The organism is Paraburkholderia franconis, from assembly GCF_009362735.1.
Lineage (GTDB): Bacteria > Pseudomonadota > Gammaproteobacteria > Burkholderiales > Burkholderiaceae > Paraburkholderia > Paraburkholderia franconis.
On the sequence record NZ_WHNP01000063.1, the window covers coordinates 1 to 40,989 of the forward strand.

The 40,989-nt window shown below is 63.9% G+C and carries 36 protein-coding genes and 1 pseudogene; 13 read left to right on the plus strand and 24 right to left on the minus strand.

Translation table 11 applies throughout. The features are described 5' to 3' along the window. Nucleotides 1–289 (plus strand): transposase (locus tag GCT13_RS37160; protein WP_152766932.1); only part of this gene is annotated, 289 nt, incomplete at its 5' end. A gap of 528 nt (nucleotides 290–817) precedes the next feature. Here the strand turns inward: GCT13_RS37160 and GCT13_RS37165 are convergent. The 6 genes from GCT13_RS37165 to GCT13_RS37195 all read right to left on the minus strand — a co-directional run bounded on the left by GCT13_RS37165 (nucleotide 818) and on the right by GCT13_RS37195 (nucleotide 8,170). Then, nucleotides 818–1,264, minus strand: coding sequence for a hypothetical protein (locus GCT13_RS37165; protein WP_152766934.1), 447 nt, complete (start codon nucleotides 1,262–1,264; stop codon nucleotides 818–820). A 511-nt stretch (nucleotides 1,265–1,775) separates the two neighbouring features. Further along, nucleotides 1,776–2,801 (minus strand): 4-hydroxy-2-oxovalerate aldolase, encoded by a 1,026-nt coding sequence (gene dmpG / locus GCT13_RS37175; RefSeq protein WP_152766936.1) that lies wholly within the window; start codon nucleotides 2,799–2,801, stop codon nucleotides 1,776–1,778. Between the two features lie 21 nt (nucleotides 2,802–2,822). Beyond that, nucleotides 2,823–3,764: an acetaldehyde dehydrogenase (acetylating) gene (locus GCT13_RS37180; RefSeq protein ID WP_152766938.1), complete on the minus strand. Its 942-nt coding sequence runs from the start codon at nucleotides 3,762–3,764 to the stop codon at nucleotides 2,823–2,825. 39 nt (nucleotides 3,765–3,803) lie between these two features. Then, nucleotides 3,804–4,586: a 2-keto-4-pentenoate hydratase gene (mhpD, locus tag GCT13_RS37185; RefSeq protein WP_152766940.1), complete on the minus strand. Its 783-nt coding sequence runs from the start codon at nucleotides 4,584–4,586 to the stop codon at nucleotides 3,804–3,806. A gap of 793 nt (nucleotides 4,587–5,379) precedes the next feature. Then, nucleotides 5,380–6,666: an aromatic ring-hydroxylating dioxygenase subunit alpha gene (locus GCT13_RS37190; RefSeq protein WP_152766942.1), complete on the minus strand. Its 1,287-nt coding sequence runs from the start codon at nucleotides 6,664–6,666 to the stop codon at nucleotides 5,380–5,382. Between the two features lie 379 nt (nucleotides 6,667–7,045). Then, nucleotides 7,046–8,170 (minus strand): porin, encoded by a 1,125-nt coding sequence (locus tag GCT13_RS37195; RefSeq protein ID WP_152766944.1) that lies wholly within the window; start codon nucleotides 8,168–8,170, stop codon nucleotides 7,046–7,048. A gap of 818 nt (nucleotides 8,171–8,988) precedes the next feature. On the opposite strand from GCT13_RS37195, the gene GCT13_RS37200 reads away from it, so the two are divergent. Beyond that, nucleotides 8,989–9,450 carry a MarR family winged helix-turn-helix transcriptional regulator gene (locus GCT13_RS37200; protein ID WP_152766946.1) on the plus strand — a complete coding sequence of 154 codons (462 nt, stop codon included), beginning with the start codon at nucleotides 8,989–8,991 and terminating at the stop codon, nucleotides 9,448–9,450. Between the two features lie 97 nt (nucleotides 9,451–9,547). Here GCT13_RS37200 and GCT13_RS37205 read toward each other — a convergent pair whose 3' ends face one another. The 7 genes from GCT13_RS37205 to GCT13_RS37235 form a co-directional block, all read right to left on the minus strand. Next, nucleotides 9,548–10,222 (minus strand): 4-carboxy-4-hydroxy-2-oxoadipate aldolase/oxaloacetate decarboxylase, encoded by a 675-nt coding sequence (locus GCT13_RS37205; protein WP_152766949.1) that lies wholly within the window; start codon nucleotides 10,220–10,222, stop codon nucleotides 9,548–9,550. Beyond that, nucleotides 10,222–10,881: an RraA family protein gene (locus tag GCT13_RS37210; protein WP_152766951.1), complete on the minus strand. Its 660-nt coding sequence runs from the start codon at nucleotides 10,879–10,881 to the stop codon at nucleotides 10,222–10,224. Before GCT13_RS37210 ends, GCT13_RS37205 begins: the two co-directional genes overlap by 1 nt. A 30-nt stretch (nucleotides 10,882–10,911) precedes the next feature. Further along, a complete protein-coding gene (locus GCT13_RS37215; RefSeq protein WP_152766954.1) occupies nucleotides 10,912–11,565 on the minus strand; it encodes an RraA family protein in 654 nt (217 codons plus the stop codon). A 73-nt stretch (nucleotides 11,566–11,638) separates the two neighbouring features. Continuing rightward, on the minus strand, nucleotides 11,639–12,568 hold the full coding sequence (locus GCT13_RS37220; protein WP_152766956.1) for a PDR/VanB family oxidoreductase: 930 nt from the start codon (nucleotides 12,566–12,568) through the stop codon (nucleotides 11,639–11,641). A 112-nt stretch (nucleotides 12,569–12,680) separates the two neighbouring features. Continuing rightward, a complete protein-coding gene (locus tag GCT13_RS37225; protein ID WP_152766958.1) occupies nucleotides 12,681–14,510 on the minus strand; it encodes an acyl-CoA dehydrogenase family protein in 1,830 nt (609 codons plus the stop codon). A gap of 2 nt (nucleotides 14,511–14,512) precedes the next feature. Continuing rightward, the gene (locus GCT13_RS37230) at nucleotides 14,513–16,186 is read right to left on the minus strand and encodes a 3-hydroxyacyl-CoA dehydrogenase NAD-binding domain-containing protein (protein WP_152766960.1); all 1,674 of its coding nucleotides are present in this window, start codon (nucleotides 16,184–16,186) and stop codon (nucleotides 14,513–14,515) included. A gap of 5 nt (nucleotides 16,187–16,191) precedes the next feature. Continuing rightward, nucleotides 16,192–17,361, minus strand: coding sequence for a thiolase domain-containing protein (locus tag GCT13_RS37235; protein ID WP_152766962.1), 1,170 nt, complete (start codon nucleotides 17,359–17,361; stop codon nucleotides 16,192–16,194). Between the two features lie 246 nt (nucleotides 17,362–17,607). Here GCT13_RS37235 and GCT13_RS37240 point away from each other — a divergent pair, with 246 nt between their 5' ends. From GCT13_RS37240 to GCT13_RS37270, 7 genes are all read left to right on the plus strand, one after another. Further along, nucleotides 17,608–19,455: an AMP-binding protein gene (locus GCT13_RS37240; RefSeq protein ID WP_227747214.1), complete on the plus strand. Its 1,848-nt coding sequence runs from the start codon at nucleotides 17,608–17,610 to the stop codon at nucleotides 19,453–19,455. A gap of 35 nt (nucleotides 19,456–19,490) precedes the next feature. Continuing rightward, on the plus strand, nucleotides 19,491–20,300 hold the full coding sequence (locus GCT13_RS37245) for a crotonase/enoyl-CoA hydratase family protein (RefSeq protein WP_152766966.1): 810 nt from the start codon (nucleotides 19,491–19,493) through the stop codon (nucleotides 20,298–20,300). 54 nt (nucleotides 20,301–20,354) lie between these two features. Further along, nucleotides 20,355–21,575, plus strand: a complete 1,221-nt coding sequence (locus GCT13_RS37250; protein WP_227747210.1) for a Rieske 2Fe-2S domain-containing protein — start codon at nucleotides 20,355–20,357, stop codon at nucleotides 21,573–21,575. Between the two features lie 93 nt (nucleotides 21,576–21,668). Next, nucleotides 21,669–22,664, plus strand: a complete 996-nt coding sequence (locus GCT13_RS37255; RefSeq protein WP_152766968.1) for a DODA-type extradiol aromatic ring-opening family dioxygenase — start codon at nucleotides 21,669–21,671, stop codon at nucleotides 22,662–22,664. A 52-nt stretch (nucleotides 22,665–22,716) separates the two neighbouring features. Then, nucleotides 22,717–23,715, plus strand: coding sequence for an amidohydrolase family protein (locus GCT13_RS37260; protein ID WP_152766970.1), 999 nt, complete (start codon nucleotides 22,717–22,719; stop codon nucleotides 23,713–23,715). An 83-nt stretch (nucleotides 23,716–23,798) separates the two neighbouring features. Next, on the plus strand, nucleotides 23,799–25,196 hold the full coding sequence (locus tag GCT13_RS37265) for a spinster family MFS transporter (protein ID WP_152766972.1): 1,398 nt from the start codon (nucleotides 23,799–23,801) through the stop codon (nucleotides 25,194–25,196). A gap of 104 nt (nucleotides 25,197–25,300) precedes the next feature. Next, on the plus strand, nucleotides 25,301–27,163 hold the full coding sequence (locus GCT13_RS37270) for an AMP-binding protein (protein WP_152766974.1): 1,863 nt from the start codon (nucleotides 25,301–25,303) through the stop codon (nucleotides 27,161–27,163). Nucleotides 27,164–27,280: 117 nt separating this feature from the next. Here the strand turns inward: GCT13_RS37270 and bphD are convergent, their stop codons facing one another. The 9 genes from bphD to GCT13_RS37315 form a co-directional block, all read right to left on the minus strand. Continuing rightward, nucleotides 27,281–28,135: a 2-hydroxy-6-oxo-6-phenylhexa-2,4-dienoate hydrolase gene (bphD, locus tag GCT13_RS37275; RefSeq protein ID WP_152766976.1), complete on the minus strand. Its 855-nt coding sequence runs from the start codon at nucleotides 28,133–28,135 to the stop codon at nucleotides 27,281–27,283. A gap of 75 nt (nucleotides 28,136–28,210) precedes the next feature. Next, entirely contained in the window at nucleotides 28,211–29,404 is a 1,194-nt protein-coding gene (locus GCT13_RS37280) for an acyl-CoA dehydrogenase family protein (RefSeq protein WP_152766980.1), read from the minus strand. 30 nt (nucleotides 29,405–29,434) lie between these two features. Continuing rightward, complete coding sequence (locus GCT13_RS37285) at nucleotides 29,435–29,998, minus strand: flavin reductase family protein (RefSeq protein ID WP_227747211.1); 564 nt, start codon at nucleotides 29,996–29,998, stop codon at nucleotides 29,435–29,437. 16 nt (nucleotides 29,999–30,014) lie between these two features. Beyond that, complete coding sequence (locus GCT13_RS37290; protein WP_152766994.1) at nucleotides 30,015–30,929, minus strand: VOC family protein; 915 nt, start codon at nucleotides 30,927–30,929, stop codon at nucleotides 30,015–30,017. A gap of 65 nt (nucleotides 30,930–30,994) precedes the next feature. After that, a complete protein-coding gene (locus tag GCT13_RS37295; RefSeq protein ID WP_152766982.1) occupies nucleotides 30,995–32,365 on the minus strand; it encodes a spinster family MFS transporter in 1,371 nt (456 codons plus the stop codon). Nucleotides 32,366–32,475: 110 nt separating this feature from the next. After that, on the minus strand, nucleotides 32,476–33,468 hold the full coding sequence (locus GCT13_RS37300) for a DODA-type extradiol aromatic ring-opening family dioxygenase (protein WP_152766984.1): 993 nt from the start codon (nucleotides 33,466–33,468) through the stop codon (nucleotides 32,476–32,478). Between the two features lie 9 nt (nucleotides 33,469–33,477). Next, nucleotides 33,478–34,473, minus strand: a complete 996-nt coding sequence (locus GCT13_RS37305) for an amidohydrolase family protein (RefSeq protein ID WP_152766986.1) — start codon at nucleotides 34,471–34,473, stop codon at nucleotides 33,478–33,480. 48 nt (nucleotides 34,474–34,521) lie between these two features. After that, nucleotides 34,522–35,736 (minus strand): Rieske 2Fe-2S domain-containing protein, encoded by a 1,215-nt coding sequence (locus GCT13_RS37310; RefSeq protein WP_227747212.1) that lies wholly within the window; start codon nucleotides 35,734–35,736, stop codon nucleotides 34,522–34,524. 90 nt (nucleotides 35,737–35,826) lie between these two features. Further along, nucleotides 35,827–36,228, minus strand: a complete 402-nt coding sequence (locus GCT13_RS37315) for a RidA family protein (protein ID WP_227747213.1) — start codon at nucleotides 36,226–36,228, stop codon at nucleotides 35,827–35,829. Between the two features lie 403 nt (nucleotides 36,229–36,631). Here GCT13_RS37315 and GCT13_RS37320 point away from each other — a divergent pair, with 403 nt between their 5' ends. After that, nucleotides 36,632–37,072 carry a MarR family winged helix-turn-helix transcriptional regulator gene (locus tag GCT13_RS37320; RefSeq protein ID WP_193727854.1) on the plus strand — a complete coding sequence of 147 codons (441 nt, stop codon included), beginning with the start codon at nucleotides 36,632–36,634 and terminating at the stop codon, nucleotides 37,070–37,072. A 21-nt stretch (nucleotides 37,073–37,093) separates the two neighbouring features. Here GCT13_RS37320 and GCT13_RS37325 read toward each other — a convergent pair whose 3' ends face one another. Then, nucleotides 37,094–38,344 carry an MFS transporter gene (locus tag GCT13_RS37325; RefSeq protein WP_152766988.1) on the minus strand — a complete coding sequence of 417 codons (1,251 nt, stop codon included), beginning with the start codon at nucleotides 38,342–38,344 and terminating at the stop codon, nucleotides 37,094–37,096. A gap of 99 nt (nucleotides 38,345–38,443) precedes the next feature. After that, nucleotides 38,444–39,436, minus strand: coding sequence for a LysR family transcriptional regulator (locus GCT13_RS37330; protein ID WP_152766989.1), 993 nt, complete (start codon nucleotides 39,434–39,436; stop codon nucleotides 38,444–38,446). Between the two features lie 164 nt (nucleotides 39,437–39,600). On the opposite strand from GCT13_RS37330, the gene GCT13_RS37335 reads away from it, so the two are divergent. From GCT13_RS37335 to GCT13_RS37345, 3 genes and pseudogenes are all read left to right on the plus strand, one after another. Next, the gene (locus GCT13_RS37335; protein WP_152766990.1) at nucleotides 39,601–40,488 is read left to right on the plus strand and encodes a fumarylacetoacetate hydrolase family protein; all 888 of its coding nucleotides are present in this window, start codon (nucleotides 39,601–39,603) and stop codon (nucleotides 40,486–40,488) included. Nucleotides 40,489–40,499: 11 nt separating this feature from the next. Further along, complete coding sequence (locus GCT13_RS37340) at nucleotides 40,500–40,715, plus strand: hypothetical protein (RefSeq protein ID WP_193727855.1); 216 nt, start codon at nucleotides 40,500–40,502, stop codon at nucleotides 40,713–40,715. 91 nt (nucleotides 40,716–40,806) lie between these two features. Beyond that, a pseudogene (locus tag GCT13_RS37345) lies at nucleotides 40,807–40,989 on the plus strand (IS256 family transposase); the annotation flags it as partial.

A 40,989-nucleotide genomic window follows, 5' to 3' on the forward strand; every position in this document is an offset into this window, starting at 1 on the left:
AACGGTCAAGGTGGCCTTCGCGGATCAAGGATACACAGGTGAAGACGCTGCGCAGGCCGCCAGCAATGAAGGCATTGATCTGCAGGTCATCAAACTGCAGGAAGCAAAGAAAGGTTTCGTGCTGCTGCCCCGGCGATGGGTGGTCGAGCGCAGCTTTGGCTGGCTCAACCGCTTTCGCCGCCTCGCGCGGGACTATGAGCGATTACCTGAAACGCTTGCCGGGCTTCATTTCGTGGTCTTCGCCATGCTTATGCTCGTGCATGCAGTGCCAGTACTTCAAAGTTCATAACACGGTCTAAGGAAGTACCGATCGTCGCGTCACTACGACCTTTCAAGCGGAGTCAAATCCGTCCTTGTTGGGCTAAGAGCTGATAACAGGACGTTTAGGCTTTGGCAGGCAAAGAAGGCTACGAAGCAAGACTACTGAAGCAATCGAGTTGAGCCGTCCCCTGCGTGTGAATTTCAAAATCGCTGAGTTGATCGAGATCATACATGGAAGCATTACGGACTTTGGTTGAGGCCGCTGTGTGTGAATGCGAGGTGTCCGGGGGAGCAGAGCCCGACGACTTCTCGGTGGACGAACTGTATGGTTTGATGTGTGCCCTGATATCGCTTGGCAGGCACTCGGAAACGATCTATCACAGCCTTTCGTCCAAAGGTATCAGTCATGTTGCGCCCCTTGATTGCATGCAAGGACGGGGAGGAAACTTACTATGTTGCAGGGTTGGGGACGCTTCGAGATTCATTGACGTACCTCCTCGATTCGACGGTCAGCGGTCGTTTCGATAAAGACGTCTTTGAGTCCAGAGAGATGCGCTCATATGTCGGCGCGAAGGGTCACGCTCATTTCCGTACGCTCGGCATCGGCGTTGCTTGCCGCCCGGAGACCGTCTTCAGCCCCATACGGGGCTTGCACCGCACGTGCTGTGGAGCGCCACCGCTGTTTATCATTCAAGAGAGTCTCATGCAAGAACAGCAGGTGCGAGACTAGATGTCGCTTGTTGAACAGGCGCAGCTTCCCGACTACCTTACCCATCAGGTGCGTAACGGCAGCGTTTAACGCCTTACAACTGTTATCGACAGACAGCGTCATCAAACCTGCAACAGCCGCCAGTGCTTGCTTCTTCGCGTACTTTGCCAATATATTTGGGAGATGCGGAACCGCTGTTCCATCGAGCCTCCTGTTCGCGTTGAGCTTAAATGGATACCGCAAACTGGATGAGATATCAAAGCCGGGCGCTTCACTACCCACGTCGATTGTCACCAGCGGGCCGAGCGCATGGGTTCGCCGGTGTAGGAAACCGGCGCTTCGCCGCTCGATGCCGCCAACGTCGGCAATCCGTCACATTGCTGACGTGGACCCCACGTCTGCTCCAATGTCAGCATTGGCCGAAAAGCCGGCAGCTATGCCCTGCCCTCCCGCGCTCACGTTGCTCCTCCAGCGCTTGCCGTGATAATGCCCGGTTATCACGGCAACGTAATGCTCCATCTTCCCACTACTTCTCCGGAAACAACCGGGAACGGGGTGCCACCGCGTCGGCTTGTTCCAGCCTGAACCGACCCGGGCGAGCTACACCACAAGACACCCCTCGTCCCCGGCGAGGGTCACTGTTGCTTCCATTCCCGCCGTGAACCGCAGATAGTCAGGCTCCATGCCGTCGGAGAAGATCACCTCATTTGCCGTGACCAACTCATGGCAGGACTTGCACCCGCAGGAATGCGCCCATGCTGGGCGCACCCAAAAAATGGCCGATCGCCCGAGTGGGCGGTCGGCCTTACTGCGCAGCAGCACTTTGCTGCTTGAGCAGATCAAGCGCAACGTCGACGATCATGTCCTCCTGGCCGCCCACTATGCGGCGCTTACCGAGTTCGACCAAGATGTCCACGGCCCGCAGGCCGTATTTCTTCGCCGCAACTTCCGAATGGCGCAGGAAGCTCGAATACACGCCGGCATAGCCGAGCGCGAGCGTCTCGCGGTCCACCCGCACCGGGCGGTCCTGCAGCGGACGCACGATGTCATCGGCCGCGTCCATCAGCGTGTAGAGATCGGTGCCGTGGTCCCAGCCCAAGCGCTCGGCCGCGGCGATGAACACTTCCAGCGGCGCATTGCTCGCCCCCGCGCCCATCCCCGCCAGACTCGCGTCGATCCGGTCGCAACCCTCTTCCACGGCCACGATCGAGTTCGCCACCCCAAGGCTCAGGTTATGGTGCGCATGGATACCGGTGGTAGTCTCCGGCTTCAGCACCGCCTTGAGCGCGCGGAAACGGTCGCGCACGTCGTTCATGCCCAGCGCGCCGCCCGAATCCACCACGTAGATCGTGGTCGCGCCGTAGCTTTCCATCTTCTTCGCCTCGAGCGCCAGGTTCTCCGGCGTGGTCATGTGGCTCATCATCAGGAAGCCGACCGTGTCCATGCCCAGTTCACGCGCATACTCGATATGCTGCTTCGAGATGTCGGCCTCGGTGCAGTGCGTGGCCACCCGCACAATGCGCACGCCGGCGTTATACGCCACCTTCAGGTCGTGGATCGTGCCGATGCCCGGCAGCAGCAGCGTGGCGATCTGCGCGTGCGTGACCACGTCGGCCACCGCCTCGATCCATTCGAGGTCGCTGTGCGCGCCAAAGCCGTAGTTGAAGCTCGAGCCCTGCAGGCCGTCGCCGTGGGCGACTTCAATGCTGTCGACTTTCGCCTTGTCCAGTGCGCGTGCGATGTCCTGCACGTTCTGGATCGAGTATTGATGGCGGATCGCGTGGCTGCCGTCGCGCAGCGTCACGTCGGAGATATACAGTTTCTTGTTCATAGTTCGCAGTCCTTTCTACCATTACGCCGCCACCGCCATGCCCGCGATGCGCTCCGCCGTCGCCAGCGCCGCCGAGGTCATGATGTCGAGGTTGCCCGCGTAGGCCGGCAGGTAGTGCGCCGCGCCTTCCACCTCGAGGAAGATCGAGGTCTTGAGGCCGCCGAATTTGCCCAGGCCCGGGATATCGAGCGGGGCGCTCTCGGGGATCACGTCGAACTGCACCTTCTGCTTGAGGCGGTAGCCCGGCACATAGGCATTGACGGCCGCGGCCATTGCCTCGACCGAGGCTTCGACCTCGGCCTGGCTCGCGGCTTCGGACAGCACGTAGACGGTGTCGCGCATCATCATCGGCGGTTCGGCCGGGTTCAGGATGATGATGGCCTTGCCCTTGGCCGCGCCGCCCACCACTTCGATGGCCTTCGAGGTGGTTTCGGTGAACTCGTCGATATTAGCGCGCGTGCCCGGGCCGGCCGACTTGCTGCTGATCGAGGCGACGATCTCGGCGTAATGCACCCTGGCCACGCGGGACACGGCCGCCACCATCGGAATCGTGGCCTGGCCGCCGCAGGTCACCATGTTGACGTTGGGCGCCGTGAGCTGGGCCTCGAGGTTGACCACCGGCACGCAGTACGGGCCGATCGCGGCCGGCGTGAGGTCGATCACGCGGATGCCGGGCTGGTGCTGGCGCAGGAACGCATCGTTCTTCACGTGCGCGCCGGCCGAGGTGGCGTCGAACACCACCTCGATGTCCTTGAATACCGGCAGGTTCACCAGGCCCTGCACCCCTTCGTGCGTGGTCGCCACGCCTAGGCGCGCGGCGCGCGCCAAGCCGTCTGAGTTCGGATCGATGCCGACCATCGCGCCCATGTCCAGATGCTTGCTGTACCGCATGATCTTGATCATGAGGTCGGTTCCGATATTGCCCGACCCGATGATCGCGGCCTTGAGTTTTTCCGGAGTCATTTCGTTTTCCTGAGTGCTTTGCTTAAGGAGGTTCGTGGGTCAGTCGAAGGTGGCGCGCACGCTGCCCAGCCCTTCGATCTGCGCGATATAGGTGCCCGGTTGTGTGACCGCAACCATCGGACCGAGCGCGCCGGTCAGCACCACGTCGCCGGCGCGCAGCGGCGTGCCGAGCTGCGCCATGCGGTCGGCCAGCCAGACCGCGGCATTGAGCGGATTGCCGAGGCAGGCCGCGCCGCTGCCACGCGACAGCACTTCGCCGTCGCGTTCGAGCGTCATCTCGGCGGCCGGCAGGTCGAGCGCGGCGAGCGGCACCGGGCGGCTGCCCAGCACGAACAGCGCGCTCGAGGCGTTGTCGGCCACGGTGTCGACAAAGCGGATGTCCCAGTCGCGGATGCGGCTGTCCACCACTTCGATCGCGGCCAGCGCGTAGTCGGTGGCGCTGATGAGGTCGGCGTAGGTGTGGCTCTCGCGCACAAGGTCGTGCTTGAGCACTAGCGCGATCTCGGCTTCGACCTTGGGCTGGATCAGGCTCGCGAGCGGCATCGGCTGGTCGTCGCCGTAGGCCATGCTGGCGAACAACGCGCCGAAGTCGGGCTTGTCGACGCCGAGCTGCTTCTGCACCGCCAGCGAGGTCAGGCCGATCTTGCGGCCGACGATGCGCCCGCCCGCCGTCACGCGCGCATCGACGTTGGCCTGCTGCACCGCATAGGCGGATGCCATGTCGTCGAGCGCGATCTCGCTGCGCACCGGGTCGATCGCCTCGCGCGTACGCTCCGCTTCACGCAGACGCGCAGCAATGGCCTGTATATTTTCCTTCTCCATCCTACGTCTCCTCATTATCGTGTCACCAGCTGCGAATGCATGGTGGCGAAACCCGCGATCCACTTCTGAATCGCCCCGCAAAAAATCAAGGTGTGCTTCGTACTCACCGAACGCTTCCAGCGCACCAAATGCGGCAATCCAGGTACGGATCTCGTATGACGGCCTGCTACCGTCGTGCTTGATCTCATCGTGCTCATCGTATCCACCGAAAGCAGATCACGTTGCAGACGCAACATGAACTATTGCTGTTGAACGGGAGCACTAACGGTGCGCGCCGGGGAAAGATCCAGCATGGCGGCAAACATCCCTCCCTGCATTTCCCCCTCAGGATTGAGAAGCCCCGGCGCACCCTGATACTGAACGTCAACACAGCCAGCTCGACATTGAGCGAGAGAATCCGGATGCCCAAGGTCAAGCCGATTGACGGCAGAGAACGCTCGCCGTCGAGGATTTTGCGCACACACAGACGAATCCCGGCGGTCATTCGTCGGTTCTTCTTTCGATGAGTGCGCGGCTACGCCCGAGCGTGTACTCATACATACCCGTGGTCGCCCATTGCCCATACTTCGTCGATAATGTTGCAAACACAACCTACCGATCAGGAGGTGCAGTCATCCCTTTCGCCACCGCGTAGGGTGACAAACCTTCGCTTTGCGCGCGCGGCTTCCCGGACTCCAGTTACTGCTTGTGGCGCAGCAAGTTCAGCAGCATGAGTAAGCCCTACACCAAGCGCCTGAACTAAATGAAGTCAAGAACGCTCTGCAGGTTACGCGAATGCCAACCGCCCATCACATCACACCGCAACTGCACCATCGATATCCCGCATGGGAACGCCTGTCGCCTCCTCGCAAGCACGACGCACAGCCTCGGGCTGTCCAGGATGAAACAGGAAATGATGCAGCAGCTTGCTCCATTTAGGATGGCTCTCGTACTCAACGCGCGGCAGGCTGTTGGCATAGAAGTCCCGCCAGTCGCCGTACGGCAGCATCACCCCGTCCGGTCCGGCTGGCTCACGCAATACGCCCTTGGGATCACGCCCCTGCGACACTGCCTCGATATCCTTGAAATACTGACGCCGGATCATCACCACACCGGCATCGCTGGCGCCCAGATTCTCCCGCGTACGGTCAGCGATCCGCCCCTGTCCGCACCACGCGACGATGTCCTGATTGATCACGTGACTGTTGATCCAGCGGCCGGTGCGTGGATCAGTAACCGGCGCATACCAGGTAGGAATCGACGTCTGTACATAGGGCTCGGACTCGCGCGGTACACGGATATACGACCAGGTCACGTTGAGCGTATTCTCGTCGTCGACTGGCACACGCCATTCAAAGTGATCGCCCAGAAAAAAGCCATTCGGCCACAGGCAGACCCGACCTGTCGTCCATAATGGATGTGACTCGTCGGTGTCCGCCGTGACGCGCCGATAGATGAAGCCATGATCGAATTCGTCGAAGGCCATCTTGAGATGCTCCGGCGCATATTCTTGTTCACCACGCAAACGCCTTCCCCAGTTCGCATGCATCCACTCGAAATGCAGCGGATCGATCGAATTTTCCTGAGTTTGCAGCCAGTTGCACGGCACTGCGGCGCAGACGATCTGGACAAAACCATTACGCCAGTGAAACGGCTCCCAGTCCGGCAGTTCGGGCGCGGGTAGCGGGCCAAGATAAGCCCACAACAGGCCGCCGAGCGGACGCACCTGGTAGGACGCCAGACGAATCCGGTCACGCATCCTCCCGTGTGGTGCGACCCGATCCTGATAAGGCTGTGCCACGCACCGGCCGTCCGGACCATAGTGCCAGCCGTGGTAGTTACAGCGCAGGCCGTCCCGCTCGACAAAGCCATAAGCCAGATCCGCGCCGCGATGAGCGCACCGGCGCTCGATCAGGCCATAACGACCACTCAAATCCTTGTACAGCACCAGATCCTCACCCATCAGACGCACCGGCTTGATAGCCTCGCGTTCGAGCTCGTCAATACCGGCAATCGGATGCCAATGGCGTCGCAACACTTCACCCATCGGCGTGCCGGGACCCACTTCCGTCAATTGACGATTCTGCGCCTCAGTCAGCATGCTTGTATTCCTGAGATATCGATTGCAAAGAAACTAACGTTGGGGAGCGGACGACGGTCATCACGCGGACACTGTCACCACACATTACGATGCTCCGCCCGAGATTCCGATGGACCCAGGCGAACCAACGTCGCAAAAAGATCGCATAATTTCCATGGCAGCGCGGCTACTGCAATGCCCTTCTACGTATCGCGGCGCATTCATCGCGGTAGCTGGGCTCAAACAGCGATGCCAAGATTTCTGGCCAGATGACGCATCGCGCATCGTTACTGTCTTGGGGTTGCTCGATTCCTTGTTTTAGCGTTTTCCGCTCCTGCACGGATGGCCTGTGCAGGAGATTCTTCAACAGCCTGCTAGACGTTAAAGGCGAGCTTCAGACTTAAAACCGGTGACGGATGCCCGCAACCACGTCGATCTGCGAACGCGACGTCGAAGGCAAAGACGTCCACAAAACGGGTATCGCACGCGGCCCCGATGCAAATTGGGCATCGCTGAAGACGTAGACGTCGGTACGCTTCGAAAACGCGTAATCGACACTCAGAGACACTGTATTCCAGTGCACCGACGGATTCGAGGCCACACCGCCGAATTTGCCGGTCGTATAGACATAGGCTGCGCCGAGCGTCGTGAACGGGCTCAGGCGGTACATGAGCGATGCATTGAAGTTGTCGAGATGCACGCTCGTGTTATCGAGATAGTTGAAGCGAACATCGGACCACAGAACGTTCGCTATGATCTTGCCGAAGTCGTAGCCCGCGCCAGCACCAATGCTGCGATGGCGATCAACATTCTTGCCATTGGGGCTCGTATGGAACAGGATGAACGGCGTACCAAGATAATCGTCGGTAACGGAGCCGGTCGTGTTCGCGTTCGGCATGTCGATGTTGGTGAACGCTGCCGCAGCACGGAACCCACCGCTCTTATACGACAGACCCAAGCCCAGCATACGGTTGATCGAGAAGGCATCCGCAGCATTGCTCATGCCATACATTGCGCCAGCAGTCAAACCGTTGTAAGTCGGGCTCAGGTACTTGATCGCGTTGTTGTAGCGGAAACCGCCCATCGCGTTATCGCTGTCGCCCACGTTGACCGCGAAATTGTTGGCGACCACGCCTTCGAACTGCTCCAAGTTGTCGTAGACGAAGTCATACTGACGACCCATCGTGACCGTGCCGTAGTCCCTCGAGGACAGGCCGACAAAAGCTTGGCGACCGAAGATACGCTGGGTGGCGGCCGAGCTTTGACCCAGTTTTCCGTTCGTGACGTCGAAACCTCCTTCCAGCGTGAATATCGCAGATAGACCGCCGCCCAGATCTTCGGTGCCCTTGAGACCCCAACGCGGGGGTTGGGAGGTACCATTGTCGAGCTTAACGACCGAGTGACCGCCTTGATTGCTAGACCACTGGACGCCTTCAGAAATGATGCCATACAGCGTCACCGAGCTTTGAGCGTGTGCTGCTGCTGCAAAAGCGCCGAGCGCTGCGAGAGCGACAACTTTTTTCATACCTTCTAAGTCTCCTAGCTATTTTTTTTATTAACACTTCGTTGACGAACTCGATGATCGCGTCGTGCTTGGTGCGGTGGGTGCTCGCGGTCTTTGCGAAGAATCGCGAGCAATTGAGTGAGGGGTCTAACATCACGCACAGGGGTCTTCCGCGATGGCGTAAGCCGCCGTCACTTCAGCAACTTGCAAAGCGCGTCAGCACAGACGGCACCCTCCTCATCGACGGAGCGCCGAAGACGCAATTAATTCGTTTACCTAAGCAATTACCATGACATCCAACTTCGCTCCCATGCCACCCACTGGATCGGCGATCAGCTTGGCCGCGCAGGATAGTTCTCGTGAAAAGAACGTCGCCTAGCTGACGCGTCTGTCCCCAGCAGATCAACCGCGTTTCAAGTCGACCTGCCTCATCGAGGAATATTCAAGGCGCTTTATCGTTCAGCAATAATATCAGGACGCCTTACATCAAAAACTGGTGATTTCCCCTAGCAATCTGTTGAATTTCGATCCCACGTAAGCGGCGTTGGTGGGCGATGATGTTGGACAGAGATACGATGCGCGGAATGGATGAGATGCAGGAGACCTTACATGTCATTCGCCGTGGACACGCAAGGTTAGATCCCAGGCGACCGAGGTAGCCATCCGCGCGAGCGTGCTCAATCGCATGGCTTGGCTTGAACGCCTGCAGTTCGTCCGATACAAAAAATATGTAAGCCTGCATTCCATCAATATGAAATAATGACGGTTATCTTTCCCCTGAGATTCGCCCACCCGACGTTCGGGTACTCGGCATAATCCCCGACAACAAGGAAGACCTGATGTCCGTTAGCGGTCGCACCTTCTTCTATATTCAGCAGGTCGAGCAGCTGATTCATCGCGAACTCGACGAATGCCTGCAGGCCATCGGCATTACTGCCGGCCAGTACATGGTCTTCAACTTGATTGCCCACCTCGAACCCGTGACGTCGGCGAGTTTGGCTCGCCGGACCATGATCACGGCTCAGTCGATGGGCGAGTACATTCGAGTATTGGAAGCCAGGGGGCTTATCGAACGGCAATCCGGGCAGCTCAACAAGCGTACGATCCTGATATCGTCGACGGCGGCCGGACGCAAGCTTCTTGTTCAGTGCGAGTCGGCAATCGATGAAGTCGAACGCAACTTCTTCAGTTGCCTGAGTGGCGAAGATGTGGCGCATCTGCGCTTCCTGTTGAGCCGGATCCGCAGCGCCCAGCTCACCAAGCGCGCCAAGGAAGCCGACTTGCCGGCCTTGAACCTTTGATGTCCGGCCTGCCTGAATCAACGTTCCGGCTACGGCGAGCTGTCGTGCGGCAAGCCGAGCAGCAACGCAAGCACGCCGCTCGACTCGATCACATGCTTTAGTGAAAGCCGTAGATCCGCATGGTGTTCTCGCCGGCTTCGAGGCGCTTGCAGATCGCCTGCTCGTCAGCTTCGCGCTGCATTGCCTTCTCGACCACTTCGGCGGCCTGATCGCGCGGAATCGCCACCACGCCATCGCGATCGCCCACGATCAGGTCGCCCGGCGACACCGTCACGTTGCCGATACGCACCGGGGCATTGAGCCAGCCGATCGCACCGTAGTCCTTACCAGTGCCGCGAATCGACAGACCGCGCGAGAAGACCGGGAAGCCGATCTGTTCGAGCAAGTCGGCATCGCGTACGCCACCATCGATCACCAGACCATTCAGGCCGCGCGTCTTGGCCTGGGTGGTCATCACCTCGCCCCAGTAGCCATGCTCGTAGGCGCCGTTCGCATACACCACCAGCACGTCGCCCGGCTGCGCGAGCACCAGCGCGCGGTGCAGCCACAGGTTGTCGCCGCCCGACGAATGGATCGTAAACGCAGTGCCGCAGATCCTGAAGCCCGGCGCCACCGGCTTGATCGCCGAGGGCAGCGCGCCGATCTTGCCGCCCGCTTCGTGCAGCGTCGCGGTCGGCATGTTGCGGGCGCGTTCCACCACGGCGGCGTCGACGCGTTCGATGTCGACGCGGGTCGTGGTCGGCGCGTCGTGTTCCTTGATGTTCGCCGTCATCATTTGCTCCGGGTCTGCAGCTGGTGGTATTTGAACTGCTTGCGCGCCTCGTCGAGACGCATGCCGCCGCGGCAGGCTTCGCGGATCGCTTCCTCGGCGTGGTGGATCGTTTCGGCCGCTTCGAGCACGGCTTCCTCGTGTTCCTTCGGAATCACGACGATGCCGTCGGCGTCGCCGCGCAGCAGGTCGCGCGGCGCCACGCGCGCGTCGCCCAGATTGACCGGGATATTGATCGCCTCGACCTGCACGCGGTCCTTGCCGGTGCGCATCCAGTGGTCGCGCGCGAACACCGGGTAGCCGAGCTTCATGCACAGGGCGACGTCGCGGCAGATGCCGTTGATCGCGGTGCCGGCGATGCCGCGGCGATGGGCGATCTCGGTCATGATGTCGCCCCATACCGTGCAGTCCTCGCGGCCGCCGTTGTCGAGCACGACGATGCTGCCCACCGGCACGTCGTCGATGAAGTCGCCCACAGTGCCGACCGGCACCGAAGGCGGGCCGTACTTGATCGTGAAGGCGCGGCCCGTCGTGCGGAAGTCGCTGCTGCGCGGCTTGATCCTGTAGCACTGGCCGACAATGCCGAGCTTGTCGAGGGCGTCCGAAAGGGTCGCGGTATCGAGCTTCGAGGCGCGCTCGACGTTCTTGTCCTGAGTCGTCATAATTTCTATTCCTGCCTGAATTCTTTAGGATTACTTGAGCATATGCTCGTAGTTGCCGCCCATCACCTGTCCGACCGGCGTGCCGGCCAGGATCGCCTTGGCCATCACGGCTTCCTTGTTGGCGATGGTTTCGGCCACGTCCAGCACGTCCTCGATGTCGGCGGCGCGGATGAAGATCACGGCGCTGTCGTCGGCCACCACGTAGTCGCCCGCTTCCACGGTCACGTCGCCGATCTCGACCGGCACGTTGGTGCCCTTCTCGACCACGCGGCCGCGCGCGGTACGTGCGGTGGTGGCGCGGCTGAACACCGGCAGCTCGTAGGTCACGGCTTCGTCGATATCGCGCACCGGGCCGTCGGCCACCACGCCCGCCACGCCGCGCACCTTGGCGGCGAGCGACAGCAGGCCGCCCCAGCAGCCGGCTTCCACCCCGCTGCGCTGTTCGACCACGATCACGTTGTCGCTGCCGGCCTGTTCGATGGCCGTGCAGCCCAGATGGACCGGCGGCCCCGGAGGCCCTTCGCCCGTGCCGAGCTTCACGGTGATCGCCCGGCCGGCCACGCGGCCCGCGCCCGAGCGCTGCGGCAGGCCGCTCACCGCCCCCGTCAGCTTGAGTTTGTCGAGCGCGTCCGACACGGCGCAGCAGTCGAGCCGCCGCAAGCGCTGTACGTTTTGGTCAGCCATGATGTTTTCCGTCGGGAAATGAGTTGAATAACAGGTTCGGGCGATGCCTGACGTGTGCCTCGCGGCTGGCACGTCAGGCATCCAGAGTCAGCACGTTGGTCGCGCTGCGCGAGCAGCAAATCAGCATGCTTTGCTTCGTTGCCTTGTCCTCGTCCGAGAACAGCATGTCGAGATGAAGGGGTTTCCCATCCAGGACCCCGACCTCGCACATGCCGCAGGCACCCTGCATGCAGCCGAACGGGACGTCGACGCCGTTCTCGAGCAGGACATCGAGAATCGACCGGTCGGCCGGAATCCGGAACGACTGTCCGGACCGGGCCAATGCCACCGTGAACTCGCCGGCGGCGCATGCCTCCTGCAGCGGTGCGAATCGTTCGAGATGGACGGTCTCCGCCGGCAGCCCGGCGGCCGCGGCCTCGAACGCATCCAGCATCGACTTCGGACCGCAGCAATACACGTGCGCACCCGCCGGCACCTCGCGGACGACCGTGGTCACGTCCATGCGCCGGCCGTCCGGCGCCTTGTCGAAATACGTCTCGATCCGGCCGTGTGCCGACGCCGCCACAAAGCTTTCGATATCGGCGAGATACGCCGCGTGATGCCGGTCGCGCGCCGCGTAATGCAGCACCCATGCGCGCCCGAGCGCCTCGAACTGCCGGACCATAGACCACAGCGGCGTGATGCCGATGCCGCCCGCGATCAGCACGTTCAGCTGTGCGTCCCTGTCGATCGGGAACAGGTTGCGGGGCGCGCTGATCTGCACGGTGTCGCCGGCGCGCAGGGTCTCGTGCACGTGGCGCGATCCACCCCGGCCGCCTGCGTCCTTCGCGACGGCGATTTCGTAGCGCACCGGCTTGCCTTCGCATCGCACGATCGAGTAGCTGCGCGACAGCGTGTCGTTCAGCTTGACATCGACATGCGCGCCGGCCTCTGCATCGGGCAAATCATGTCCATCAATGGCTTCCAGCGTGACACTCACCACGTTCTGCGCCAGCCAGGTCATCGACTTGACGCGGACATCTATCCAGGATGATTCGCTCACACCACACCTACACAATTACGCTACTGTTGAAAATATCCGGGATGCCCGGCATCGGCCGGGCACCGCCATACGCTCAGATCAGTTCGTCCGGAATGGACAGCAGCCCGCTGCTTCCGCTTTCGATGCGCCGGCATAGACTTTCCACCATCGACATCTGCCGCTGCATCCAAACATCGGCCAGGGCCAGCTTGCGGATACGCATGTCGTCGTCCAGGAAGCGGCATTCGGTGCCGCCGTTCACGACCGCCGCCACCTCGGCCCAGATCCAGCCGATGTAGACGATCCCCATGGCCGTCAGGACGTCGTAGGAAGCCGCTTCGGCATACCCGGCCTGGGCCGGGTCCGTCGTGCGCAGCGATGCGACGGCGCTGTCGAGCCGCTGCAGCGCCTCGTCGAGAGGCGCCGTATAGCCGGCCAGCGCGGGATTGCCGCGATGACGGGCAATAAATCCGGAAATCGCCTGAGTGAAATGCCGCCATGGACGCCCGCCATGGGCGAACAGCTTGCGATGCACGAGGTCCGCCGCCTGGATGCCGTTCGCGCCTTCGTAGATCTGCGCGACCCGGACGTTGCGCACGAACTGCTCGACGCCGTAGTCCTTGATATAGCCGTGGCCGCCGAAGACCTGCTGGCAAGCCACCGTGGCCTCGAACCCCCGGTCCGTGAAGAACGCCTTCATTACCGGCGTCAGGATGTCGAGCATGTCGGCGGCCGCTTCGCGCGCCTCCGGGTTCGGTTCCAGCTGGGCGACCGACTGCCACAGCGCCGCCCGCAGGGCGCCCGCACGTGCGCCTTCCGCAAAGGCGGCCGACTCGAGCAGCAGGCGCCGTATGTCGGCGTGCGCGATGATCGGATCGGCGATGCCGGCCGCCGCCTGCGACGCCGATGCGGCACGGCTGGCGCGGCCCGAACGACGTTCACGCGCGTAATCCGCGGCGTTCTGCCGGGCGATTTCGGCATAGCCGATTCCCGATACGGCGGTCCCCACGCGAGCGTAATTCATCAGGTGGAACATCGGCGCCATGTTCGCGGCGGTGCTCCGGCCTTCCGGCCCGGCGATGCGCCAGGCCACCGCATCCTCGAAATCGAGCGCGCAGGTGGCGCTCCCCTCGATGCCCATCTTGTGCTCGATCGAGCGCGCGTGAACGCCGTTGCGTTCGCCGAGGGCGCCCGTCGACGGATCGATCATCCGCTTCGATACCAGGAATACGTTAACGGCCGAGAGGCTCGCGGGGATGCGCCCGTCATCATCCGGCACCTTGGCCAGCACGATGTGGATGATGTTCTCGGTCAGGTCGTGGTCGCCGCCGGAAATAAAGATCTTGCGGCCGCTGATGCGCCACGTGCCATCGGCCTGCGGCGTCGCGCGCGTGGTGATCTGGCGCAGATCGGTACCCGCCTGCGGTTCGGTCATGCCCATCGTCGCGGTCCAGTCGCCGGCGGCCAGACGCGGCACCACGTGCGTCTTGATCCATTCCGGCGCCAGCGCCGCCAGCATGCTGGCCGCGGGCGTGCAGAAGCTGCTGTACATCGAGAACGAATGACCGGTGGCCGCGCGCATTTCGGAGATGGGCACCGACATCACGGGCGGCAAGCCCCCGCCACCCAGCGACTCGGCGAGGCTCAGGCAATGCCATTTCGCCGCGCGATAGGCGGCCCAAGCTTCCCTGTAGCCCGCGGGCGTGCGGATCTCGCCGTCATGGAAATGCGCGCCTTCCGCGTCGGCGCGCTGATTGATCGGGTGCAGCACTTCCTCATGGAATTTCGCCGCCGCTTCGACGACGGCCGAAGTCAGATCGGGCGTCAGCTCGGCGAAGCCGGGCAGATGCCCGTGCGCCTCGACGCGCAGAAGATCATGAAGAATGAAAAGCCAGTCCTTGACGGGCGCACGGTAGCTCGGCATGGTCAGATCGGGATCCTGAGGTTTGAAATTTGCACCGACGCGCCGGCAAGCTGCAGGAGCAGCGCGGCCGGCCGGAATACTTCGCCGTGGCGGGCATGAAGTCCGATCAGTTTGCTGACGACCGCCGGCAATCCGATCGCGTCGGCGTAATGCATCGGACCGCCTTTCCAGTCGGGCCACCCGTAGCCAAGCTGCCAGATGAGGTCGATGTCGCTGGCCCGCTCGACGATACCCTCCTCGAGCAGCTTGGCGCCCTCGTTGATCATCGGCAGCACCAGGCGGTCATGGACTTCCTCGTCCGACAGCTCGCGGCGCTCGATCCCTTCGACACGCGAAGCCTCTTCGATCAGCGCGGTCACTTCCGGATCGACGAGCGGCCGCCGCTTGCCGGGTTCGTAACGGTAAAATCCGCGCCCCACGCGCTGGCCGAGACGGCCGCGCTCGTGGAGCTGCTCGATCAGCCAATCGCGCTGTCCCATGCGCTGGCGCGAACGGTACATCAGCGCGATCCCGCCCGCCATGTCCTGCAGCTCGAACGTGCCCATCGGCAGGCCGAGATTGCGCAGCACGCGGTCGACCTGCTCCGGCTGTGCGCCTTCCAGCAGCAGACGGCCTGCCTGCCGCTCGCGGGCAATCATCAGACGGTTGCCAACGAAACCGTCGCAGACCCCGACCACGATCGCGGTCTTGCCGATCGCCGCGGCAAAATCCCTGGCCGCGGCCAGCGTTTGCGCTGACGTGGACGACGTGCGCACCAGTTCGATGAGCCGCATCACGTTCGCGGGGTTGAAGAAATGAAGGCCGACCACGGACGCGGGCCGGCGGGTGGCAGCCGCGATCAGATTGACGTCAAGCGTGGAGGTGTTGGTCGCCAGCAGGGCCTCGGGCGGCGCAAACCGGTCGATCTCGGCAAACAGCTGCTGTTTGAGCGCCAGATCCTCCCAGACGGCTTCGATCACGACATCCGCTTCCGCAACGCCGGCAATGTCGGTGCCGGTCGTCAGGCGTGCAAGGCGTGCATCGCGCTCGTCGGCGGTCAGGCGTCCGCGCGCCACGTCGCGCCCGTACGCTTCGCCGATGCGTTGCACCGCCTTGGCCAGCGAGGCCTCGGCATTGTCGATCAGGCGCACGGTCAGGCCACTCCCCAGCAGGGTCATCGCGATGCCGACACCCATGTTGCCGGCGCCGATCACGGCGCCGCACCCGAACACGCGTTCGCTGCGTGCCGTGGTGTTCGCCAGCGCGGCGCGGGCGGCCTGCGTGTATGCCCTCGCCGCTTCGGCGTCGGGCGTGGTGAAGGCCGGCACCGGCGGGCCGTCCTGCGTCGGCTGGGCACGCAGCACCACGGGATCGCCGATCTTCAGGGCCCGCACGTCGGCGTCGACGATCACCGAGTGGATCAGCAGGCCTTCTTCGAGTTGCACCAGCGCGGGCGCCGTCGGGCGCGGGCTGCGTTCGACGATCGAGTACGAGTAGATCGTGCCGCGCCCGGAGAGGCGCCGCCACGAGGTCTCGCGATGACCGCACAACGGGCAGTGCATTCTCGGGTAATAGTGCAGCGCGTCGCAGGCCGGGCAATGCTTGCCGAGCAGTTCGCCGGCACGCATCGCTTCCCAAAAGGGCTCGTCGCCCGGGAACATCACAGGCGCCGCCGGGAAACTCCGGTTGTCCTTCATATCGCTTACTCCGCTTGCAGGATGAGGGTGCCGGCCGCATGCGCGCCAGCCAGGTTGCCGCCGGTGCCATGCGCGAGCACGAACTCGCGCCGCGCCACCTGCACCTCGGGGTGAGCCTCGCCCCGGCTCTGCCGCACGGCTTCCAGAATCTTCGTCATCCCGCCCTTGTTGCCGGGATGGTTGTTGCACAGGCCGCCGCCGTCTGTATTGAACGGCAGGCGCCCGACACCGGAGATCAGATTGCCGTCTGCGACGAACCGCCCGCCCTGCCCCTTGGCACAAAACCCGAGGTCTTCGAGCTGGACGATAACCGTGATCGTGAAGCTGTCGTACAGCGACGCGTAGCCGATGTCCGACGGGCCGATGCCCGCTTCCGCGAACGCCGCGGCGCCAGAACGGGCGCCGGCCGACGTCAGGAGGTCGATGCGTCCCGCGTCGGGATGCTTGACCGCCGAACCGGTCCCGATAACGCTCACCTTCGGGCGCCGCAGACGCTGCGCAATTTCGGGCCGCACGATCACCACTGCGCCGCCGCCGTCGGTCACCACGCAGCAGTCGAGACGATGCAGGGGATCGGCCACCAGCGGCGAATCGAGGACGTCGCGAACCGACACCGCTTCGCGATGCACCGCGAGCGGATTGTGCCGCGCGTGGTGGGACGCAGCGACACGCACCCAGGCGAGCTGTTCGGGCGTCGTGCCGAATTCGTGCATGTGGCGCCGCGCCACCATGGCATAGCCGTACATCGGCGGCGGCGGCACGGCAGCCTGGAACGGCAGATTGGGCATCGTGTTGCGGTCCACGCCGGCAAGCATGGTGCCGGCCCCGGCACAGAGCGGCCGGTCCGCCATCGTGATCAGCGCGACATCGCAATGCCCCGCCCGGATCGCCTCGACGGCATGTTCCACATGCAGTAGATATGCGGAACCGCCCGACTCCGTGGTGTCGACGTGACGCAGGTTGCGCAGGCCGATGTACTCGGCCATCGTGAGGCCGCCCAGGCCGGGCGCGTCGGCACCGCAGAAATAGCCGTCGACGTCGTCGAGCGTGAGACCCGCGTCCTCGAGCGCGCCCAGCGCGCCCTGCGCATGCATCTGGGCCGTCGACAGGCCATCGGCGCGCCGCACGGGAAGTTCATAAATGCCCGCAATGTATGCGGTACCAGGTTTGCTCATAGCGCGAGCTTCCTCCATGGGGCCTGCACAACGTCGAAGCGCCACGTCGCCCCGGTATCGAGGCCACCCAGCTGATCCTACGCGTCACAGTATAAGGTAGTCTTATATTTAAATTTACCACCAAACCCATAAAACACGGTAACTAGGGTTTATACGGCGTGGATATCAGCGTGCGTTTTATGTAAGGTAGCCTTATTTACAGAAATGCTTGCACCCGCACCCAATTTCACAGGCAACTCGTTGGACATGACCGCTCACGCCCCTTTCGTCGACATCCCCTTTCTGGAACGCAGCCTGGAGGTCGTCGAGCAGACCGGCGGCACGATCCTGATGCGCAGCAAGGTGCCGCTCGGCCCGGTGGCCGATCATCTTCCGGCCAAGCTGCGGCAACATGCGATCGAGCGGCCGGACCGGCCGTGGCTGAAGCAGCGCTGCCCCCGGACCGGCGACTGGCGCGCGCTCGACTATCGCGAGGCAGGCCGCCAGGTCGACGCCGCGACGCAATGGCTGCTGTCGCAGGACATCGAGGGCTGCAGCGTCATGGTGTTGAGCGGCAACACGCTCGAACATGCGGTCATCGAGCTCGCCGCCATGCAGGCGCGCCTGCCCTATGTGCCGGTGACGCCGGCCTACTCGCTGCTGAGCACGGACCACGCCAAGCTCAGGTCGATGGTCGAGCTGATCAGGCCGGCGGTGGTCTTCGTCCAGAACGCACGTCAATTCGAGGCGGCGCTGCGCGCCATCGGCAGCGGCGGCGCAAAGGTCGTTTACGTCGACGACCCCGTGGCGGGCCTCGGCGCCACGGCCTGGAGCGAGATCATCGCCACGCCGGCGGGACCGGCCGTTCAGGCATCAGTCGATGTGATCGCGCACGACACGATCGCCAAGTACCTGTTTACGTCCGGATCGACCGGCGTTCCCAAGGCGGTCCCGGTCACGCAGCGCATGATCTGCGTATCGATGACGATGCACGCCCAGACGGTCGGCTACGATCACGCCGCCCCGGAATCGGTGCTGCTCGAATGGCTGCCCTGGAGCCACGTCGCGGGCGGCACGGCGATCTTCAACAGCATCCTGCACGACGGCGGCACGATGTATATCGATGACGGACGTCCGATTCCCGGACAGTTCGACAAGACGCTCGAGAACCTCAAGGAAGTCTCCCCGACCCGTTTCAGCAGCGTACCGGCGGGCTACGCCATGCTCGCCGACGCGCTGGAGAACGACGAGTCGCTCGGACAGAACTTCTTCCGCCGCCTGCGCCGCCTGACCTCCTCCGGCGCAAAACTGCCCGACAGCCTGTACAAGCGCCTGCAGGATCAGGCGGTCCGGCACCTGGGGCGGCGCATTCCCTTCGTCGCGGGCTACGGGTCGACCGAAACCTGCGCGGCCACGACCGTCGTGCACTGGCCGACCGAACGTGCCGGCCTGGTCGGTCTTCCCCAGCCCGGCGTCGAACTGAAACTGGTACCGCTCGATCACGAACGCTACGAGGTGCGTACCCGCGCGGCTTCGGTCATGCCCGGCTATCTGCAGCAGCCGGAACTGACGCGCGAGGCGTTCGACGACGACGGTTATTACCGTATGGGCGATGCCGTGACGTTCGTAGACCGCCAGCGGCCCGAGGAAGGGCTGGCCTTCGCCGGTCGCGTCGCCGAGGAATTCAAGCTGCAGTCGGGCATCTTCGTGCGTGTCGGGACCCTGCGCGTCGAAGTGGTGAGCTGTACTGCGCCGCTGCTGCGGGATGTCGTGGTCGCGGGCGCCGACCTGCCATACGTGGGCCTGCTCGCCTGGCACAACCCCGAAGCATGCCGCGACCGCTTCGGCCTGAGCGACGCGGCCGAGCTGGCGCGCCACGCGCCGTTCCACGATGCGCTGCGCGAAGCACTGCGAGTGCATAACCAGCGCCACACCGGTAGCAGCATGCGCGTGCGCCGCGTGCTGCTGCTGCGCGAACCGCCCTCGAGCGATGCCGGCGAAATCACCGACAAGGGCTATGTCAACCAGCGCGCGGTGCTCGCGCGGCGGAGCGGCGCGGTGGAAGCGCTGTATGCCGAACCGCCGTCCGCCGACATCGTGATCATCGAAGCGTGACGTTCACACCGCCCCACTACCGGATCCACATCCCCATGCACACCGAGAACACCGAAGCCGCCCAACCGCTGATCCAGATCGAACGCGAAGACGAGATCGCGCTCGTGAAGCTGAACCGGGCCTCCAAACGCAACGCCATCAACGACGCGCTGCTCGCCGAACTCGACGCGGCGTTTTCGCACGGCCTCAATGGCGCGCGCGCCGTCATCCTGCACGGCGAGGGCGAACACTTCTGCGCCGGCCTGGATCTGTTCGAACTATTGAGCAAGCGCAGCCCCGACGTACTGGTCGGCATGCGCCGCTCCCGGCAATGGCACCGCACCTTCGACCTGATCCAGTATGGCGAACTCCCCGTCATCAGCGTCCTGAAAGGCGGCGTGATCGGCGGCGGCTTCGAACTCGCCGCCGCGACGCACGTGCGCGTCGCCGAGCTCTCGGCATTCTTCCAGCTACCCGAGGGACAGCGCGGCATCTTCCTCGGCGGCGGCGGCTCGGTCAGGATCCCGCGCCTGATCGGCGCCTCGCGCGTGATCGAGATGATGCTGACGGGCAACGTGCTCGACGTCGACACCGCCCACCGGATCGGGCTCGCGCACCACGTGACCGACAACGGCGCAGGTCTCGCCAGGGCGCGCGAACTCGCCGGCGCGATTGTCCGCAATGCGCCGGCCACCAACTACGCGATCATCAACGGTATCGGCAGGATCTCCGAAATGCCGCTCGGCGAAGGCCTGTTCGCCGAGACCATGGTCACGGCGATGACCCGCTCCGCCAATACGGACGCGGCCAAACGCATTTCCGAATTTTTCGACGGCCGCCGGCAGGCGTCCGCGACAGCGGACTGACACCGATCCGATTCCCGCCCACGGCGACGCACGCCTTTTGTCTGGAGTGCCAACATGTTATCGAAAGAAGAAAATGATCTGCTGACCCGGGTCAGCAACGGGGCCCCGATGGGCAAGATGCTCAAGCAGCACTGGTGGATCCCCGCCGCGCTGTCGGACAAGCTCGAGGCCGACGGAAAGCCGCTTCGCGTACGCCTGTTCGGCGAAGACTATGTCGCGTTCCGCGCCACCAGCGGCAAGGTCGGCTTTTTCGACGAGGCCTGCCCGCACCGCCGCGCATCGCTCGCGCTCGCGCGCAACGAAGACAACGCGCTGCGCTGCATCTTCCATGGCTGGAAATTCAACGTCGAAGGCGTCACGGTGGCGGTGCCCACCCAGCCGGTCAATGAAGCGGAATACTGCAAGCACGTTCCCCTGAAGCACTATCCGGTGCGCGAGGAAGGCGGCATGGTCTGGGTCTGGCTGGGCGAAGGCGATACGCCGCCGGCGTTCCCCGAACTGCCCATGGTCGGCCTGCCGCGCGAAAACTTCGTGGTGTTCCGCCAGAAGGTCAACTGCAACTGGCTGCAGGGCGTCGAAACCACCATGGATTCCGCGCACCTCGGCGTGCTCCATCAGAGCTGGCTGGGTGGCCTCGGCGGCGATGTCACCTTCTCGTCGGTCAACATGGCCCCGGTGTATCACCTGCAGCAGAAGCCGTTCGGCTTCCGCTACGCCGCGGTGCGGGCGCTCGAGAACGGCCAGTCCTATGTTCGGACCAATTCGTTCGTCATGCCGTGGTACGGCGTCATCGCTACCGGCAATGCCGGCACCCAGGGCGGCAGCGTCTTCTTCTCGGTGCCGATCGATGACGAGAACATCTACTACTACCAGCTGACCTACCGCGCCGACGGCCCGCTCACCCTGAACCATACCCTGGTCCACGACGATGCCGATTCCTGGCCGCCGCTGCCGCCCGGCGGGGCCGACGACAACTGGGGCCAGGACCGCGAGGCCATGAAGAACGGACACTTCACCGGCTTCACGCAGATGCTGGGCACGGAGGACTTCGCGGTCCTGCTGAGCATGGGCAAGATCGTCGACCGCACCCAGGAATATCTCGGTGCCGGCGATGGCGCCCTGCTGTCGGTGCGCCGTTGCCTCCTGAAGTCGGTGCGCGAATTCATGGGCAACAGCGTGCCGAAACTCGCCTGTCACGACGACATCGACCGCCGCACGATGGAACCGTTTTCCGGCGTCTTCAAGGATGAGGCCGAATGGCGCTCGCTGCTCTGAGCGGCGCCACCCTGGGGAGCGACCGCCCCTGACCGGGCGCGCTCCTTCCGCCGCGCAGCAGTAGGCCACCTCCCTTCAATCAGGAAACATCATATGGCCCGCATTACCGTTGGTATCGGCACCTCCCACAGTCCGATCCTGATCCTGCCCGGCGCCCAATGGCAGCGGCGCGCCCAGGACGACCTCCGCAATCGCTCGCTCTACCTGCTGGACGGCCGCAAGGTGAGTTACGACGAACTTGCCGCAATGCGCGGCACGCCCTATGCCGCGCAAAACGATCCGCGCGACTTCCCCCGCCTCGCTGGCGAGGCCGAAGCCGCGCTCGACCGCCTCGAAGCCTACCTGCATGCGGCGCGCCCGGACGTGGTGCTGGTGATCGGCGACGATCAGGACGAACTCTTCGGCCACGACAACCTGCCCGCCATCTCCATCTACCGGGGCGAGGAAGTCGTCATGAAGGAGATGGACCTGCCGCATCCGCGCCTGACCTGGAGCGACAAGGAGTTCTGGGCCGGCTACGCGATGGACCTGCCGCGCCGCTTCCCGGGCGCTCCGGCGCTGGCCAACGACCTGATCCACCGGCTGATCGCACGCGGTGTCGACGTCGCCACCAGCAACAGCGTGCCCGATCCCGAGCGGCGCGCATTCGGCCACGCCTACGGCTTCATCTATCAGCGCCTGATGAAGAACCTGCGGATACCGATGCTGCCGATCCTGCTGAATACGTATTTCCCGCCCAACAATCCGACGGCGTCACGCTGCCATCACATCGGCAAGTGCATCGCGGAAGCCCTGGCCGAGTCGCCGATCGACGCCCGCGTCGCGATCGTCGCCTCGGGCGGCCTGAGCCATTTCCTTTGCGAAGCCGAGTTCGACCGCAAGATCCTCGAGGCCATCAAGACACGCGATACCGACGTGCTGACCAGCATCCCGCAGGCGTCGCTGTGCTCCGGTTCGTCGGAGATCCGCAACTGGATCACGATGGCCGGTGCCCTCGGCGACCTGAAGTGCGAATACGACCAGTACATTCCGGTCTACCGCACCTCCGCCGGCACGGGCATCGGCCTGGGCTTCGCCGCCTGGCAGTGACGGACGCTCCTGCCGCGAGTTTCGATCACATTTTTCCAAGTACATCACAGCCATGATTATCGATTGCCACGGTCACGTCAGCGCGCCCGCCCAGCTCTGGGTCTACAAGGCGAACTTGGTCTCCCACCTCGGCGCCCACGGCCGCAAGATGCCCGACGTCAGTGACGAGGAGATCATCCGTGCGATGAACAAGAAGGAAATGGGCCCCTGTGGTCACGTCGAGGCGCTCGAGCGCGTCAGCACCGACATGCAGGCGCTCTCGCCGCGCCCGTTCCAGATGATGCACAGCGCCAAACCGGGACGCATCGTCCACTGGTTCACGGAAGAGACCAACAATATCGTCGCGCGTACCGCCGAGCTGTTTCCCGGCAAGTTCATTCCGGTGGCCGGTCTGCCGCAAGTTGCCGGCGCGCCGGTTGAGGAGACCCTGCCGGAACTCGAGCGCTGCGTGAAAATGGGCTTCCGCGGCGTTCTGCTGAACCCGGATCCGTACGAGAACACGGGCACCGAAGCGCCGGCGCTCGGCGACCGCTACTGGTACCCGCTGTACGAAAAGCTCTGCGAACTCGATATCCCGATGCATATCCATGCCACCGGATCGCATTCCGAGCGTTCGCCCTATACCCTGCACTTCGTCAATGAGGAAACCATCGCCGTCTACGGGCTCGTGCACTCCGACGTGTTCAAGGATTTCCCGCAGCTAAAGGTGATCTGCTCGCACGGCGGCGGTTCGATTCCGTACCAGATCGGCCGCTTCCAGTCGGCCGCCGGCCGCGCCGGGAAGAACTTCCTCGAAGGCATGCGCAACATCTACTACGACACGGTGCTCTACTCCGAGGAATCGCTGCGCCTGCTGATCAAGACGGTCGGTGCCGACCGCTGCCTGTTCGGCTCGGAATGCCCGGGCGTGGGTTCGACCGTCGATCCGTCCACGGGACGCGCGCGCGACGACCTGCGGCCGGTCATCGCCAGCTTCGACTGGCTTGGCGAGCACGAGAAGCAGCTGATTTTCGAAGACAACGCGCGCAAGTTATTCGGCCTCGCACGCTGATTTCCACGGCGTGGGCACCGCCCCGGAGAAGGGCCAGGCTCGCGCCGCGTTCACCCTCGTCATAACCGATATTGGAGACATGCATGGTAACGATTGTCGAGGCACCGATAGCATCCAGCGCCCGGCTTAGCGGGCCGTACAAGGCGTGGGTACTACTGCTCGTCACTGTCATCTACGCCTTCAGCTTCATGGACCGCGTGCTGATGTCGATCGCCGCACCCGCGGTCAAGGCCCAGATGCACCTGAGCGACGCCCAGCTCGGCCTGCTGATCGGTCTTGCGTTCGCCCTGCTCTACACCCTTCTGGGCATTCCGATCGCGCGGCTCGCCGAGCGCTTCAACCGCGTGATCATCGTCGCCGTGACCGCCACCATCTGGTCGCTCATGACCGTCGGATGCGGCACGGCGGCCAGCTATGTCCAGCTGCTCGCGTTCCGCACCGGCGTCGGCATCGGCGAGGCAGGCGCCACGCCGGCCGCCTATTCGCTGCTGTCGGACTACTTCCCCGACAAGCGCCGCTCGCTGGTGTTCGCCCTCTACGCGGCGGGCGTCCCATTCGGTGTACTCATCGCATCGTTCGTCGCCGCGCCGCTCGTCAAGAGCCAGGGCTGGCAGCATGCGTTCTTCTACGTCGGCGCCCCGGGCGTGGTTCTCGGCCTGCTGGCCTACCTCACCATCAAGGAACCGGCCCGCGCCGCCGCGACGAAAGCCGGCGGCGACAGCGTGCCGAAGTTCTCCGCCGTGCTCCGCGCTATGGCATCCACCTCGGCCTCCCGACACATGATCGTGGCGGTGATCCTCGGCATGTTCGCAATGTCCGCGATCATCCTGTTCCTGCCGATCTACTTCGCGCGCGTCTATGGCATGAACTTCGCCCAGGCGGGCATCTCCTTCGGCCTGATCGGCGGTGTGGGCGGCATCATCGGCAACGTGATCAGCGGCTATCTGGCCGACCGGCTCGGCAAGCGCAACCCCGTCTGGAACGGCCGCATCCCCGCGCTGGGCTGCATGGCGGCCAGCGTGCTGGCCGGACTGGCCTTCCTTCAGCCCCAGGCCGCCCCGTGCGTGGCGCTCCTGGTGGTATTCGCGGTCTGCATGAACTTCTGGAATGGCCCCTCGTTCGCGGTGATCCTGTCGCTGCTCGAACCGCGCATGCGCGCCACCGCGTCCGCACTGACGCTGTCGGCGATGGCGCTGCTCGGACAGGGCCTCGGCCCGTGGTACTCCGGCGTGATCAGCGACGTCTTCGCGCGGCACCTGTTCGGCCGGCCCGACTTCGCGCAGATGTGCGTGCTCGCCCGGCATGCAGCGCCGGGCACGCCGGCGCAGGTGCCGGCGGACATCGCTGCGCTTTGCCATTCGGCGACCACCACCGGCCTCCAGTACGCCATGCTGACGATCGCGCCGGTCCTGCTCTGGGCGGCGGTTCACTACCGGATCGCCGGCCGCAAGTTCGCCGCGCTCAAGGCGCAGCCGGCCTGAACCGGCGGGACGCCGGCTCGTCCGCCATCAGATACCCATGGGCAGTCTGCTCATGGGTACTTTTCCTTGGTGTGCAGAGCGCCATCCTCATGACATCATCGACCATGCCCCTCGACCCGAAAGATTTTCCCTTCCGCCCGGTCCCGTTCCTGCCGCGGGATATCGATCTGCAGCACCAGCCCGACGGATCCCTGATCGTGCGCAGCAGGATTCCGCTAAAACCCAGCGCGCCTCACATTCCCTCGCTCCTGCACCGCAATGCGCGGAACCGCCCGACACATCCCTGGCTGGTGCAGCGGCGCGGCGCCGACGATGAATGGCAAAGCCTGACCTACCGGGACGGACTGGCACAGGTCCAGTCCGCCACGCAGTTCCTGCTCGATCTGGACCGCCCCGGCCGGACCGTCATGGTGCTCAGCGAGAACTCCCTGGAGCATGGCGTGCTGGAAGTCGCGGCCATGCAGGCCGGCATGCCCTATTCGCCGATCACAACGGCCTACTCGCTGCTAAGCCATGATCACGAGAAGTTGCGCGCCATGGTCCGCCTGCTGGAGCCGGCGGTGATCTTCGCGCAGAGCGGAACCCGGTACGAGAAGGCGCTGCGCGCGATCGGCGGCGACGCCATGATCATCTGCGCGGACGATCCCATCGACCATCCGCGCGTGACAACCTGGTCGCAGGTCACCGGCACCGTGCCGACCGCCGCGGTACAGGCCGCGATCGATTCGCTCACGCCCGACACCGTGGCGAAATATCAATTCACCTCGGGTTCGACCGGCACGCCCAAGGCGGTGATCGTCACGCAGGGCATGCTGACCACCTCGCTGGCCATGACCACGCAGATGATCCAGTGGGAGGCCGGCGACACGCCGGAAATCGTTCTGCTCGACTGGCTGCCCTGGAGCCACGTGGCCGGCGGGCACAGCGTCTTCAACTGCATCCTCGACGAAGGCGGCACGCTGTATATCGACGACGGCCGGCCGACGCCCGCCGAATTCCACAGGACGCTGCGCAATCTGCGGACTATCTCGCCCTCACGCTTCAGCGGCGTGCCGGTGGCCTACGCGATGCTGGCGGAGGCGCTGCAAAAGGACGATCTCCTCGGCGCGTCGCTGTTCCGCCACCTGCATCGCCTGACATACTCGGGCGCGCGGCTGCCGGATGCCGTCCACGACGCGATCCAGCAACAGGCCGTGCGGCATACCGGACACCGGATTCCGTTCGTCTCGGCCTACGGTTCCACCGAAACCTCGGCCGCGGTCACTTACGTCCACTGGGCCGCCGAGCAGACGGGCCTGATCGGCCTGCCGCATCCCGGCGTGGATCTCAAGCTGATCCCCCTGGGAGACAACGCCCGATACGAAATCCGGGTCCGCAGCCCGGCCGTCACTCGGGGCTATATGAAACAGCCCGTGCTGAGCCGCGAGGCTTTCGACGAGGACGGATTCCTGTGCATGGGCGATGCCGCCGCGTTCGTGGATGCCGATCGTCCGGAGGAAGGCTTCAGGTTTGCGGGCCGGGTGGCGGAGGAATTCAAGCTGCAGTCCGGCGTGTTCGTGCGGGTCAGCAGCCTGAGAGTCGATTGCCTCAACGCGGCGGCGCCGCTTCTGAGCGATCTGGTCATCACCGGCGCCGATCGCGACTACGTCGGCGCGCTCGCATGGCTGAACGTGGCGGCCTGCCGGGATTTCCTCGGACATGCCGGCCTGGATTTCGCCGGCCTCGCCGCTCATCCGGCGCTCCGCGCCGCGCTGCAGAATGCGTTCGCCGCCCATAACGCGCGGCATCCGGGCAGCAGTACCCGCGTCCGCCGGCTGTGGCTGCTGGAAAAGCCCGCGTCGCTGGACCAGGGCGAGACCAACGACAAAGGCTATATCAACCAGCGCAAGGTGCTCGAACAGCGCAGCGACGCGGTTCGCTCGCTCTATGCCGCAGCGGATCACCCGAATCTCGTGTGCATCGACTGACACCGGCCGGACAACGAAAAGCGCCGGCACCCTTCAGGGTGCCGGCGCTTTTTCATCGGGCCGTGCAACGACGGCCCCCGGCACCACGCGGTCATCCCGCGTGCGTCTGCCGGAAGATCAGTGCGTCAGGAAGTCGACGACCAGACGGTTGAACTCGTCCGCGTGCTCCCACTGAGCCCAGTGACCGCACTTCGCGAAGATATGCAGACGCGAATCCTGCAGCGTGTTGATCATGCGCAGGCCGTGGTCGATGGGCACGAACCGGTCGTCGCGGCCCCAGGTGATCAGGGTCTTGTGCGGAATCTGATGGAAGTGTGCCGACAGATCCCAGGTCGTCGACGGGCAGAGCTTGCCGCTCTCGACCCAGTTCTTCAGATGGTTGAGGTTCGACTGGATGTTGTTCCAGCGGCCTTGGCGCAGCTCTTCGGTGATCGCCGACGGGTTATAGACGAACACGTCGAGCATGGCCTCGAAGTTTTCGTAGGTCGGCTGCGCATAGAGCCTGCCCATGCGCTTGATGCCCTCGCCCGGCTGCGGCTGGAGGATGCTCGGGCCCTGCGCGCCCGGGCCCATCAGCACCATGCGGTCCATGCGCTCCGGGAATTCGAGCGCGAAGGCCAGCGCCGAGGCGCCCCCCATCGAGTTGCCCACCAGGTGAGCCTTGTCGATACCGAGGACGTCCATCACAGCCTTGGTCGCGCGCGCGTTCACGAAGTTGCGCGGAGTGCTCGGCACGATTTCGTCGGACTTGTTGAAACCCGGGCTGTCGATCAGCAGCACGCGGAAGCCCGCGCCGACCAGCGCCTCGATGTTGCGGTAATAATTGCTCCAGCCGCTGGCGCCGGGGCCGCCGCCATGCAGCATCAGTACGGCGGGGCCGCTGCCGGCCTCGTTCAGGTGGATCCGGAAATTCTCGAGGCCCGGTTCGTTGATCGTAACGAACTTGCTGGTGCCGGCTTCAGTCAGAGACATAAATGCGCTCCAATCATGCGTGTCAAGGTGTAAAAAAATTCGCCGGACGGCGGGACGGTGTGCCCCTGCCGGCGCTTAACGGGCGTACTGCAACGGCGGCAACGCCTCTCCCATCAGGAAACCGCCCAGATTGCCGGCGTTGTCGTCTGCGTTCTGCGTGATGTGGTTCGACGCGGCCATCACGTCGCGCACGATGCGCTGGATCGGGTTGTCGAGATAGATGCCGCGCGCGGACAGTGCCTTGAACAGCAGCTGCACGGCCTGATCGCATTCGCGGCCCACACGCGCGATATCGAGCGCATAGGCCACCCGGCTCGCCAGCGGGATCAGTTCACGGCGCTCGACAATGGGCGTGGTCTCGATCTGCATCATCAGCAGCCGCGCGCGCGACGAACGCACCAGGGCCGTGGCATTGCCGAGGCGGTCCTTGACGTACGGGCTGGCGCTGGTCTGCTTGCCGTTGCCCGAATTGCGGCGAGTCGCCATCTGTTCGACGAACAGGTCGATCGCGCCCTGCGCCATACCGACGATCACGGCCGATACCGAGCCGCAGAACACCTGCGTGAACGGGAAAAGGTACATGCTGCCGCGATCGCTCATCGAGTAATCGGCAAGACTGTGGGTATGGCATTCCGGAACAAACGTTTCCTGGACCTGCAGGCTCTTGCTGCCTGTCCCCGCGAGCCCGCAGACCTGCCAGTCGTCGATGATCGTATAGGCCGAGCGCGGCACCAGCACGGCAATGCGGTCCACCGGCGGCTTGCCTTCCTCGCCGGGCGCCATCACGCCCAGAATCGCCCACTGGCCGTGATCAGTACCGCTCGACGTCGGCCAGCGACCGCTGATCACGTAACCGCCCTCGACCCTGCGGCATGCGCCGACCGGCGCATACGACGAGGCGACGATCACGCTGTCGTCCCGGCCCCAGACGTCGTCACCGGCGCGCGGGTCGAACAGGCCGAATTCCCACGGATGCACGCCCAGGATCATCAGGTTCCACGCGCTGCTGCTGCAGCCGCGGCCGACTTCCATCAGGATCTTGAAGAACACCGACGGATTCATTTCATACCCGCCCCAGCGGCGCGGCTGCAGCACGCGCAGGAAACCGGCCTCGCGGAACTTCTCAATGATGTCGGCCGGCACGCCGCGCGCGGCCTCGACTTCCGCCGCGCGGGTCCGCAGCCACGGCACCATCGCGCGGGCACGTTCGATCAGTTCGTCTTCGCCCGGTACGGCGTGCCCGATATCGCTTTTCAGTACACTGCTCATCTCTATTCCCTCTTCCTCTGCCCAGGCCGGTTACATCTTCAGCTTGGAAAAATTTCGGTTGAAGTACATCAGCGGCCCTTGCGCTTCCTGCGTGCAGCGCACTTCGATCACGTCGCAGATGAATACCGTGTGCGACTTGCCGCCCGGAATGGCGTCCACCACCCGGCAGCCGAACGACACCAGCGCGTCCTTGAGCCGGGGGATGGCCAGTTTGCCGTCCTCCCAATCCGGGGCGACGAAACGATCTTCGCCACGCGCTTCCATGACCATGCCCGCGAATCGGCGGGCCGTTTCCTCCTGCTGCTCGCTGAGCACGTTCACGCTCAACAGGCCGGCCTCGTGAATCACGTCGTGCGCATAGACCGACTTATTGACGCAGATCAACAGGCGCGCCGGATCGGCGCTGACCGAACACACCGCCGTGGCGGTCAGTCCTGCGCGCAGCGCACCGCTGCGCGTCGCGATTACCGAACAGCTTCCCGCCAGATATCGCATGCCGGCCGCGAACGATGCACTGTCCACGCTCGCGCGGGCCATGCCAAATAAATTAGGATTGCTCATATTCAATGAAGATTGACTCGATGCTTCCGACATATATCCATTGACTCCGTCAGCCGCGCGGCGGCTCTCCACGCTGATGCCCCCAATCGCTCAGACGCGAGTAGGTCGTGACTTTCCAGGTCGCATCGTCGATCACGATGCCGCCGTGGCCGTACTCGATCGCGAAGCCCGATGGCGAACGCACGTAGAACGAGAACATCTGGTCGTTGGGGTGATGGCCCAGATGCATCACGATCGGCAGGCCGGCGGCCAGACAGCGGTCGTAGGCCAGTCCGACGTCGTTCATGTCCTTGACCTGCACCATGAGGTGCCCCAGCAGTTTTTCGCCGGGCAGCTCGCCGGTCGCCAGTGAGTGATGGCGGCCGCTCGCGGTGTGCATGAAGGTCACGTCGAAGGTCTTTCCGGGAATCACGTCCGCGCGGATGTAGTCGCTGATCTTCAGGCCCAGGCCCGAACGATAGAATTCGATCGTCTTCTTCGCATCGGCCGACCGCGTGACGATATGCCCGAGCCCCAGTACCCCGGTCTCGAAGCCCGCGCCGCGCATGACGGTGGACCGGAAGCCATCGCTCATCAGCGCGATCCACGGGCCGTAATAGAAGCCATGGCGGAAGCCGTTCGGATCGTCGCAGCAATACAGTGTCTCGACGCTGCGGCGCCTGCATTCCTCGGCACTTGCCTGTTCCACACGGGTGCCGTAGGCGCGCAGCTGCTCGACATAACGCGTCAGCTGCTCTTCCGTGTCGAATTCCCAGCCGGCTTCGAGCAGGTCGTCCGCGTCGTTCTTCTCGAGCACCACGCGTTGCAGACGTTCGTCCATGCGCAGCGCCAGGGATTGGTCGTCCTCACGCTCGCAGACCTGGAACCCCAGGATGTCGCGGGCGAACACGGTCCAGGCATCGAAATCCTTCACGCCCAGCACGACATACCCGAGGCTCGATATTTCTGCGGGGAAATCAGTCATTTTATCTATCCTTGTTTTCCATGATCGGAGGCGTTCGGCACAGCCCCTGCGCCGGGCGGCCCCGTCTATCGCTTGATGTTTCGCGAGGCCTGGAAGAAGCACACCGCCGAGGCCGCCACCATCACGATCGGCACCAGCAGCGCATAGCGCAGGCCTTGGGCCGCGGCCTGGTGACAGCTCATCAGTATGCTGGCTGCCGGCGCCGCGCCGTGCGGCAGCACGCACATGGCGTGATAGTCACCGCCGGTGAATCCGTATTTCGCCAAACGATCGCTCAGGAAACCGACCATCGCCGGGCCCAGCCCCTGCCCCACCAGGTTCATCAGCAGGAACACCAGTGCCGAAGCCGTGGCACGCATGCGCGGCTCGACCAGACCATGCACGATCGAAAACGTCGGTCCGTTCCAGACATTGAGCGCGATAGTCGTCAGCAGCAGCAGCGGAATGCCGATATACCAGGTGGACGTCAGAAACGAGACCGCCGTCAACGGGATCGCGAACAGCGAACCCAGCGCGGGAATCCAGGCGTACCAGCGGCGGTCCCGGCGCGAAGCCCAGTCCGAACCGTAGCCGCCGATCAGGCCGCCGACGATCGCGCCGCCGCCATTGACGAAGGCGAAACCCAGCCCGGCGTGTTCCATGCTCATGCCGTACACCCGGCCCAGGTAGATCGGCAGGAACATCAAGGTGCCGTAGAGCGCGACGGCAGCAGTCATCACGCCCGCCGACATCTGCCAGAACACCTTCTCACGGAAGAAGACCTTCAGCACCTCGCCCAGCGACGGCACCGCTTCGCTCGCGGTGGCGCTCAACCCGTCGGCCTGGCCGCGCTGCGGTTCGCGAATGGTCAGATAAGCGAGCGCCCCCAGCACCAGGCCCGGGATGCCGACGACATAGAATGCCGCGCGCCACCCGTAATGCTGCGCAATCAAGCCGCCGCCGAGCGCGCCCAGGACGACGCCGATCGGCGGCCCGAGGGCATAGATGCCGAGCGCGGTGGCGCGGCGATGGGCGGGGAACTGGTCGGAAATCAGCGAGTGCGAGGTCGGCGTACTGCCAGCCTCGCCGATACCAACGCCCAGCCGGTAGGCCATCAGCCAGCCGAAACTGGTGGCCGTGCCGGACAGCAGGGTCATCACCGACCATGCCGCAATCGAGATCGCGATCATCACGACGCGACTGTACCGTTCGGCCAGGCGGGCAATCGGAATGCCCAGCGTGGCATAGAAGACCGAGAAGGCGAAACCGCTCAGCAGGCCGACCTGCAGATCGCTCAGGCCCATCTGTACCTTGAGCGCAGGTCCGACGACCGCGACGATGATGCGATCGACGAAACTCGACGCATACACCAGCACCAGCAGCAGCAGCAGCCACCGCTCATACCAGCGGCTTCTCGCGCCCGCCAGGCTCCTTGTCCCTCCGACCAACTCGCTCATCTCGCCGTCTCCTGTTGTATCCGGGCCGGTCCGCCCGTCACACATGCCTGTTATTTAGGTATTCTTATTATTTTTCATGAAGCCGCGTACCGGGGACGCCCTGTCCGTCTTCAGAACCAGGTCACGAAACCCGCGCCCACGCCGGTACCAGCGGGCGTGCGACGCAGCGGCAGGTATTCGCAGCTCCGTACCTGCAGCCCTTCCAGCGCACCGGCGGCCGTCACCCAGTTCAGGATCTCCGACGATCCAGAATTCAGTGCGCCGCGCGGCAGATTGCGCAGGAAATCGGCATCCCTGTTTTCCAGGGCCGCGAGGATCTTGCGATCCAGCGGCTCGTCCACCACGAAGTGGCTCAGGCCGCCCGACGCCACCACGGTCACGCGCAGATCGTCCGGCCAGGACTCGACCACGCGCCGGATCGCCCGGCCGATGTCGTGGCAGCGCCGTGCCGACGGCACGTTGGGCCCGAAATACGTATTGAGCAGCACCGGCACGATCGGGATCTGGCGGTCGCCGAACAGACGTTTCACGACGAAGCCGTAGGCGTGCCCGAAGCCCTGCTTGAGTGGATTTTCGACGCGATCGCAGGCGGCAACGTCGATATCCTCGTCGATCAGGCCGGTAATCAGCTGCAATGCAAGCTCGGGAGCGCACTTCAGTTCGTGCACCCGGTCGAGCATGTAGCCGCGGCGCACCGTGCGCAGCCAGTCCGGCGTGGCCGGATCCTGCAGCTTGTCGATCGTATGCGCGATCGCGCCGTGGTAGATCGCGAAAGCCGGCTGATTCGCGCCGTTGAACAGTTCGGCCTGATCGTCGCCGATGATGACCACCGCGTCCGGGTTCGCTTCGGCCAGCGCCGCCGCCAGCTTGTCGAGCTCCGCGTTGCACGCCTGCTCCTTGAGGCTCAGCGATGCAACGTCGATCTCGCCGGCATAGCGCGGCCCGACCTCGGCCAGCAGGTCCGCATAGGGAATCAGGCGCCCGTCGGACAGGTTGAGCTTCGGATTCTCGTAATCGATGTTCGCGCGATGGATCCACTGCGCCGCCCCCAGTGTCAGGAGCGGCGTGTGCGAGGTGGCAATGCCGGAAACGATTCGGGCCATGGTGAGGCATCAGTCGAGTTTGAAGCGGGAATACAGCTTCATGCAGTTGCATCTGAAGATGTTTTCCTTGTCCTGCGCCGACAGCGACTCGATGCTCTCGATCACCGGCTTCAGGTCGTCGAGGTCACGGCCCGTCTCCGGATCCATCGCGCTGCCCGTGCCCGGCTTCTCGGTCGCGAACAGCACACGGTCGGCGCCCACTTTCTTGATCAGTAGTTCCAACGAATCCTGGTCGTAGTTCGTGGTATCGAAATGCAGCTTGCGCAGCTGGTCTTCGAATCGCGTCACGCCGCGGCGCAGGTTCCACGCGCGGAAACGGCCCATCTGGTAGGGAATCGCGCCGCCGCCATGCGGGAAGATCAGCTTCAGGTTCGGGAAGCGCTCGAAGACATCCGATTCCGTCAGCGAGATGATGCCGATGCTTTCCTCGTTGATGAACTTGAGCGTGTAGCTCTCCCGCGGACTGCAACTGCCCGCCGAGTGGATCAGCGCCGGGATATCGAGTTCGCACAGCTTCTCGTACAGCGGGAACCAGAATTCGTCGCCCAGTCCCGGCGGCGGAGCGCCATCGCCTTCGGTCGGATCCGGGTTTAGCAGACAGCCGATGAAGCCCTGCTCCTTGACGCGGAATTCCAGTTCCTTCAGGCAGTTCACCGGGCTGCTGTCGCGGTATTGCGGCAGGCCGGCCACGGCACGGAAGCGGTCCGGAAACAGTTCCACCGTGCGATGCACGAGGTCGTTCATATGGCGCGTCCACAGCGCCGTGACTTTCGACGGCTTGACCGAATGCATCTGCATATAGGGGCGCGGCGACAGGAACTGGATGTCCGTACCCACCCGGTCCATGATGTCGACGATGCTCTGCCCCGCCTTGTGCACCGCCTCGTCGTTCAGCTTCGGCACGCCCAGCGTGGGGTTGCCACGGTTCGAAGCCAGCTCGGCCATGAATTTATAGCTTTCCGCCGGCAGCACCACGTGCGCGTGGGAATCGATGATCAGGGACATATCTGTTCGTTATCCTGTGAAGTTGTTCAAATCGTGGCGGGTCCGGCGTTACAGCGATGCCTGCCAGTCGCCATCGCTGTCGTAAAGGCCGGAAATCGGCATGATGGCGCGGTAGTCGACCTCTTCGTGCCGGGCCAGCGCCGGCGTACGGCCGTCCGCGAATTCCTTCAGCGAATTGAGCAGGCAGCGGCGCACCTGCATCACCGCGCCATCGCCGGCGCCAAGGAATTCCCTGGTGCGGTCGGTGGTGGTGCCCATGCTCAGCAGGATCGCAAAATCCTCGGTGCCGAGCGTCTGCGGGAAGCCCGAAAAGTGCCCGTCCTTCATCGCCTCGCGATCCTGGCCCCAGTTGTCCTCGCCCGAACGCGACGGGATCGGCGGCCAGTTGTCGCGGTTCTCCGGGAACAGGTAGGCTTCATGCGGCACGGCCTGATCGAGAATGAAGGTCATGTGCCAGTACCAGGTGTTCTCGTCGTCGATCGGCACCGAGAAGAACAGTTGGGCGCGCGTGACATCGGTAGCCTTGCGCGGCGAAATCACGCCGAACCAAGGCATCACGAACGAATTGGTGCGGACATAAGACTTGCCGCCCTCGAGCGCGCGCACCGCGGCATAGCGGAAACCGTATTCCTTCGGCTTGATCTTGTAGACCGGCGCCTGGTTGACCGAGGCGTTCGACATCTCGTGCTCGAGCCACGACTGGTGAAGCACACCTACGTGCGCCGAATCCATGGTGGTCTCGACCGCCTGCAGCCAGTTGCACTCGAGGCGCTGGCGATGCACCACGCAGTTGGCCTCGGGCAGATCCGTGAACGGCAGGTCGGCAAACTTCGGCGGCGTGTCGCCTTCGCCCAGCCACACCCAGACGACGCCCCCCGCTTCGCGCACCGGATAGTGCTTCAGCGGCACGTGCTTGCAATATTCCTTCTCGTTGCCCGGTTGAGTGGGCACGGCTACCGTGACGCCTTCGACATTGAACTTCCAGCCATGGAAGATACAGCGCAGGGCGTTGTCCTCGTTGCGCGCGAGCGCCAGCGAGGCGCGGCGGTGCGGACAGGCCTCGTCGAAAAAGCCGACCTTGCCGTTAGTGGCGCGGAACACGACGTAGTCGTGACCGAACAGACGCACGCGCTGCGGCTTACCCTCTGCTTCCAGCGCCTGCGAACGCAGCGCCGGCACCCACCAGTGCTGACGCAGCATCTTCCCCATCGGCGCATCGCCGCAGACCCGCGTCAACAATTCGTTATCCTCAATAGTTGCCATGATATCCGGTGTCTCTCGATTCGATGCCTGCTGCAGCCCGCCGGTCGTCCGGCGCCCCGCTGCAGCGCGTTGCGGTGACTGTGGGCCGGCTCAGTCGCTCCCGACCACCGCCACCACTTCAAGCTGGATCAGCATGTCGCCCGCCAGATCGGCAATCAGCGCATGACGCGCCGGACGATCCTCGGGATCCGGGAACAGTTCGAGCCAGGGTCCGTTGACTACCGGACGCAGCGAACCGTCCTTGAGAAACACCGTGACGCGCACGATATCCTCGACCGTGCCGCCGCCCCGCTCGACCAGCGTGCGCAGGTGCTGGAACGCGAATCGCGCCTGCGATTCGGCGTCGGGCGGCAGGGTGCCTGTCTCGGGATCCTTGCCGGCGATCCCCGATGACCAGATGATGTTGCCCTTGCGGGCACCCATCGGAATCGGCGTCCGCCCGTGCGTGACGCCCGGCACCTCGATTGAACGCTTTCCTGCTCGATTCATCATGCCACCTGATTATCTGTTCACCGCAGGCCATCTGACCCGCACGGCGCAAAACTTCGACTGAACTCACTTGCCGACTGCCGGGCCGTCTCGCACCGAAGCTCGACGCCCGCACCAGCAAATGAATTCGCCCGTCAGCCGTCCCGTCAAATAATATCAGTCACCCTTACTATAAAAACTGGTAGTTTCCCTTATATTGCATCCATCAGCTCCAAAAACGATAAGGCCACTTTACAATTCCGCTTATGACCCAGATCTCCGGAGAGACCGCCGACAGCCGCCGCACCGCCGTTTCCGTACCAGCGGAATGCGGGCGGCGCCTGCAAGGAACTTTGTTATGCTAGACAACCCGACAGCCGCCATACCGCGAAACGCGGCTTCATCGCCACTGCCGGCAATGCAACGTATGAGTACCTCACTGAGTATTTTTTTTCTGGTTCAGCAGACATACCGTTTGGTCACGACCCGGGTGGAAGAAGCGCTCGACAAGGAAGGCATGACCGCGCGGCATTTCCTGCTGCTCGATCTGCTGGCGTCCCATGAGCCCTGCTCGTCGGCCGATCTGGCGCGGCTCGCCTGTATGACCGCGCAGGCCATGGGCGAATCGGTCAAGGCGCTGAAAAAGCGCGGGCTCCTGGACAAGACCGGCAGTCCCGACGACGGCCGCACCCTGCTGATTCGCCGCAGCGCGCTGGGCTGGGAAACGTACATCCGCTGCAATCGTGCGGTTCAACAGGCAGAGGAGGATTTCTTCTCGTGCCTCCCCCCGATGGAGCTCGCACGCGTGCGCGGCAGCCTCGCCCTGGTACGCGAACTGGAAGTGGCCAGACGGCAAGGCGACGAATGACCCGCCGGCCCGCGCCGGTTTTCACCGCCGCTGCTGCGTCTGGCCGGCCAGGAAAAGCAGCGCGATCAGGCCGATGAGAGGCCCCATCGCCAGCGTCAGGAAGGCCATCTGAAACGAATGCCCGATCGCGAACACGCCGCCGACCACGATCGGCGCGAGGGCGCTGCCGCACTGCTGCACGGCGTTGGTCAGCCCCGCGGCGGCGCCCGCGTATTTCTCCCCCGACACCCAAGTCACCTGCGTCAGGAACAGCGGTGTCGTGCCGAAGGCCACCACCCCAAGCACCGGCGCGAGCACATGGAACGCCGGAATGGTCGAGCACTGCCCGAACATCACCATCGTTCCCGCGAAGCAGATCATGCAGACGATCGACAACACCTTCGCCGAGCCGTGGAAGATATCCAGCAGCCAGCCCACCAGCGGTTTCCCGATCGCGCCCGCCAGACCGAACGTGGCGATGATCGAACCCGCCAGGATCGGCGAGATGCCGTGGGCCTTCGTCATGAGCGCGTTGCTCCAGGCGGAGAAACCCACCGTCGCCCACAGCGCACCGCAGCCCGCAAGCGCAAGACAGATCAGGTTGCGGTTACGCAAAAGGATGCTGATCTCGGCCCGCGTGATCTTGCTGCCATTCTCGCTCGCGGCTGAGCCGTCCCGCAGCAGCGCCGCGCAAACGATTCCCCAACACAGCGTCACGCCGCCCAGTACCTGGAACACGCTCTGCCAGCCATGCGCGGCGGACATCGAGGGGACCGTCGCGTTCGTCAGCACGACCGACAGCGAGGTGGCCGTGGCGTAAATGCCCAGCGCGCGTCCGCGTTCCCTGCCGAACCACGACGATATCAGCTTGACGCCGGCCGAATAGTCCGCGCCGCCCGCCAGGCCCATCACGAACTGGATCGCCAGCCCGGTGTGCAGATTGCGCGTGAAGCTGAAACCGAAGGTCGCGATACCCAGCGGGATCATCGCGAGCGCCAGCATCTTGCGTCCGCCCATGACGTCCGTGACCAGTCCGCCGAAGACATTGGCGATCACGTAGCCGATATAGAAGGCGGTCACGAACGAGCCCAGCATGTCCACCTTGAGGCTCAGCGAGTTGCCCACCGGCGCCGCGATCGTGCTCCACGCGACACGATCGACGCAACTCATGAGAAAGGCGCCCCAGACCAGCAAAAGCACGAACCAGCGATAGACGGCGTGCGACGGCCGGCCGTCCCGGCCGATCGATTGGCGCATGCCGGCCCGGTCGGTGACCGATCCCGTCGTCTCCATAGCCCATCCTGTTCTTGATTCGAATATCCACGCGGCGAAGCCATTAAATCAGCAACGGGCAGCGGTAGCCGACACGTTTCGAGATAACAGCCATCTCGCTTATCGGATATCGGAGGGCGGATCCGCCGGGCCAGGCTCGCCCGGCTCGACATGACAACGGGCATCGAGCCAGAAGCCGTCCCGGTACAGCAGCGTCGCCTGTTCCAGGATGATCCGCCTGACGGTGCGGATCGCCATCGAGAGCGTGTCGCGGCGCGGCATGACCAGGCAAAGCCGCCACGAAGCCAGGGCGCTTCTGAACGGCACGGCGATCAGACGCCCCGCCGACAGTTCATGCGAGAGAAAGCTGCGGCTGAAGACGGTACAGCCGAGACCGCGCTCGACGATGCCCTTGGTCGAGCGGATGCTGTCGCTTTCGAATACGACATTCGGATGGATGTTATGGCCCGCGCACAGCCGGTCCACGAGCACGCGGATACTGTGCGGCGAGCGCGGCAGGATCAGGGGGAGCCGCGCCAGATCCTCGACCGCGCATGCGTCGGGAAATTCGGTCCGGGCCAGCGCCCTGGCCCGCGGCGTCCCCGGCGTGATTAGGAACAGCGGCTCGGTCACGAGCGGCTGGACCTCCATATTGGGCCCGAGTTCCGGGTTGTACATCAGGGCCACGTCCACTTCCCCGTTACTGAGCCACTGGTGGATCACGTCCGCCGTGCTCTCGCGGATCTGGGGCACGATCTTCGGATAGTCGACCACGCAACGTTCGAGCACCATCGGCGCGAGCACCGGCCCGGTCGCCGGCGGCATGGCGATCCTGACCAGTCCTTCGGATTCCGAATTGATACCCCGGACATCGGCCTCGATACGCTCCACCTCCCGGATCAGCGCCTCTGCATTGGCGAACAGGACCGCGCCCGCGGCGGTCAGGCTGACGCCGCGCCCGTGCCGCAGGAACAGGGCCGTGCCGAAATGCTGCTCCAGGCGGGACACCCGCTTGGACAGCGACGACTGCGCGACGCGAAGACGCACCGCCGCCGCGGAAAAACTCCGGGTGCGGGCAACGGAGATAAAGGCGTGGACGTCTTCTATGAGCATGTTGGACTCGAAACGGGACGCGCATGCCCCAGAAAATCTCGACCGGCGAGACAGTATAGGCTCATCGGTCCATTTCGAGATATCAGTTATCTCACTTTTTGTCGGCGCGAAACACCCACTGCTGATCCAATCGCTCCATACACACCTTCGGCACAGAGGAAAGCATGAAAGTCGTCCGTTTCAACGACAATCGCCTCGGCATCAGCGACGGCGAGAAAGTCATCGACGTCACCGACCTGTTCGGCGCCGGTCCCGGCGAATGGCCGCCGGTCGGCATGAACCGGCTGATCCGGGATTTCGCCCGGCACCGCGCCGACTTCTCGCGCCGCCTGGAGAACGAAGCGGGCGTGCCGCTGAGCTCGGTGCGCCTCGAAACGCCGGTGCCGTGGCCGAACAAGCTGATGGCCTATCCGGTCAATTACCACGACCACGCCACCGAAATGGCCTCGAAAGGCCTGGCCAGCGTGCAGGGTTATTTCCTGAAATCGAACTCGTCGCTGAGCGGCCCGCAGGATCCGGTCGTGCTGCCGGCGCTGAAGAGCGGCCGCGAAATCCATCAAGAGTGCGAAATCGGCCTGATCATCGGCAAGGAAGGCCGCCAGATCGCGCCGGAAAACGCGCTCGAGCACGTCTTCGGCTTCGCCTGTCTGCTCGACATGACCGTGCGCGGCAAGGAAGAGCGCGTGTTCCGCAAGTCGTACGACAGCTTCACGCCGGTCGGTCCGTGGATCACTACCGCCGACGAGGTGCCTGACATCGAGGACATCGACATGCAGTTGTGCGTCAATGACCAGCCGCGCCAGAAGGCCAACACCCGGGACTTGATCGTCAATATCCGCCAGATGATCTCGATCGCCTCGTCGGCCTCCACGCTCTACCCCGGTGACATCATCGCCACCGGTACGCCAGCGGGCGTCGACAAGGTCGTGCCCGGCGACGTCATTACGATCGAAGTGGCCAATATCGGCAGGATGTCGATACCGGTCGTCCAGGGCGAGCTCGGCGAAAACATCGTGTTCGCCAAGCCCTACGAATTCGTTCGTGCCCGTTAAGGAGAACGTCGATGAGCAAGCAGGCACATCCGGCCAACGCCGAAACGATCGGACGTCTCGAGGCGACCGGCAATCTCGACGAGATCTACCCGGTGCTGGCCGGGCTGCGTGCCACCCCCGGCTGGCACAAGAAGCGCTCCTCGCTATGGAAGGAACCGCGCACCGAATACCAGCCGCTGCACTGGAGCTATGAGGTCTGCGCCAGGCAATGTCCCGGGCGTAGTTGAAGGTTGAAGGCGGCGGTTCCCCGTTGGAAATCCGAGAGAATCGGGTTTCGACGACCAACTTCCCGGACAGGGGACCAAGGAGAACCGCCAAATGAAGCGTACCAAGAAGAAGCCCCAAAGCGCCAGCGCGCCGTTGCACGTGGTGCCCAAGCAGGACCCGGACGGGCTGCGCGCCTGTTTTGCCGAGAACAGTCAGCTCCTGTTGCCCATGCTCGATCTGATTCAGAACACCCGCGCCAGCATCGACGAGTTAATGCACGAAGCCGGCCGTAGC

What these genes read in the sequence shown, in the direction of transcription:
- dmpG (WP_152766936.1), bottom strand. Translation starts at nt 2,801, where the DNA reads ATGAACAAGAAACTGTATATCTCCGACGTGACGCTGCGCGACGGCAGC.
- GCT13_RS37180 (WP_152766938.1), bottom strand. Translation starts at nt 3,764, where the DNA reads ATGACTCCGGAAAAACTCAAGGCCGCGATCATCGGGTCGGGCAATATC.
- mhpD (WP_152766940.1), bottom strand. Translation starts at nt 4,586, where the DNA reads ATGGAGAAGGAAAATATACAGGCCATTGCTGCGCGTCTGCGTGAAGCG.
- GCT13_RS37190 (WP_152766942.1), bottom strand. Translation starts at nt 6,666, where the DNA reads ATGCTGACTGAGGCGCAGAATCGTCAATTGACGGAAGTGGGTCCCGGC.
- GCT13_RS37195 (WP_152766944.1), bottom strand. Translation starts at nt 8,170, where the DNA reads ATGAAAAAAGTTGTCGCTCTCGCAGCGCTCGGCGCTTTTGCAGCAGCA.
- GCT13_RS37200 (WP_152766946.1), top strand. Translation starts at nt 8,989, where the DNA reads ATGTCCGTTAGCGGTCGCACCTTCTTCTATATTCAGCAGGTCGAGCAG.
- GCT13_RS37205 (WP_152766949.1), bottom strand. Translation starts at nt 10,222, where the DNA reads ATGACGGCGAACATCAAGGAACACGACGCGCCGACCACGACCCGCGTC.
- GCT13_RS37210 (WP_152766951.1), bottom strand. Translation starts at nt 10,881, where the DNA reads ATGACGACTCAGGACAAGAACGTCGAGCGCGCCTCGAAGCTCGATACC.
- GCT13_RS37215 (WP_152766954.1), bottom strand. Translation starts at nt 11,565, where the DNA reads ATGGCTGACCAAAACGTACAGCGCTTGCGGCGGCTCGACTGCTGCGCC.
- GCT13_RS37220 (WP_152766956.1), bottom strand. Translation starts at nt 12,568, where the DNA reads ATGACCTGGCTGGCGCAGAACGTGGTGAGTGTCACGCTGGAAGCCATT.
- GCT13_RS37225 (WP_152766958.1), bottom strand. Translation starts at nt 14,510, where the DNA reads ATGCCGAGCTACCGTGCGCCCGTCAAGGACTGGCTTTTCATTCTTCAT.
- GCT13_RS37230 (WP_152766960.1), bottom strand. Translation starts at nt 16,186, where the DNA reads ATGAAGGACAACCGGAGTTTCCCGGCGGCGCCTGTGATGTTCCCGGGC.
- GCT13_RS37235 (WP_152766962.1), bottom strand. Translation starts at nt 17,361, where the DNA reads ATGAGCAAACCTGGTACCGCATACATTGCGGGCATTTATGAACTTCCC.
- GCT13_RS37240 (WP_227747214.1), top strand. Translation starts at nt 17,608, where the DNA reads ATGACCGCTCACGCCCCTTTCGTCGACATCCCCTTTCTGGAACGCAGC.
- GCT13_RS37245 (WP_152766966.1), top strand. Translation starts at nt 19,491, where the DNA reads ATGCACACCGAGAACACCGAAGCCGCCCAACCGCTGATCCAGATCGAA.
- GCT13_RS37250 (WP_227747210.1), top strand. Translation starts at nt 20,355, where the DNA reads ATGTTATCGAAAGAAGAAAATGATCTGCTGACCCGGGTCAGCAACGGG.
- GCT13_RS37255 (WP_152766968.1), top strand. Translation starts at nt 21,669, where the DNA reads ATGGCCCGCATTACCGTTGGTATCGGCACCTCCCACAGTCCGATCCTG.
- GCT13_RS37260 (WP_152766970.1), top strand. Translation starts at nt 22,717, where the DNA reads ATGATTATCGATTGCCACGGTCACGTCAGCGCGCCCGCCCAGCTCTGG.
- GCT13_RS37265 (WP_152766972.1), top strand. Translation starts at nt 23,799, where the DNA reads ATGGTAACGATTGTCGAGGCACCGATAGCATCCAGCGCCCGGCTTAGC.
- GCT13_RS37270 (WP_152766974.1), top strand. Translation starts at nt 25,301, where the DNA reads ATGCCCCTCGACCCGAAAGATTTTCCCTTCCGCCCGGTCCCGTTCCTG.
- bphD (WP_152766976.1), bottom strand. Translation starts at nt 28,135, where the DNA reads ATGTCTCTGACTGAAGCCGGCACCAGCAAGTTCGTTACGATCAACGAA.
- GCT13_RS37280 (WP_152766980.1), bottom strand. Translation starts at nt 29,404, where the DNA reads ATGAGCAGTGTACTGAAAAGCGATATCGGGCACGCCGTACCGGGCGAA.
- GCT13_RS37285 (WP_227747211.1), bottom strand. Translation starts at nt 29,998, where the DNA reads ATGTCGGAAGCATCGAGTCAATCTTCATTGAATATGAGCAATCCTAAT.
- GCT13_RS37290 (WP_152766994.1), bottom strand. Translation starts at nt 30,929, where the DNA reads ATGACTGATTTCCCCGCAGAAATATCGAGCCTCGGGTATGTCGTGCTG.
- GCT13_RS37295 (WP_152766982.1), bottom strand. Translation starts at nt 32,365, where the DNA reads ATGAGCGAGTTGGTCGGAGGGACAAGGAGCCTGGCGGGCGCGAGAAGC.
- GCT13_RS37300 (WP_152766984.1), bottom strand. Translation starts at nt 33,468, where the DNA reads ATGGCCCGAATCGTTTCCGGCATTGCCACCTCGCACACGCCGCTCCTG.
- GCT13_RS37305 (WP_152766986.1), bottom strand. Translation starts at nt 34,473, where the DNA reads ATGTCCCTGATCATCGATTCCCACGCGCACGTGGTGCTGCCGGCGGAA.
- GCT13_RS37310 (WP_227747212.1), bottom strand. Translation starts at nt 35,736, where the DNA reads ATGGCAACTATTGAGGATAACGAATTGTTGACGCGGGTCTGCGGCGAT.
- GCT13_RS37315 (WP_227747213.1), bottom strand. Translation starts at nt 36,228, where the DNA reads ATGATGAATCGAGCAGGAAAGCGTTCAATCGAGGTGCCGGGCGTCACG.
- GCT13_RS37320 (WP_193727854.1), top strand. Translation starts at nt 36,632, where the DNA reads ATGAGTACCTCACTGAGTATTTTTTTTCTGGTTCAGCAGACATACCGT.
- GCT13_RS37325 (WP_152766988.1), bottom strand. Translation starts at nt 38,344, where the DNA reads ATGGAGACGACGGGATCGGTCACCGACCGGGCCGGCATGCGCCAATCG.
- GCT13_RS37330 (WP_152766989.1), bottom strand. Translation starts at nt 39,436, where the DNA reads ATGCTCATAGAAGACGTCCACGCCTTTATCTCCGTTGCCCGCACCCGG.
- GCT13_RS37335 (WP_152766990.1), top strand. Translation starts at nt 39,601, where the DNA reads ATGAAAGTCGTCCGTTTCAACGACAATCGCCTCGGCATCAGCGACGGC.
- GCT13_RS37340 (WP_193727855.1), top strand. Translation starts at nt 40,500, where the DNA reads ATGAGCAAGCAGGCACATCCGGCCAACGCCGAAACGATCGGACGTCTC.